We start from the raw sequence: 44,651 nt of genomic DNA on the forward strand, positions 1-44,651 counted from the left end.
TCTCAAACCCCTACACCCTCTCTTCCCCCGCACTCTTACTGCGGTTTATCCAAGCGACGCATTAAATAAGCGACGCCAAAATCCCCGTTGGGATGTTGTTCTAAGATTTCTGCGAGGGCAAAAATTTTTCCGGCGATTTCTGGACCGAGTTTATCAACGATCGCCTGACGCGCATTTTCCAGATATTGTCTGGAGCGAATCAGGGATTGCCATTCCCCAGAAAATACTTGTTCTAGGTTATAGCTGAGGGCTAATTCTACCAAAGCTTCCCATTCGCCGCGATCGCACCAAAAGCCGCCGCAAGCGGAACAACGTTCCACATAAAAGGGAGTTTTGATCTGAACTTTGCTCCGAGACAGATAGCGATCGCACTTAGGACACAAACCCGCACGGTTATCGGAGGGTGAGACTTCCACCATAATCTCCCCTGGAGTCGAGGTAGCGCCCCGTTGTCGTAACCATTGGGGTTGTTGGCTGCGCCATTCCTCATAAGTATCCAGGGAAATCCAATTTCCCTGACAGTCTGGACAACAATGAACCGCTAAATCCTCACTTAACCAGCCGTCTACCAACTCAACTTTTCTATCTTTTGGACATTTCATCACGGTATCTCTCCGAAGGCGATATTTAGTTAATCATTAGTTAATCAATCGCGAGGGTTCACCTCCCTCTTGACAAAAATCTTGACAAAAATTTTTTAAGTTGCCACAACCAGCAGATTTTATTCTAAAAGGACATCACAGTAACGAATCAAAATCCCTAGGCGATCGCTAATTTGTGCCAAACGTTGTTGCTTGGTAGTGGGTTGTCGAGCGGTTTGGAAAAACATGACATCGGTGGTCAACAAACTCAGATGCTTGTGCATTTCTGTCCGATATGACTGGACTAAAGAGATGCGTTCCTTGGGCAATTCATCCAAGTTTATGGTGAGAATTTCTTGCTTAAATAATTCTTGGACTTGGGATAGTGCCGCTAACAAGGCAGTTTGATTTAACTCAGACTGAGAGTTGAACTGAGCGATCGTGTTATGGATTTCTTCGAGAGATTGTTGAAAGCTTAGATATTGCGGGTAATGAATCTCTGACATCGTTGATTTCTGCCTAAAAATTTGGTTTATATAATAGAAAGCAAGAGTTTTACACAAACCTATAAAGCTGGAGTAGTGCTGGATTCAGGGGCGATCGCCCTTGAAAGCAGCCCAATTTATATTCTCTGAATCGACTCTAGCGGCACAATGCCCTGAACCAGAGAAAATGGTGGGACTTTCTGTTCTCTCCACTGGGTAAAATGTATCTATAGATACAGACATCCTTTACAATTAACCAATTATCGACCATCATTCACCGCTCGCTCCTCCCTAAATCCTTTCACTGTACTCATACCATCCTTATGAACACTGCTGCGCCCACCTGTACTTTTAATGTTGAATTACCCGATTGGCTTAACAATTGTCTAATAGCCGAAACCCAAGGTAAATCAGCTTTTCCAGAAATATCTCCCGCCGACAATGCCTTGATTTGTCGAGCATTTGAATTTGCCTATCACCTCCATGAATGTCAGCGAAGAGCATCGGGAGAGCCCTATATCTGTCACCCGATCGCCGTAGCGGGGTTACTCCGGGATCTCGGTGGCAGCAGCGCCATGATTGCTGCCGGTTTTCTCCATGACATTGTAGAAGATACCGATGTCACCGTAGCAGATTTAGAGCAACGCTTTGGCCCCGAAGTTGCCAGCTTAGTCGAAGGAGTCACCAAACTTTCTAAATTTAACTTTTCTAGCAAAACTGAACGCCAGGCAGAAAACTTTCGGCGAATGTTTTTGGCAATGGCTCAAGATATTCGGGTCATTGTGGTAAAATTAGCCGATCGCCTGCATAACATGAGAACTTTAGAGTCTCTAGCGGATGCCAAACGCCGCCGAATTGCCAGCGAAACTTTAGAAATTTTTGCCCCATTAGCTAATCGTTTAGGGATTGGCCGATTTAAATGGGAATTAGAAGATTTATCCTTTAAATATCTCGATCCAGAAGCTTATCGGGAAACGCAATTGTTAGTCGCCGAAAAACGCACGGAAAGAGAAGCCCGGTTAGCCACTCTGACTCAGACTTTAAGACAGCGTTTAGAAAAAGCTCATATTAACTGTATCGATATTAATGGTCGTCCCAAACACCTCTATGGGATTTACCAGAAAATGCAGCGACAACAAAAGCAATTTCACGAAATATACGATGTCGCCGCCATGCGAATTATTGTAGAAAATAATGAAGAATGTTATCGGGCTTTGGCCGTAGTTCACGACCTATTTCGGCCAATTCCAGGTCGTTTTAAAGACTATATTGGTCTGCCCAAACCCAACCGCTACCAGTCTTTACATACGGGAGTGATTGGGCCAACAGGTCGTCCGATTGAAGTGCAAATTAGAACCCAAGAAATGCACCATATTGCTGAGTATGGAATTGCCGCGCATTGGAAATATAAAGAAACGGGGTCTTCTGATGCTCAATTAACCAATGACGATGAAAAATTTACTTGGTTACGTCAATTGTTGGATTGGCAAAGTGACCTGAAAGATGCTCAGGAATATCTGGAAAATATCAAAGATAATCTATTTGATGATGATGTCTATGTGTTTACCCCACGGGGCGATGTAGTTTCCCTGAAACGAGGGGCAACCCCCATTGATTTTGCCTATCGCATTCATACAGAAATAGGCAATCATTGTTGCGGGGCACGGGTGAACGATCGCATGGTGACGTTAGATACGCTGCTGAAGAACGGGGATATTGTGGAAGTGATGACCCAGAAAAATAGTCATCCTTCTTTAGATTGGTTGAATTTTGTCGTCACTACTACGGCCAAAACTCGGATTCGCCAATGGTATAAGCGATCGCACCGGGATGACAACATTGATCGCGGTCGAGATATGTTGGAAAAAGAAATGGGTAAAAATGGCTTTGAAGCCTTACTCAAATCAGAACCCATGCAGATGGTTGCCCAACGATCTAATTACCAAACCGTCGATGATTTGTTAGCGGGTCTGGGATATGGCGAAATCACTTTGAATCAAGTGGTACATCGTCTGCAAGATTATGTCAAAGCCAATACCCCTCAAGCCACAGAAATTGAGTCGGTTCAACCCACGGCGATCGCTTCCACTCGGCTATTGCGAGAATCCCCGTCGATCCTACCAGGGAAAAAATCTCCGATCGCCGGTGTGGAAGGTTTACTTTATCAAATTGCTGGCTGTTGTAATCCCGTTCCTGGAGAAGACATTATTGGGGTAGTGACTCGTGGCGCCCGGGGCATTTCCATTCACCGGCAAGGTTGTCCCAATGTGGATAGCATTCCTGGCGATCGCCTAGTCCCGGTGAATTGGAACCCCACCAGTGAAGACGAAGCGCGCCCCCAAACCTATCCGATTGATATTTCTATTGAAGTGATCGACCGCGTGGGGGTTCTCAATGACATTCTTTCTCGCTTAAAGGATAATCATGTAAATGTCCGCAGTGCCAACGTCAAAACCTACATGGATCGCCCAGCGGTGATTGACTTAGGCATTGAAATCCGCGATCGGGTTCAGCTTGACCGCACCTTCACTCAAATCAAACAAATGAGTGATGTCTTAAATCTGCGCCGTGTCAGTCATGTAGACAATAATTAAAAGTGCGATCAAAAGCAAGAAATCGGGTAACTGCCGGCAATTTTTGCCGAAAAACATAGATTTAATTCAGAAACCGGGTTTCTTGAAGAAACCCGGTTTCTACGCCCAGGATGGGGCGATCGCCTATACTCAGAATAAGTCCCCTAGCTGGGAGGATATCCATGACCCAAGCATCCCTAAAAACCCCGATATTTTATCCCGAACCAGACGGCGCACCTATGGCAGAAAGTGACCCCACTCGTGATTATTTAGTTTATGGAGTAGAAGCCCTAAAACTATATTTTCAAAAGCGATCGGATGTTTATGTTTCCGGTAATTTGTGGCTATGTTACCAGCAAGGAGTCCCTGATGCGGTAGTTGCTCCGGATGTATTTGTGGTTTTTGGGGTAGAAAACCGTCAACGCCGCAGTTATAAAATCTGGGAAGAAAATGACAAAGCGCCTTCCTGGGTTCTAGAAATAACTTCCCGGAGCACAAGACATCAGGATGAACAAGAAAAACCCCGCACTTATGCTCAAATGGGTGTAACGGAATATTTCCAATATGACCCAACGGGGGATTATCTGAACCCTCCACTCAAGGGCAGAAGGTTAGAGGGCAATACTTACTCGCCGATCGCACCCACTGCGTTGGCAGATGGCACCCTTTGTTTCCCTTCTGAAGTATTGGGATTAGAAATGCATCTCCTAATTGATGGTCAGTTGCGTTTTTTCCATCGTCAGACCGGCGAGTATTTACGCACTTATGGCGAAGAACGAGAGAGAGGCGATCGCGAACAACTGCGAGCCGAGCGCGAACGTCTGGAAAAGGAACAAGAACGTCTGCGGGCTGAACAAGAAAGCCAACGGGCGGAACAAGAACGTCTGCGGGCTGAACAAGAAAGCCAACGGGCGGAACAAGAACGGCAGGAAAAGGAACGGCAACAACAACGGGCCGCGAAATTAGCCGCACGGTTGCGAGAACTGGGAATCGATCCTGATGCTGATTAACCCAAAAAAATCGGGTTGAGTGCGGGAAACCAAAAGAAACCGGGTTTCTGCGATAATTTTTGCCGAAAAACATAGATTTAATTAAGAAACCCGGTTTCTGAATCCGGTTTATCAACCCCTGTGCGGGAGAAACCAAAAGAAACCGGGTTTCTGCGATAATTTTTGCCGAAAAACATAGATTTAATTAAGAAACCCGGTTTCTGCATCCCTGCGGCGAATTTTAAGGATTAATTTCTTGGATTGACCACCCATCATTTTGACGCTGGTATAAGCGACGGTTTTGTGGGTCGCCCCGCAGTTCTAAATGATCGACGGAGAGAGGATCAAGTAATAGTAAACAAAAATGAGAAAGGGGTCGATCCGCTGCGGTCGGTGGGGGATTAAACCCATCGCCATTTTCTCTGGGATGTCCGGGATGTGGCCATGCAAATTGCGATCGCGCCGCGTCTGAAAGTTCTGCCCAGGCTTTTTCGCGAGCAACGGCTAACACCGGATCGAGATGGGTATCGGTGACTAAAGTTAAACGACCCTGCAAGCGAAATTGTTCGCGAGTTTTGGGAAAATACCAACAAACTTCAGCCCAAGGACAACGGTCAATTTGATCCGGTTTTTCACTGCGAAAATCGGTGACAAATTTTAACTGATTTGTCTGGTCTAAAAATCCGCGAAAAACTACTGTTCGGTTCGCCGGTCGGCCATTGGGACGAACAGTGGCTAACTGAACATAACGAGCATTGGGCAAACTGCGATTGCGATGTTGGGCGCGACCAAGAGGCGATCGCCAAGGAGCCAAATCATTCATCGGTCATCGATTAAAAACTATATGGAATATTAAATCGTGATTTGATAGGCATCATATCATCTTGGGCTAGATCATCTTGGGCTGGAATAAAGCTGACCATCAGGCATCCGAGTATCCCGCAAAATCGCTTTATGCATATCTACGTTGGCAATCATCGCATCACGCAAACTCGCTCCCAGGAAATTGGCTTGCTCCAAATCCGTTTCATACAGATCAGCACCCAAAGGTAAGCATCAGATAAATCAGCGCCACTGAGATTAGTCCGCAACAAACAAGCTAAATTCAGTTTCGCGCCGGTCAAATCTGCCTCTTGTAAATTCGCATCAGTCAAATCTGCCCTAGTCAAATTCGCTTGACTTAAAGACGCTCGACTCAACACCGCTTCAGTTAAATCTGCCCCTTGCAAGTTTGCCCCCGCCAACATAGCCCCCCGAAGGGACGCTGCCATCAAACTACTGGCAATCAGATTCGCCTGACTTAAATTCGCTCCATTGAGTTTAGCCTCGGAAAAGTCCACCCCCTCCAACTCCAACCCACTCAAATCCACCCCATTAAGATATGCTTGAGCAAATTTCACCCCATTGAGCAGCGCCCCCTGTAATCGCGCACCACTTAATCGGGCTCCACTCAGATTTGCCCAACTCAAATTAGCCTTAGTCAAATTTGCACCGCGCAGATTAATTCCCCGCAAATCCGCACCACAAAGATTCACCCCTTCTAGGTTCGCTACCGCCAGGTTCACCGCAGTAAGTAAAGTGCCACTGAGTTTAGTTTCAATGAGTTTTGATTTCACCACCCAGGCGGATCTTAAATTAGTTTTTGTCAGGTCTGCTTCGATTAAACTAGCGTAGCGGATTGAAGTTTGGCAAAACTTAGATCCGCCCGATAAAGAAAAGCGCCATTCAAGTTGGCCTGATTTAAGACTGCCCGACTGAGGTTAGCACCTGTGAGAAAGGAGCCTTCGAGGTTGACCCCAGTTAAGTTAACATTGTTCATATCCGCACCAATCAAGTTGGCTTTGGCAAAATTTCTTTCCCCGGCCTGATAGCGGCTGAGTAATTCATAGAGTTTTATGGTATAAGATTTTAGTGATTTATTTAGCCATTCATTTTATATTGTTATAACGATCAACCCTGATATGTAAATTTATTAACAATAATACCTCTTACTAGACAGTAAGAGGTATTTTTTTTCACACCAAAAAAATTAATAAACTAATTAAACTTTAGTGCGATCGCTTAAAATTTCATAGCCATTTTCGGTGACTAATACTGTATGTTCAAACTGAGCGGATAGGGCATTATCCACCGTTACCGCTGTCCATTTATCCGCTAAAATGCGGGTATATTTGGAGCCTTGATTGAGAATCGGCTCGATCGCCAAAGTCATCCCAGCGCGTAATTTCACATTGGGCATTTCACGAGTGCGGAAGTTGAACACCGAAGGTTCTTCATGGAGGTTCCGACCCACACCATGACCCGTGAAATCTTCGACCACACTAAAACCATTGGCTTTCACATGGTCTTCAATTGCTCCGGCAATATCTAATAGATAATTGCCCGCTTTGACTTGTTCAATTCCTTTATATAAAGATTCTTCGGCAACCCGAATTAATTTGGCGGCTTCTGGGGTGACTTCTCCCACTGCAATAGTAATGCAAGAATCCCCGTGGAATCCTTCATAATAAGCGCCTGTGTCTACCTTGAGGACATCCCCGGCGCATAAGACTTTTTTCTTGTTAGGAATTCCATGCACCACTTCATTGTTAACGCTGGCACAAATCGAAGCGGGAAAGCCATGATAGCCTTTAAAACTAGGGGTGGCTCCCATTTCCCGAATCCGTTTTTCCGCGTGAGCATCCAGGTCTGCGGTGGTCATGCCCGGCTGAACCATTTCAGAAATTTCTTTGAGCACCGTGGCCACAATTTTCGCAGACTGACGCATGATGTCAATCTCGCGGGGAGATTTCAGTTCAATAGTGCGGCGACGCTGTTGGTTTTTGACGCTGGGTTTCTGGGCAGGTTGTTGCAGGAGGTTGGCAAGAATGTTCATGTAGTCAGTAGTGATGATATTTGCTTGAATAGGAGAACAGCGATCGCGCCCGATCCCATTTTTCTAAAATAAAGAAATTGATTTCAGGCGATCGAGGATCCGATATTCACTTTAGCTGGATAAATTAACCGTCTTTAACTAACTTAACAGATTCCACAAAAATTCCCCACAGACAATGTAGGGAACTTTTGCGTGGAAATCAGCCGGATAACCGAGGATTAAACCTGCGCCGCAGGTTTAATGGTAATGGTGCCAATCATTCCCGCTTCGGTGTGACCGGGAATAGTGCAACGCAGTTGATAGGTTCCGGATCTTACCGGGACAAACACCCATTCCGCTTCCGCGTTGGGTCTGAGTTCTAGTTCGTGGATCGCCCCTTTGATTTCCACGTTACCGGCGTCTACTTTTTGACTCCAGGAAGCATCGGCAAAATCTTTGGCAGTGAAATAATGTTTTTGGGGACTGGGATTTGTCAATACCAGCTTGTAACGACGACCACCCTCAAATTCAAAGTTATTGGGGAAAAATTTTAGTTCATTGGCTGTATTGCCTAAACTCACTGCCACCTCGATCGCCGGTTGACGGGCTAAATCACCCGTAGGTGCCGCGATCGCCGAGACCGACCCCAGCAGGCTGAACCATAGCACTAATGGCAGCAGCATCCAACGGGTTAAAAGTTTATGTGATGAGGAAACAAACTGTTTAATCATGGGAGATAAGTTTAAATCTGGCTGAATATTTTGTTTGTCTGATTCATTTAAGCTGAACATTCCTGAACATTGATTTCCAATGCTCGGACTGTAACTATAGCAATACCATCATTACTGACAGTAAAAAAGGAATCCCTCAAAGCACGTAACATTATATTACGTGCGCCATTTGCATCTCTAGGAGTTTGACTGCCACAGGGAGGACACTTGTGTATTTTCGCACCACCTAGTTTGGTATGGCGATGTCCACACACTCCACAGGTTTTAGATGTATGACTTTCGCCCACATCAAGCACCACGCAACCACGCTTTGCTGCTTGATGTTTCAGAATTAACTTAAAGTGATAATGCGACGCCAGTTGCTCCACTTGGGGAAACCCCAAGACCGCACAGGCTCCCCAAGTCAGCATACTTCTGACTGTTTTAGACCTAATTTTTCTTCTTGACTTGGCTACCATGTGGGAAGACTCAAAGCGAGGTAGAAAAATTAATCCATAGTTATTAGTCAGGTAATGGGCTGCTTTTTTGTGTACTTCGTCAATTAAGTTCCGAATCTTTTCTCGAATCCGATTAGCCGCTTTTCTCATGGAACGGCGTCGTTTGGCATTTACCTTAGTTGAACGACTAATTAAATCATATTCGTGTTGACATAATCTCACGATTCGACCCATGTCCCCGTTGCCAATTTCAATGACTCGATCGCCGTCATACCCAGTCAAAAAAGTTCTGACTCCAGGATCTAAGGCAATTATTTTCCTTGAAGATGTATGACTTTTAATTACAGGTTCAGGAAAAACAGCGAACCATTTACCACGCCGATAAGTCAATTGAGTACCATAATCCCATTGCTCTGGTATAGGTTCACTTGCCTTAAACTTAAGTGTTTTTGTTAATTGACTGTACCATGTTCCTTTGGTGAAATTGGAATTATTAAATTTGATTGTTTGGCGGGGGTCACGGATACTTCGGAATTTGGCATCACAACTCGCACTTATTGCTTGATGTGCGTCAAAGATAGCATTTTGTCTGATATGGCAAGGCGTTTCTTTCACCCATTGAGGTAAATCGGATTGCATGACCAGATTTCGCAATTTCAGCTTACTAATCCGAGTCGTTGATTGACGCTGCATGGCGATCGCTTGGTTAAAACAATAACGGCAAGCCGCCCGCCATTTTTTCCAAATTTTTTCCAGTTCAGGACTGGGATAAATCCGGATATTCTTTGATTGCAGACTTATATTTTGTAAGTCTGTAGAGTTGGCGACTGAAGATGTGAACAATGGCAAGGATGTCCTCAACCAATTCTCGTTCTGGGGATAAACTGTCTTGGTTGAGAACCACGATTTTTGTTTTGTCGAGTTCGCACAACCAGGTTCGGAGGTCAAACCCGAAACGAACAAGTCTGTCTCTGTGGGCAACCACAATAAATCCGACATCCCCTTGACGGACTCGCTCCAAAATGGCTCTAAGTCCTTTTCTTTTGAAATTAAGACCACTGGCGATATCAGTGACGAGCTCGGCGTTAGGGTAGAGTTCGAGTAATTTTGCAGCTTGGCGATCGAGGTCTGCTTTTTGTCCACGGCTGGAAACGCGGGCATAAGCGATAATTGCCCGTTGCGTTCTCTTGTTGGAAATTCCCGTGTAGGATGCAATATCATATCGCCTCTGCCCTGATGGTGTCCTGATCGCTTGAATCTTGCCGTCTCTTTCCCATCTTCTTAGGGTATGTAAGCATACACCTATTGAGATGTTTCACTTGGTGATGTATATTTCGGCAGTTAGCTCGCTTGCTGTGTACGAAATCCTCTAGCTTAACGCAATTGTTCACCTTTGTCAATCGTTGTTCAGTGAATTGCCTAACAAGAAGAGACTCTTCTCATCTTAAAGCGGACTCGTTCCTTTTTTTAATGATGATGGTGGGGCATTTCCGGGGCAGGATTAGAGCGATCGATGTTTTGCATGGGTACGGTGGTGGGATGCAAGCGCATCAGTAAGGCACTTTGAGGCGGTTTGGGCATCCATCCTAAACGATGCAGTCCCATCCATAAGGTTAAAAAACCCAGAAATGCCATCAGTCCAGCCATGTAGCGTTCCAGTTTGGGTAGTTTGAGTCGTTGCAACAATAGACCAAAGCCAACCATTGCGGGCATGGTTCCTAAGCCAAAGATAAACATACCGGCGGTGGCGATCGCCACGGGCTGAGTTATGGTCAAACTCAGGGCGATCGCGGTTAAGCCACAAGGGATAAATCCGAGAAAAACCCCCAAAGGATAAGTGCGATACCAACTATTGCTGGCATATAACCGTCCCACAGTCTTTTGATAAAATCGCCAATGTTGGAGTGAGGGAAGTTTTCGGGGAAAAAGCTTCAACTGACCTAATGCCATATAAAGCATCACCAGTCCCGCGATTACCAGAATACTGGCCCGAAAACCCAGAAAATTTTGCAATCCATGACCAAAGCTACTGGTGAGAAATCCTAAAAAGGCATAAGTGGTAGAACGACCCAGACCATAGAGCACATGAGAATACCAGGGGTTACGGTTCCACTGGGTATAGCTGACCACAAACGGGCCGCACATTCCCACGCAATGGCCACTGCCGATAAAACCCAGTGCTAAAAATATATATAAACTCAGCATTTGTTGTTGGTTGTTGGTTGTTGGTTGTTGGTTGTTGGTTGTTGGTTGGGGAAAGGGGAACAGTTATCAGGAGCCACTGCGATCTTGGGGTCTCCCCAAGTCTAGCAAGTGGCGTGGAACGGCGAAAGTGAATAGTGAATAGTGAATAGTGAATAGTGATGCATTTCAATGAAATACCACTTTTCCTCTTTTCTCTTTCCTATTTCCTCTTTTCTCTTTGCTCTTTCCTCTTTGCTGTTGGTTGTTGGTTATTTAGCAAAGGACGCGGATAAATTCTAGGGGCAGCCCGTCGCTATCGGCAATAAAAGTAATTTCATAAACACGGTCGCCTATCATCTGTTGGGTCGGTGCCAACAGCACTTTCAACGGTTGAAACATGGCCTGGTCTGATGCCGCCGCATCAGCAAAACTTTGCTGTAAATCCCTTAACCAGCTTGGTAAGTCGCTGGTTTGGTCGGTTAAATCAAAGGATAAATGATAATAGCCCGTATAATGCTCATCCCCAAAAGCATCGGGCGCAGGACGGGGTTCGGGAATTTGGATTAATTCAATTCGTCCCAAGTCCCCGACCAGCCAACAAGCTAAGGTAATTCCAGCGGTAAACCGCTCGCTGACCGTAAACCCCAGTTTTTCATAAAAGGCGATCGCTCGGTGAATATTCGCAGTTCTAATCGAGGCATGGTGCATAACTACTCAAATAAGCGAAAATAAGGATAGCGACTGGGGACTCCAGGTTCTTGTTCTAAAGTAAAATTAATCACCTGCCATTGGGGGTCTTCCTGGGGATCCGGGCTAAACTCCACGGGTAAGCCATAAAGTTTGGGCAGCAGAGCATCAGACTGACCTCCCCAAGGGGCGCTACGTTCTAAATAAGAATTCAGGAGTTGTTCATAGCGTTTGGCAATAATCACGCGAGTGGCGCGATATCCCTTAGTATAAAGACGATCCAAGGCTTCATGGATTTCAAAGCGAATCCCATCGGGATGGGTATGTTGTCGATACCATTCACCCTCCCACTGACGCCAATGACGCCCCGATTGTAAATGAATCAGTTCTTTTGTGTCAGGGTTTGCCTCAAAAGCACCATGCCGTTGACAAAGATAACTATCTGTCAACGTCAGCGCTTGAATTGTCTGACGACAATGAGGACATTGAATCTCTGGACCGAAAATGGGATATTGCAATACTAGATTCATAATTGAGGCAGGTTATCGGCAAAAATATTAATTAGGATTGGCGCCAGCACTCGTGGTTTTATTATACCTAGAGATATTGACCACTTCACGATTCTTATTCTGGGGCGCCGGTAGGCGCAACCTCGCGAGTGTTTCTGATTAAAGGACGGATTAAAGGACGGAATGATTGTGAACCATATTAACCAATCCATGACTAACTTACCTAATTATTGGCCGATCCCGGACGTTTCGGCGGCGGCATTTGTGGCCCCTACCGCTACCGTGGTCGGTTGGGTGAAATTGGGGGCTGGTGCGAGTGTCTGGTATGGGGCGGTGATCCGAGGAGATGTAGAAAAAATTATTATTGGCGATCGCACCAATATTCAAGATGGGGCAATTCTCCACGGAGATCCTGGTCAGGTGACATTATTAGAAGATTGTGTCACCGTCGGGCACCGGGCGGTGATTCATGCGGCAACCATTGAACGAGGCAGTTTAATTGGCATTGGGGCGGTGGTGATGGATGGCGTCCGGGTTGGCGCTGGCAGTATTATTGGCGCTGGGGCAATTGTCACCAAAGATGTGGAGGCGCGATCGCTCATGGTGGGAATTCCCGCCAAACGAGTTCGGACAGTGACAGACGACGAAGCAGCGGAACTCATCGAACACGCCCACCGTTATGAAAAACTTGCCTTAGTTCATGCAAACAAAGGTGACAATCCTGGGTTTCCTCAACCCACATCATGGTAAATTTACTCATCGCAAATTGGAGAAAATGAAATTTTTTTGTCAAAGGACTGGAAAATAAATACCTTTGATTGCAAAATAGAAAAAATGAGAACCTGATACAAATCTTTAAAGAGGAGAGGCAACATTATGGATTGGCGTATCATCGTTGTTTTACTTCCGATTATTTTGGCCGGTAGCTGGGCTGTGTTCAATATCCTGGCTGCTGCTTTAACCCAGATCCAGGACTGGTGGAATAAGCAAACCTAAATGCATCTCCCGATTTAGCTAAGTAACCGACTGTCTTCTAGTTGGTATGGACAGTCGGTTACTTGGCTTACCAGAGAAATGGGCTGATTTTTCTGACAGAAAACTTTTATTTTTGGCCACAAAAAATAATCAAATTACTGACTCGTAATAACTCGTCAAATTTCCCCTGGAAAACTCCAGAAAACTTGACTTAACAGTGGAACTCTAAAAACTTGTTTTGCGTCCATCTGGTCATCTAGCTTGGACTGCCCCTTCGCAAGGGAACACTCAACCAAGTGAAATGCACCCTATTAAATGCCCCTAGTCTCTGGCAGGGGCTTTTTTTGATCCGTAAGTGACTAAGTTGCGAATTATCAGGATTTTTAGGATAGCTGGACTAAATCTACGGATGATTTCGCAGAGCAGCTTAATCGCAGCTTAATCATTGATATCCGCAGATTTTTAGTCCGCATTAACTTGGCATATGGATTGAGTAGCGATTGATTATTTTAAAGATTCAAATTGTTCATTTTTTGCTTGGATTTGATCCACGATAATCTCACACACCAAGTCACAAATTTGAAACAAAAAAGGATTAGCAATTTGATAAAAAACGTTGACCCCTTGAGGCTCTCTTTTGACAATGCCTGCTTGGGTCAAAATCTTTAAGTGTTTGGAAACATTTGCTTGCCCCAGGCCGGTTTCCGCAATAATCTCTGTGACATTTTTTGGGCTTTTTTTTAAACAACATAAAATCTGAATTCGACTGATTTCTGAAAGCACTTTAAAGAAATCAGCCACCATTCCTAGAGCGGTAGGCGGTAGTTGGGATATTTTAGCATCATCCAGGTTTAATGTTGCCAAAGAATCGGTAATTACGGGTATTTTGGTCGGCATAAGGAAAAATATCCTCGATATATCGATATATAGACTCAATTCGCTCACTGGCTTATTTTAATTTAAATAAGCAAATCAGGATCCGTTCATTGTGAACCAGGGGTCATCACTTCTATGGCAAGAATTGATCGCCAAGGGGAAAATTTATCGAAACAAATGGTCAGCCTCCAAGGGATCAGGAAGAATTATCTGGCATGACATAATTAAATCAATATTGTTTGGCCAGCAACATAAGTCAAACGATCAGAATATTACCACATAGCTTTATAGTAAATCAATAGGTAGAGTAATTTTTTCTAAAATTACTGGTTACTGGTTACTTGTTATTTGTTAAATAACTAGGGACTAGGGACTGGGGACTGGGGACTGGGGACAAAAAAATTTGGCGATCGCTCTCCCTTGACATATCTACTATATTACTATATAATTATAATAAGATAAATTAAATAAGAACGCGATCCAGTAGATACGACTGGTAGCGGACTATATTTTTTCTGCATTTTTTCTGCTTATCCCAATGTACAACTACCCGGAAGTCAGCCATGTTATTTAGACAACTGTTTGATCAAGAATCCTGCACCTATACTTATCTGATCGCCGATCGCACCACCAAAGAAGCGGTTTTGGTCGATCCAGTGATCGAACAAGTCGAACGTGACTATAAGTTAATTCAAGAACTGGGTTTGACCCTGCGTTATTGTCTGGAAACTCATGTCCATGCGGATCATATTACGGGAACGGGGAAGCTGCGCGAACTGACTGGCTGTTCCGGTATCGTCCCTGAAGGTGCTCAGGTGAGTTGTGCCGATCGCCATATTGCCGATGGAGAAACTTTAAAAGTGGGTGAGATCGAAATCGAGGCGATCGCCACTTTGGGTCACACAGATAGCCACCATGCTTATCTAGTCAATCGGCAGATGGTACTGACTGGAGATGCCTTGTTTATTCGGGGATGTGGACGCACGGATTTCCAAAGTGGGGATGCGGGAACCTTGTATGATGCAGTCACCCAAAGATTGTTTACTTTACCCGATGAAACCTTGGTTTATCCCGGTCACGACTACAAAGGTATGATGGTTTCTACCATTGGCGAAGAAAAACAACTGAATCCCAGATTTGTGGGGCGCGATCGCGACAATTTCATTCAATTTATGAGTTCTCTGAATCTGCCCAACCCGAAAAAAATCATGGAAGCCGTCCCCGCCAACCAAAGTTGTGGTCAAGTTGCCTCCGTTTGATAAATTGGCCCGCTAAAATCTAAGAAATATCATTGACAAAATTATCACATCAAATCAACCAAGGATCAATTTCTATGACTATCTCAGCTAACGGACAAATTCAAACTGTCAATGCCGAAACCCTCAAACAATTAATTGACCAAAACCTTGTCCAACTGATTGATGTCCGCGAACCTTCGGAGTTTGCCGGAGAACATATTGCCGGGGCAACTCTACTTCCTTTGTCCAGTTTTGATGCCAATAAAGTACCCCGTCAAACCTCTCCCCAAGTAGTTTTATATTGCCAAAGTAGCAATCGTTCGGGACAAGCGGCGAAAAAACTATTAGAGGCTGGCTTTGAAAAAGTAGTTCATATGGAAGGGGGGCTCAATGCTTGGAAACAAGCCGGTTATCCCACAAAAGTGAATAAAAATGCCCCCATTAGCATTATGCGCCAAGTGCAAATTGTCGCTGGTTCCTTAGTCTTAACTGGAACTATTCTGGGGGCGAATTATCCCAAATTTTTGTTTTTGAGTGGTTTTGTTGGTGCCGGTTTAGTCTTTTCGGGGGCGACCAATACTTGTATGATGGCGAAGTTATTGGCCAAGTTACCCTATAACCAATAACCTTATAACCAGTAACAATGTAGGGTGGGCAATGCCCACCCTATTCATTTAAAATATAAACATGGCCAAATTAAGAAAAACACTATTATAAATATTCAGAAATGACTAATAAATTAGATCGCTCAAAATTTTGTGCTACTTTGAGCGAATATTTGCCAATTATAGACTGGGGTTTAAATTATCGGCGGCAAGATTTATCTGGAGATATCACGGCAGGAATTATCGTTGCTAGTTTGTTAATTCCTCAAGGGATGGCTTATGCAATGTTGGCCGGTTTGCCGCCCCAAGTGGGACTTTATGCCAGTATTTTACCCCAGGTAATTTACGCTTTTTTGGGCACTGCGAGAATGCTATCCGTTGCCCCGGTTGCGGTGGATTCTTTGATGGTGGCAACGGCAATTAGTGCCTTAGCCCCCGATGAGTCAAACTATTTGGCTTATGCGCTTACCTTGGCTTTTTTGGTGGGGGCAATCGAGATTTTTATGGGGGTTTTTCGCCTAGGATTTCTGGTGAATTTTCTCAGTCAAGCGGTGATTTCCGGCTTTATTACGGCGGCAGCAATTATCATCGGCTTTAGCCAAGTTAAGCATTTGTTTGGCTTGAAAATTACCCAGACAGAATCATTTTTAATGACTTTGAATTATCTAGGGCAGCAACTTAGCAATACTAATGGGATTACCCTCGGTTTAGGAGTAGTATGCTTACTGAGTTTATTATATTTTAAAAAAGGGTTGGGAGAACAACTGAAAAAATGGGGCGTTAATCCAAATGCGATCGCCTTTATCAGTAAAACAGGCCCGCTGGTTGTGGTGATCGTCAGTTCTTTAGTCGTTTGGGGATTACAATTAGATCGAGTAGCGGCAGTTAAAGTGGTGGGCAATATTCCCCAAGGTTTGCCACCGCTAACTGTACCCTTATTTGACATTAATATTATTAAATCTTTGAGTACCCCGGCTTTAGCTATTAGCTTCGTCGGATTTATGGAAGCCTTTGCGGTGGGTAAATTTTTAGCCAGTAAAAAAGGCCAAAAAGTCGATGCGAATCAGGAATTTATTGCGTTGGGAGGCGCAAATATAGCTGCCGCATTTACTGGAGGTTATCCGATTACCGGGGGTTTAAGTCGTTCGGTGGTGAATTTTTCTGCGGGGGCAAATACGGCACTTGCGGGAATGATTACCGCCGTAATTTTAGCCCTAACCGTGTTATTTTTAACCCCGTTATTTTATTTTCTGCCCCAAACCAGTTTAGCGGCGATTATTTTAGTGGCTGTGGGCAATTTACTGGATTTTGCTACATTGAAACGTTTATGGAATTATGATAAAGCTGATGCGATCGCGTGGTTAGCGGCTTTTGTGGCGGTATTACTCACCAGTGTAGAAAAAGGAATTATGCTCGGTGCAGTAATTTCTTTATTATTACACTTATGGCGAACCAGTAAACCCCATATAGCGATTGTGGGACGGGTAGAAGATACAGAACATTTTAGAAATATTTTACGCCATCCGGTGAAAACTTGCCCCCATGTTTTAGCCGTCCGCGTGGATGAAAGCTTATATTTTGTGAATACAAAGTATCTGGAAAATTATGTCATGCAAGCGGTGCGACGGAATCCAGAGGTGAAGTCTTTATTATTGGTTTGCAGTGCGATTAATTTAATTGACGGTAGTGCTTTGGAAACTTTACAAAGCTTGATTTTGGATTTAGAGAACATGGGGATCGAGTTTTATATGTCAGAGGTGAAAAGCCCGGTGATGGATAAGTTAGAAAAGGTCGGTTTTGTGGAAAAATTAGGGCGTGATCGCATCTTTTTAACCACGGATCGGGCGATGAAATTCCTGGAATGTCGTTAATTTTGCTCGGATTTACTCTCCTGGGGAACATTCACAGGTCTTTTTGAGTTACCGATCTAGGTTAAATGATTCTTAGGCCCGGTGTAACGATGAAATTAACAAAATCAAAATACTGGATAGTAATTTTTCTGGGAATTTTGGGCGAGATCGGCGCGCTCGGCGCGCTCGGCACAAAATTAAGTTTTGCCCATCTTTCATCCTTTAATAATTCGCCCTCCGCACCATCGGTAAACCTTGACCTAGATCAATCTAATGAAATGGCTTTGTTAACGGCGATGCCGAATTCTCGGATTAATATTCGCAGTGGAGCGGGGACAGAATTTAGCTCGGTTCACTATGGTCTGGCAGGCGATCGCGTGACTATTTTAGAGTCAGCATTGGCAAATTCCTCCGATCCTATGAGTCCTCGGTGGTATCGAGTTCGCTTTCAGCAATCCAGGGCAGAAGGTTGGGTAAGAGGAGATTTTTTGATTCAAACCACAGAATCGGTAAGTAATCGTTGCCATGAAAGTTTAGCCCAAGCCAGAACGGAGTTAAACAACGTGAGAAATGGTTTTCTGAACAGAATTATTTTAAGAAGAGATTCCCTTTCGCCGCTCCGAGAAAGACCGAATAAGTTAATTTTGGGGCTGGGTGGATCGGGAGAAGATGAGGTGCTTTCCTCCGAACCATTGATGAAACCAATTAGCGATCGCCTAATTCAGAGTTGTGGGAATGCCAGTTCCGTTCAGTTTAGTTCTGGTTATTCTGGCTGGCATCATGTTTATGGTTTGATCGATGGTCGCGTTAGCCTCTTTGAATGCGCTGATTTTGATCCTTCCAGTGGGCTGCAGCTAAGATGGGGGGAATACAATTGTGATATTTAAGGCTCTATTTATCTGAGTTTTTTTCTTTGTGTGCTTCGTGTCTTTGTGGTTTATTTTTTCACCACAAAGACACAAAGGACACAAAGGATTTTGCTATTAGATTGTTGTGGTGTCTGGCGTAGGTTTCGCCTACTATCGGATCTTTGTACATGATTACTCTCCTAGGGAACATTCACAGGTCTTTTTGAGTTACCGATCTAGGTTAAATGATTCTTAGGCCCGGTGTAACGATGAAATTAACAAAATCAAAATACTGGATAGTAATTTTTCTGGGAATTTTGAGCGAGATCGGCACAATCGGCGCGCTCGGCACAAAATTAAGTTTTGCCCATCTTTCATCCTTTAATAATTCGCCCTCCGCACCATCGGTAAACCTTGACCTAGATCAATCTAATGAAATGGCTTTGTTAACGGCGATGCCGAATTCTCGGATTAATATTCGCAGTGGAGCGGGGACAGAATTTAGCTCGGTTCACTATGGTCTGGCAGGCGATCGCTTTTCTGCATAATAATCCCATCAATCAAACTTTCTATGAGAATTGAGGTAATCTCTAAATCATCTTCACTTTCCAAAATTAAGCCAGTACCAGCTTCTCCTTTTAAAGCACTTAAAAGTTGAGCAATAATTCGGCCATTAGTATCGCGATTTTCTGTTTTCAATGTCCATAAAGTATTATTAGGACTACACTCTACTTCCGCAGCGGCACAAATTACGGGCATTCCATTCACCACTCCTTCACTTAATGGCGGCAAGGTCGGTTGAGCGCTTTGCCGCAAACAATACTGATTAAACCTCTTTCTCACAGCGCGGCAACGTTCTGAAGCGGTCAAATTTTCCCCAAACTCTTGGGCGCCTTCTTCGGTCCATTGAATTATTTGCCGTTCTCCAGCCCGATGCCAAGAAACCCTGCTACTGCTGCGGCTGCGTATCCGTTTATATAATGCCAGAATGGTTTGGTTGTCGCTGTTGCATTAAAATCGATATTTCACGTCTTGACGCCGACTGCGCCCAGTTTCTTGGGGTTGATTATGGCTGGGGTTGCTGTCACTGTTTGGGGTGGTTTTTTGGGCTAAAAATGTGCCTGATGGCAATGGTGTTTTGGCATTAAAGATAAAGTTTATTTCGGTAATTTGAACGGCAATTATTCCTCCAATTGTAAATAAAAATATTGGTTTGAGATTCATAGTTGACATTCCCTGAATTTTCAGTCGATCTATTCTTATTTTATCTTTTTCATTTAAGGTTTATATGCTGATACCCCCAGGATGTAACAAATCTTTAAGAAAAAATCAGGGATGCGATCGCGTGAGCTTTTGTCCTGTATTGGGAAAGTAGGTAGGCTTTTGCCCTACCTACGAGGCTTGATTTTGGCAGCAGATGAAACTTAGGATGAATATTCGATCGCTAAATTAGTCGGATATTCTGTACTGGATTGGTAAGCTATCTCTTGGCGAGATTCTGGTTGGGATTTCGGGGCTAACACTAATAACCATTCTAAGGTTCCCATTTCTCCTTCGAGAATTTCTGGTTGAGTCCGCAACAAGCGAACTTTAATTCGTTCATCCCGACTGACGGGCAATTGTTCAATTACTCGGATTTTGGTTTCCTCAGCGCGTAAATTGCTCAGGCGAATTCGGTAACTGTAATTAATCCGGCGATAAGTGCCGATTGATTCAACTTCTCGTTTAACTAAGTCCCGACTGACTTTGATACTTTCATCAATACCTAAATAAACTTTAAAGGATTGACCGGGAGAAATATGCTCTAACTCGGTGGTTCCGACTAGGGTATTATCCCGGAAAATATTCGCTTTACCGGGGAGTAAGGTTGCACCATCGGCGGGATTTATAGCTTGAGTTTCTAGATAAGCACAACTATCTAACCGAGGTACGGTAATATGTTGCGGTTGACCAGCATAATGAGTCTGATAGAGCATGACTTTATGGGCTTGGTCGTCACTGGGAATTGTGGAATTTCGCTCTAAAGAAAATGTGACAATTCCTCCGACTTGAGTCGTTTCAGCGATCGCTTGTTCCGCTTCTATTTTTACCTCAGCACTTAAATCCATTGATGGAACTGGTTCTTCTAATAGTGCGTCTAATTCAAAAAATTCAGCGGGATAAGACCTTGGTCTTCCAGCCAATTCATCGGCGGATTCACGGGTACGAAAACCGCCACTTTGAATAAAGAAAGGTTTTAATTTATTGGGCAGTTTTCCCAGGGAAGGTTTTGCCGTGGATAAAGTTAAGTTAATTCCGATCCAATCTTCGCCGGTTTTTTGTTTTACTTCCGCCAAATAAGTTAAATGCAGTTGATCCCCTGTGGTATTGCTGCGAATATCATAAAGTGGACTCCAACTGGCATAGTTGACTAAATAAGAAATTTCCAGTTCAAAAGTTCCGGCGCTTTCCGGTTCAATGGCTAGGAGAATGCGATAATGACTGTAGCGATCGCGGTTGGTTTTGGTTTGGACTTGTTTCAGGCGATCGCGCAAAACCTCTAATTGATTTTCCCGGTTAGCTTTTTCTTGTTTATACTGAGTAATTTGACCGGCTAATGATTGGTCTTGGCTGCCAATAAATCCTAATAACCGGCTAATTTCGTCTAAATTCACTTCATTAGGAGGTTGCAAGCTGGAAAATCGTTCTAGATATTTACTTCCCAAATCTTGCACAAAATTGCGCTGTAAATTAATCCCGACGATTTGATCTTCAAGTTTTTGTATTTCCGCTGCGATCGCCTGAATTTCCTGGTTAATTTCGGCAGTCCGTTGTTCAATGGGTTCTGAAGAAAAAACTTGCTCAGTTTGTACACCTAATATTTTCACCGGCACATTGCCAACCCCCCGACTTCTCACCGAATCTTGTTGCAAACTCAGGGGCAATCCTTCAATAATTAACTCCTGTTCTGCTCCGGTCAATTCAAGTTGGGACTGGCGCACGACTAAAGCTTGATTGGTGTAAACCGTAGCCGCTTTAATCCGACTTTCAATAATTCTGCTGGCCGCATTTTCTAAGTTAGATGAAGTCATAATATTATATTGTGAATAGTTTTAATTAGAGGTATAGGATTTCGGGAAGATTTCTAAACCGGATAATTTGAACCACAGAGACACAAAGGACACAGAGAAATCAGAACACAGAGAAATTTGGTTCAAAAACCGGGTTTTTTAATCCCTATCCTAATTTGGGATAGGGATTTCTGGTCAGGGCAAAAAATTAGCGATCGCTCGGTAAACCAATGGATAAACTTGCCCGACCGGAGACGACATCATCATCATCATTTAGGTCATTTGCCCCTTCAACAGTCGTGCGCGGCAGTTGAATAAAAATTGACCGACTCGGATCGTTGGGATCGACAATTAAGAATACCGCACTGACATCATTTCCTTTATTACTAAAACCAGCGTTATATTGTCTGACTTCGTTGTTAAAAGTCAAAGTTCCGCTGCCACTGCTGACCGTTCCATTGACGGTAATGGTGCCGGTGCGTTGGTCGGAATTTGGTTGACTATTGGTGAAGCTTAAATTCACCCCTTCGCCAATCAAAGTGGTGTTCAAAAATGTGCCGATATTGTTATCTTTAAAGTCACTGACCGTTAAAGTTCCAGCGATTCCTTGTAACACGGGAATGGATATGGTATCAAAGGCAATGCCTTGAATGATTTGGGTGGTATCATCGGCACCAAAGGCATTTTCGACGCCATTTAAGGCGGAGTCGAGAAAGTCACCAAAGCCAAATTTTGGTCTTCTTTCTTCTTCAAAAAAAGAAGGTTTGATGCGACGGCGCGGGGCTGCTTGGCTGTCCGTTGCTTGGGCAATTATTTGCTCTGATGGTTCAGAGGATTGGGCATGAGCAGCCCCTATTCCTGATAAGTTCAGGTTTAAACCCAGACAGGCCGAAAATATGAAAATTGCGGGAATTTGTTTTAGTAGCCACATATTATTTACCGAAGGATTGGGCAGAAAAATTAAAAGCGAAATGTGGTACGAAGGGCGCCCACATAGATATTGTTATTATCTTCGATATTTCCTGGGTTTGTCACCATGAAGAAGCCCGGAGTAATGGTCACTTTGTCATTGATTTTGAAGCGATAAAAGGCTTCAATGTGATAAGATTGCCCTTGATCCGCTAACCCTGATGAAATATCAAAGTCATCATATTCGACTAATTTCGGTGGTTGACCAAACATGACCGCGAGTAAGTCCCCATCTCGGCCAAAGGTATCGGACAAACCCAAGGCAAACATATAATTAGTGCTGACGGCATAAGCATCAGTTTCCATGCCGTGAGTGCCCACGATACCGCCCCAGGTGGAGAAAGTCAGGTCGTCTAATACCCGCCATTGTAAGGTGCCACTGGCGGCATAAATGCGCGATCGCTGATTGATAAAGCCCGAAGCATCGGCGATCGCACTGCCGGTAAAGGTATTTAATCGCCCATCTTCAGAATACCCATAAACAAAAGTCAGACCAGTGAGTACCCGGTCAAAGGGTAAGAGTAAAAACTGCAATCCTAGGGCATTACTATCCGCATTACCAAAACCTTTCAGGGGATTGCCCGTTCCTTGGGTGCCGTAAGCCATTTGCAAGCGAAATCGCTGACTGATCAACCAGTCAAATCCCACCCCAGCATCTAAATCGCCAATTTTAAACACGGGGTTGGCTTCCCCAAAGCGGGAAATTGCCCCCCGTCCATTGTCAAAATAAGGGGAGTTGGTGGTTAAAACCGTGGCAAGGCTAAACCCTACGGGTCTAAAAGTGGTAACAAAGCGATCGCCCAAAGCCATACGATATTCCACCATTGACAACTGAATATTTTTATCCGTATCTGCTTGATAAGACAGCAACGCGGGGGCAGTATTTAACACTTGAGGACTGGCAAAACCCAAGTCATCAAAGTTGCCAGCGGCCATTTCTACCCGTAAGCGGTCTTTGCCGCTAAACGTCGAAACCGTTTGCAAGCGGACTAAGCTATGAAAAGCCGTTTGTGCATCTCCCGTCCCCGGAGGGTCGCCCCCAAAGGCGCTTGCTAGACCAAAAATCGCCTCACCACCAAACACCGTCACCGACTGATTGACTTTATTTGCTTCTAATTCAGCGGTGCGAACTTCCAAATTATCGATGCGAGCTCGCAATTGGCCTAATTCTGTGGCAAATTCCGTCTGTAAACGCTGTAATTGGGCTAAATCTTCGCCGGTGATATCGGATTTTTTAGCTTCGATTTGTTGTTGAATTGCGGTTAAACAAGCATCTAAACTGGCAGCAAATTCATAACGAGTCATGGCGCGATCGCCCCGATAAGTGCGATCGCCATAAGCCAACAAACAATCGTAACGTTCCGCCAAAGATTCCAAAGCACTATAAGCCCAATCATTCGGGAAAACATCCGCCAAATCAAACACTGAATTCACCTTTTCCAAAGGTTCTGACTCTTGCAGAGATTGATTAATGGGGCTGTATTCCTCGATTTGCTGCAAAACCTCATTGACGTTAGTTGTTGGTTGTTGGTTGTTGGTTGTTGGGGTTGTTGGGGTTGTTGGGGTTGCGGGGGTGACGGAAATGGGACTGGGGTTAATGGACTCTACCCGGTTTTTGGGGATGCCCGCATCAATCCGATCAATTTCCAGGGGTGGTTGATTCGTGGGGCTGGAGGGATTTTGGGAAATTAATCCCAATTCTAATCCCCATTCGCTAAATGAAGCCGGATCGAACTGTGGCTTATGGCGATCGGCAACATCTCGATCCCCCCTAGCCCCCCTTAAAAAGGGGGAGACCGGATCGCTTTCTGCCGCATTCACGAATCCCCCATAAAGCATTAACACAGAAAGGCCACACAAAAAATACTTGGCATAATTGGCCAACATAATACTTATCCTCACACAATATTCGTGATGGAAAAGGCTATTGACAACTCGAAAATGTTTTAATCATTCATATCCCCATTAGGCATCATGGCACCTTCAAGGTTTGCACCTGTTAAATTGGCCATACTGAGTTCTGCTCTTAACAGAGTGGCTTTCCTTAAATTTGCGTCACTAAGGTTGGTTTTGGCAAAATAAACTTCTAGTAGATCCGCCTCAGTGAGATTCGCTCCCGTCAAATTGGTTCGAGTTAAGTTAGCCCGAGTTAAATTAGCCTTAGTTAAATTTGCGCCTACCAAAGTTGCTTTGTCAAGTTTCGCATCTGGTAATATTGACCCACTGAGATTCGCCCTGGTCAGGTCGGACTCCGTAAGGATCGCCCGTTCCATCTGCACTTCAATCATCAACGCATCAAAGGCGATCGCGTGAGTTAAATTCGTTTCCGTTAGCAATGCCCGCGTTAAATTAGCCTCTTGGATTTTCACCTGAGTCAGGTTTGCCCCTCGCAGGTTTGTTTCCATCAAATTTGCCCCGCGCAAATCCGCCCTGGTGAGGTCAGCCCCCGCCAAATTCACCCCCCGCAGGTCTGCCCCGCGCAAGTCTGCCCCGCGTAAGTCTGCGGCAGCATAAGCGCGTCGTTCATAACGCAGATTTGCCCCACGCAAGCAAGCCCCGCGCAAGCAAGCCCCACTCAAATTTACATTGCGTAAATCTGCCCCAATCAAATTAGTATCCAACAACACCGCCAAAGACAGATTCGCCTTGCGTAAATCTGCCCCTTGCAACGTCGCCCCATGCAAATCCGCATCACTTAAATTGGCATTGCGTAAATCCGCCTGATTCAGATTCGCCCCAGCCATTTTTGTATGGGTTAAATTTGCCCCATACAAATTCACCCGACTTAAATATCCGAAAATCAGATTTGCCGCATTCAAGTCTGCTTGACTCAAATTCACCCCAATTAAATCAGCCCCTTGCAAGTGGGCATTCCGTAGAGAAACTCCTTTAAAGTCAGTTTCTCCCGCTTGATATCGTCTCAGAATTTCATTTCCTTCCATATTAGTTATTTGTTGTTAGTTGGTGGTTGGTGGTTGGTGGTTATTGGTTGGTGGCTAAGGATTCTTTTGTTGTTGGTTGTTGGTTGGTGGTTGGTGGTTATTGGTTGGTGGTTAATTCTTGACAAACGGCCAACATTAAGAACAAACAACAACCAACAAACCAAGAATCCCTACCCAAAAAATCCCTACCCAAAGAATCCCTACCCAAAGAATCCCTACCCAACAACAACCAACAATCATCCATCAACAATATAATTAAATTCGTGACTCCAAACCAGAGATTTACTGCCAGTTTGTCGCCAGTGGACTTTTACCTTATTAATAGATGTAATCTCCAAAGGCGATAAATGTTTTTGTACCAAATTAATGCTGGCTTTTTGGTTGGGTTCTTTTTCTGATTCCAAAACAATGTGCAGACAATCCTGTTTAATCGCAGCCAACGTATGAATCCCCCGACCTTTAAGGGTCTGATTCATCAAAACCGCGATCGCTTTAGTATTTCCTTCTTTTGCTAATTGGATTGTCTTCTCTAGGGCCGCATCGTGACTATCCGCACTATCCGCTAAATTAGCTTCGCGATCGCCGATTCGCGGTTGGCTGGTGGTGGGGGCTGACGGAGTTAAATCGGGCATTTCTCCCTGCTGCATTTGACTCAGTAAATCCAGATACTTAAAGGTTTTTTCTTGGATTTGCACAATCATATTTTTGAGGCTATTATACTTTAAGGATGAAGCGGTAAAAACTGGTTGATCTTGTAAGCGATCTTCTAAGAAATTTTCCAATTCACTTAAGCTATTTTCCATCTCTTCTCCTAACCGATGGACTTGACTATTTACTAAAGCGGTAATTTCTTCTTCTAAACTCAGACGACGCTTGAGAGATTCCGTGATTTTTGCCGTGTTTTTACTGGCAAAAATGGGGGCATTTGCTTCAGCATAATGCCTCAATTGCTCACCATAATTTTTTTCTGCCAAATCACCTACAAAATCCCTCTTACCGGACAAATGATCAGAAATACTGGTGTGCAATTCAGGAATTGTGATCTCATCTTCCGAAGCATAAACTTGTCCGATATGGTGGTAATCTAACTCCGGAAATTCACCCATTGAAGCAAAAGATTCAATCGGTTTTTCGGGAAAAATTGACCCGTTATTTAAGGTATTTAAGGATGCGATGTCTTGCTCATTTTCGGGTTGAATAAACTCAACCATATTTAATGATTTGTGATTCTCTTTTGCAGGATATTCCGGCAGATAATTAGTCACGTTTACCGTTAATTGTTCACTTCCCTGAGTCTGAAAAAATTGTGAAGCATTTTTTTCATAAAGCGGACTCAGATACTTAACGATCGCACTAGCTACTTGGATATTTTCATTCTTATTCTCAAAATTTTTAGCGGTTTTATAAAGCTGATTTTCTAAATCTTTTTGGCGGGTACACTGCCGCAAAAGTTTCTCCAGCAACTCATCTAACCGATACTTTTTCAACGCTAACCAGTCGGACTCACTAAAAGTAAATACATGATGAATTGCTGAAAAAATCAAAATTTTTACTCGCAGAGGATTAGTCCGTTGCACCAATTTCAACCGCACTTCAAACAAATCCTGCTTAACTTGCTTTTTATCCTCCACATCATATTTAGTCAAAATCTTAGGCTGATGACTGCCTAATCCATTATCCGTGGAGGAATCACTATTGAAAGAATTGCCCGTATTTGACAAAATTTCTGATGAGTTTAAATAAAGCGGAGCGATTTTTTGAATAATCTCACCAGAAACCGCTAAATACTCGACTTGCTTATTAATTTTACTACAAATATCTTTCAGTAAAGATTCTAACTGATATAAGTTATAATTTAACCCAAGAATTTCGCGAATCAATTCTTTCAGGTCTAACTCAGTTAATTTATTTTCATTAACTTCCCAATTGCCATACACCACGAAATAAAGTAGCTTTTTCATACGGGTAATATTCACGCTACTTTCTAAGTCTGCGGTAACTCGATCTAGATGAGATAAAGCATTCATTATACGATTCTCCCGAATCAACAAAATCCATCAGGTTTAATTTCGCGATTACCTTATTGGCATTGGCGAAGCCTTTGCTCATTCATATATCGGCGGGTTAACCTAAGTTCTGCCAGATTATGCTTCGCCATTACTCTTAATTTGGTTCAGCTTTGCCAATCTCCCATCACCTATTTTTATAATAGTAAATTGGCAATGAGCGAAATAGTTTTTTCAATAAATTCCAAGGAATAAGAGTGAAACCACACCAATTAAAATCTGGCAATTTTAATTTCACTTTAATTGAATATTTAACTTTAATTCGACAAGTAAAATTTACTTAAATTTTAATTAATTAATTAAGTGATTAAGGGGTTTTCCTCAATTTATTTTCATCTCCTGGCTTGGCTTAATTACAGGGTTAGACTTGTTTGGATCCGCTAAGTCAATTTTATTGCCAATTTCCGGCAAGGTTGGCAGGTTGGCCAGCCCCTACAGGACTCCCGCAGCGCGGCAAATCTCATCGAAGTTTCATAAAATAACTTTAACAAAATTTAACCACTCATTAACTGTTTGAAATAGTAAATTTATCATGGTACTGACTCTAGTATAGTTCACAAATTAACCGAAAGTCGAGAAATTGAAATCTTAAGAATTTTATCAGAGATTCATCGGCACAAAATCAGGTATATGACCCCTCTTTCTGCCAGTATCACCCTGCCAGGATCACCCTGCCCGCATCACCATTACTCCCAGGACTAACGCGATGCGGATATTCGGTCGCTTTCCTAGAGGAAAGGTCAATCGATCAATTCCTCCGGGATCATAGATCGAAGCTGCGTCAGTCCAGATTAGACAATTCTGGCTTTCCCAAGCTAAAAAGCCCCCCGCCCCCCCTTAAAAAGGGGGGCTGGGAGGATCCCCCATCTCGGTCTTTTGCAAGAAGTTTAATCTTGTTAATTAATCTTTTGTCAAAACAAATAAGTTACCGCGATGTCCCCGTCCGATGCGTAAATCTTCATCTAAATAGGTAATATCTAGCCAGTTGTCCTGATTTCGTTCATCAATAGGTAAATCCAGGGCAGTGATGGGATTACCAGACTCTATTTTATCGATAAGTTCTTCAGGAGATTGATAATCCAGCAAGTTTTGTAATCCAATAATCCACCGTTGGAATTTTACATCAACCCGCTTGTCGGAAACCGCCGTAAATTTGGCACTGACACAGATTAATCCAGATAAACCGGGTAATCCAGAAACCACTTCCGCAATATTATATAATTTGCCCGTTGCGGGACGAACAGATTGATAAATTTGACCCAACCGCACCAAAGGCGGCAGGTCAATAAATAATAAATTACTATTGGTGGTATAAATTAGCCGCCAGTCTCCGGCTAAAAGGTTACTTTCTATGGGTTGCGGGGTGGGATTTTCATCTTCTAAGTGGTCGATCGCATCTAAAATAATCTGTCGATCGCTCGATTGCGCGAGTAATCCCCGATTTCTGCCGGCGATCGCTTTTAAGAGTTGTGTTTTTGCACTCATTTTCGGTAGTTCCTTTACTGGTTGATTGTTACTGGTGGTTCGTTATTAGTTATTGGTTATTCGGGATAATCGCTCATCACAAATAACCAATAATTTTCCTCTGACTTACAGCAATTTTAAGAGTGAATAAACCACAAATATCTGTAGGGGCGAAGCATTCCGGCAGATAATCTATTGCTTAGAATATTAAATTGAGTACCGGAATGCTTCGCCCTGCCCTACCGTGGTTCAGTAATCTGAAAACCCCTATATGTCAAGAATTCAGAATCAAATCCGCTGCTTTTTCAGCGATCGCGATCGTGGGAGCATTCGTATTTCCACCGATAATTGTGGGCATAATCGAAGCATCCACCACCCGCAATCCTTCAATTCCTCGGACTTGTAATCGCGAATTGACCACAGCCATTGTGTCGTTTCCCATTTTACAAGTTCCAACGGGATGATACACAGTTTGTGTCGTTTCCCGAATATAATCACGAATTTGCTGATGATATTCCTGGGTAGACTCAAGTTTTGGCAGGGGAACTTTACTGGGAAAAATTGCTGAACCTCGCCAAGGCTCAAATGCGGATGCTTGGAATATTTTATCAGCAAGTTGCAGCCCACGGATCATCACCTGCCAATCCGCTTCAACGCTTAAATAATTCGGTTCAATGAGCGGTGGTTGCAAAGGATTGGGCGATCGCAACTGAATATAACCCCGACTGTGGGGACGCAGTTGTGTCACCCCCAAAGTTAAGGCGTGATTTTCCCATTTAGTAAACCCATGATTGCAAAAAAATGCCGGGGCAAAATGAAATTGTAAATCAGGAATCGCCAAATCAGCTTGACTTTTGACAAAACCACCTGCCTCCGCCACACTTGAGGTCAAAGACCCGGTTTTGAACCATAAATACTTGAGTAAATTTACCAAGTTATTGGCACCTTTTAACGTCACTGGTTTCCGGCATTCATAGAAAACCCCGGTAATTAAATGGTCTTGCAAATTTTGGCCAACTCCTGGTAAATCTAGCACCACAGGAATGCCTAAATTTTGCAAATGATTGCCGGGGCCAATTCCCGATAACATGAGTAACTGAGGCGAGTTAATCGATCCCCCAGATAAAATTACTTCTTTGCCACTTTTTACCTGACGTTTTTCTTGTCCATTGGCTAAATATTCTAATCCGACAATGCGCCGGTATTCAAATAATAACCGAGTCACCGTTGCCTCTAGGCAAATGGTTAAATTAGTTCGCGATAAATAAGGCTTTAAATAAGGCTTTAAATAAGCCGATGCCGCACTATGTCGTTGGCCATTTTTTTGGGTAACTTGATAAAACCCAAACCCTTCAGGTTCGGCAACATTAAAATCTTCAATAATTGGCCATCCGCTTTCTTTTCCGGCTTGGATAAAAACATGAGAAAGACGATTAATGGTGCGTAAATTAGCCACATTCAGATGCCCGCCTATGCCATGATATTCTGATGCTCCATTTTCTTGGTTTTCGGCTTTTTTGAAATAGGGCAATAAGTCGCTGTAACCCCAACCAGGATTGCCTAATTTTTGCCAGCGATCGTAGTCATCCCGATGACCTCGAATATACAGCATGGCATTGAGAGAACTACAACCCCCCAGGACTTTTCCCCGAGGCCAAAATAAAGGGCGGTGGTTAAGTTGGGCTTGGGGTTCGGTTTCATAAGCCCAATCTAATGGGCTTTTAAATAGTTTAGCAAAAGCTGCCGGAATTTGAATTACGGATAGGCGATCGCTCATTCCCGCTTCTAGTAAAAGTACCTGATTCTTGGGGTTAGCACTGAGACGGTTTGCCAATACACAACCAGCAGAACCAGCCCCAACAATTATGTAGTCATAAATCATAAAAATTGTTTTCCCACAATTTTGCTGCTTTTTCCGATATACTGGAAAATCAATATCTATTTTAATAACAAAAAGTGGCAAATATTGTTCAAAAATTTCTAATTTTTATCGATTAAATATTTATCAGCAATCAAGGCTAAGTATGGCGCAGTAAAATGAAAGAGGTGATTCAAGAGATTCAGCATTGGTTTGCCCAAGGGCATGAAGTGGCGATCGCTACAGTGGTGGCAAAGGAAGGTTCCAGCCCCAGGGAACTCGGCGCGGTTTTGGTGGTGAATGATGCCGGTGAAGTGGCGGGATCCGTGAGTGGCGGCTGTGTGGAGTCCGCAGTGGTGGATGAGGCGATCGCCTGTCTCGCAGATGGTATTCCGCGACTATTGAATTATGGCATTACCGATGAATTGGGTTTAGCGGTGGGGTTGACCTGCGGGGGAACGACTGATATTTTTGTCGATCGCCTCAAACCGGGGTTATTTTTTGACCGCTTAGTGGCAGCTATCCAAAATCAGTCCGCTTTTGCCCTTTGTACGGCGGTCAGCGGCCCAAATATCGGGGCAAAAATGTTGATTTTTGGTGACTCCAGCCAACCGCCAATCGCTTCTTTGGGCAATTCCGCCTGGGATTTTTTGGTTTCTCAGGACGCCAAAGTATTTTTAACCAAAGGACTGACTCAGTTGCGTGATTACGGCAACTTAGAAGAATGCGATCCAGGAGAAACCCCATCTACACAAGCTACACAAGTTTTTATTCAAAGTTTTCTCCCCCCACCGCGTCTAATTATTATTGGGGCGATCGACTTTAGCAGCGCCTTATGTCAGGTGGGCAAATTGTTGGGCTATCATGTCACCATTTGCGACGCCCGATCGCGCTTTGCCACCGTTGCCCGGTTTCCCCAAGCTGACCAAGTAGAAATCGAATGGCCGCATCATTATATAGAAAGCATAGAAAGCACGGCGATTGATTCCCGCACCGCGATCGTGGTTTTAACCCATGACCCCAAATTTGATATTCCCGCCCTGCGAGCAGCAGTCCGCACCAATGCCGGATATATTGGGGCGATCGGCAGCCGTCGCACTCACAGCGATCGCGTCCGGCGCCTTCAGGAAATCGGCATGGATCCGGCTGATATGGCTCGGATTAGTTCCCCCATTGGCTTAGACATTGGGGCAAATACTCCAGAAGAAACGGCCATTTCTATTTTTGCCGAAATCATTGCCTTACGTTCTGGTCGTGAAGGGGGAAGACTCACCGGAGGAAATCAGCCGATTCATCCCCGGTAATTTTTGATTTATTTAAACGGAAATAAATCTAGAAATTGGGTTTCGTTCCAAGGGTCCAACCTACAGATTGCACTACAGATTGCACCCACCGCACTTATTCATGTGAGAAGGGCCCGCGCATTCCGGTAATGGGTTATGGCTTAAAAGCGATAAACCCTTAGCCGTAATGCGCGGGCCCCTACGTGATTCATATAAACCCTGTAGGGGCGAAGCAAAAGCGCCCAAATCTCTCAATGAAACGGAAAGACTGGTACGCTTTTGCTTCGCCCTTTATCGCAGGATAGCACTAATCAGAAGATTTTATCTTCCTGAGTAATCAAACTGGCATCAATGCCGGTGAGAGTGGCTAACAAATTAGCGCCCAGATTGATTAAAGTTCCGTCGGTGCCGGGGAGAATGGTTAATTGCTCGAAAGTCAAATCACCGGCTAACTGGAGCATATCGGTGCCATCGACAAAATCCGTAATTACATCGCTGCCGGAACCGGAAGCCAAAACGAAAACATCGCTGCCATTGACACCTGTGAGGGTATCATTACCGCCATTGCCATTGAGGGTGTCGTTGCCCTCGTAGCCCAATAAAACCTCATTGCCAATCCCTCCAGTGAGGCGATCGTCCGCTTCGCTACCCGAAATTTCCACAGGTGCCTGGAGTTTATCTTGGCTCAGTTTGGCTACCCAAGCGTCATATAGACCAGCATTTGGGCCGCCCAAATTGCCCCTGGTGCTTCCCTTCAGATAGAGGTTGCCCGTGTCATCTAACGCCAAATCTGTGGAGCGATTCCCAATCCCATTGTCTAACTGCAATTGATGTAACCAAATTTGGTTGCCTTCTGAGTCGTACTTGGCCACCCAGCCGTCATTAGTCCAACTAGCAGAGCCACCTAAATACTTGTCGGTGTTTCCAGTTAAGTAGACATTGCCCGCCGCATCTACCCTCACGTCATTGGAGTAGTCGTCAGTATTAGTCCCGAACTGCTGCAACCATAGCTGATTGCCCTGTGGGTCGTACTTAGCTACCCAGGCGTCATCGCTATCAGCACTGGCGTCGCTCAAATCGCTCCAGGTGTCTCCCGTCAAATAGATGTTGCCGGTGCTATCTACCGCCACGCCATTGGAGACGTCGTAACTATTAGTCCCGAACTGCTGCAACCATAGCTGATTGCCCTGTGGGTCGTATTTGGCTACCCAGGCGTCATAGCTACCAGCATTAGCGCCGCCCAAATCGTCATAGGTGCTTCCCGTCAAATAGATGTTGCCGGTGCTATCTACTGCTATGCCATTGGAGTAGTCTTCATTATTACTCCCGAACTGCTGCAACCATAGCTGATTGCCCTGTGGGTCGTATTTGGCTACCCAGGCGTCAAAGCTACCAGCATTAATGCCGCCCAAATCGTCATAGGTGCTTCCCGTCAAATAGATGTTGCCGGTGCTATCTACTGTCACGCCATTGGAGTAGTCGTCAGTATTAGTCCCGAACTGCTGCAACCATAGCTGATTGCCCTGTGGGTCGTACTTGGCTACCCAGGCGTCAAAGAAACCAGCACTGGCGCCGCCTAAATTGCTCCAGGTGTATCCAGTCAAATAGATGTTGCCGGTGCTATCTACTGCTATGCCATTGGAGTAGTCTTCATTATTACTCCCGAACTGCTGCAACCATAGCTGATTACCCTGTGAGTCGTATTTGGCTACCCAGATGTCAGGGATACCAGCATTAGCGCCGCCCAAATCGCCTTCTGTGCCTCCCGTCAGGTAAATATTGCCGGTGCTATCTACTGCTATGCCATGAGAGAAGTCGTCATTATTACTCCCGAACTGGCGAATCCATTCGACGCTTTGATTATCTTTGAAGCCAGGGCTTACAGTCAGGTTGGCGGTGGCTGGAGTGGCGGCATAGTTCATCCCGTCATAGCCATTCCAGGTGAAACTGGTTTGGCCGGTGAAACCGAATGTGGGGATAAATTTCAGGTTTTCTAATTGGCTGGTTTCAATTTCTTGATTTTCCGTGACGGGACTGCCGTTGAGGGTTAAACTGCCGTTTTCTGGTAGGGAGGTGATTTGCACTTTTACCAGGCTGTCGCCGTTGCTGTCGGTAAAGGCTTGAAGAAAATTTTCTGCGGTGAACGTTATTTGGGGATTTTCTTTTCCTTCTACGCTGATATCGGACAGTTCGGGGGCATTGTTCGGTAGCAGTTGCGCTAACCAAGCATCAGTCCCCCCAGAGTTTTGGCTAAAAGCGCCATCAGTCCATCCGCCTATATATAGTTTCCCCGGTTCGCCTACGGCTACCCCAAAGGCTAGATCCTCCCCGGCGCTGCCTAACTGTCGTTTCCACAGGAGGTTGCCGTCGCTGTTGTATTCGGCGGCCCAGGCGTCATTGTTTCCCGCATTCGGGCTGGCTAAGTCTCCCCAGGTGTTGCCAGTCAGGTAGATGCGGTCTTCGCTGTCGATGGTTAGGTCTAGGGCGCCTTCGGAACCGGCAGAACCTAGCTGTTGTATCCAAAGTTGGTTGCCGTTGGGGTCGTATTTGGCCATCCAAGCATCAAAAGACCCTTGGTTTTCTGACATTGCCCCCTCGGTCCATCCGGTGAGGTAAATGTTGCCTTGGCTGTCTGTGGCGATGCCTTTGGCTTGGTCTTCGCTGGGGGTGCCGATTTGTTGTGCCCAAATTTGATTGCCGTTGCGGTCATATTTGGCAATCCAAGCGTCCCAGTTGCCTGCGTTGGGGGCGAATAAGTTGCCTTGGGTGTATCCGGCAAGATAGGCGTTGCCTTGGTTGTCAACGGCGATCGCATAGCTGTGGTCTTCTTCCGGGGTGCCGATTTGTTTTGCCCAGACTTGATTGCCATTGCTGTCGTATTGGGCGATCCAAGCGTCCCATTTCCCGGCGTTACTGCCCGCTAGGTTGCCCCAGGTGGAACCAGTGAGGTAAATGTTGCCTGCGTTGTCTGTGGCGGTGCTGCGGCTGAAGTCGGTGGTGGCGGAACCGAGTTGCTGGATCCAGAGTTGGTTGCCGTTGTTGTCGTATTTGCCAATCCAAGCGTCCCAGTCTCCGGCAGAGTTTTTGCCTAATATGCCTTTGGTGGTGCCGGTGAGGTAGATGTTGCCTGCGCTGTCTGTGTTCATTTTGTAGGCGCGATCGCCCTCACTGGTTCCTAGCTGTTTGGTCCAGAGTTGGTTGCCGCTGGTGTCGTATTTCGCTAACCAAGCGTCATCGATTCCGGCGTTGCTGCTGCCCAGGTCGCCGAAGGTTAGTCCAGCCATATAAATCCCACCGAGGCGATCGGCGGCAATGCTAAAAGCGTAGTCATCCCCTTGGCTGCCTAGTTGTTGCGTCCATTGGGTTCGATAGTTTCCACCCTGTTGATCTGGCATAAGTTTTATCCTGAAATATCAAAACAGCACGCTTCAGGGTCACAGATGTATCGATGAGCGTTACTGAGTATGTATATTCAATTATTGGCAAAATTTTTTGGCTTTGTGTAGCGATCGCGCCTTGGTTGTTTGCCTTTGGTGACATGGGTTTGGGCAATGAATGGGATCACCGAATTCAGTCAAATAATCTATGAAAAATAGATCATAAATCTATCATAAATTTATTGGTAATCTATCATAAATATATGATAAATTGATCGTAAATCAAAAAAATCTGACCTTAATGCATTCATCGGTTCTTATAACCTTCAATGTACTCGCAATGTTTAATTAACAAAAGTTAACCCAGAAACCGGGTTTCTTAATTAAAGTTCTGCCCGGATGCAAAAGCCTGCCCCCGTGAAGACGGGGGTTAACTCAGAAACTCGGTTTCTTACTTAACAAAAGTTAACCCAGAAACCCGTTTTCTTGCTTGCATTCAGAAGTTAACCCACAGGTCGCGGTTTCTTCTTGACTGCTTTCTGGGTTGGCAGAAACCCGGTTTCTTACTTAAATTATTCTAAAAGGATGTACCTTGGTCTTTAAAGCGTCTCACCAAGCGTCATCCGTCATCTTATGATTGACCACCGGACTGAATCGCCAATCAAGAATATTCTTGATTAGCCCTGACCATGAGACGTTTAGCCGGTGTGCGATCGCCCTAAACAAACCTCGCCTATGGAAATGCCTTTTAACATTACCCTGCTGATGGTGATTACCGTCATGGCAGGCATTACAGCCCAAGTGTTCGGTGACTACCTGAAAGTTCCGAGCATTGTTTTTCTATTGTTGTTTGGGATTTTGCTCGGCCCCGATGGTTTTGGCTGGCTGAATCCTCACCTGTTGGGAAATGGCCTAGAAGTAATTGTCTCTCTTTCCGTGGCCTTAATCCTCTTTGAAGGTGGACTCAACCTGGAATTACGGGAACTGGGAAAAGTTTCTGGCAGTTTGCGAAATTTGGTCAGTATCGGCACCTTAATCAGCTTAATCGGTGGGGGCTTTGCCGCCTATACCTTTGGGGAATTTCCCTGGCCATTAGCCTTTCTCTATGCTGCCTTAGTGGTGGTTACAGGGCCAACGGTAATTGGGCCATTACTCAAACAAGTTCAGGTCGATCGCCAAGTTGCCGCCTTGTTAGAAGGAGAAGGAGTTCTCATCGACCCAGTGGGGGCAATTCTCGCGGTCTTAGTGTTTGATGTCATCCTCAATGGCGATGCCGATCCCATTCGCTTGATTAGTGGGTTAACCATTCGCCTGGGTATTGGCAGTATCATCGGCGGTTTGGGCGGTTGGTTTCTCGGCTGGTTTCTCAAAAAGGCCAGTAATCTCTCGGAAGACCTGAAAAATTTAGTAGTCTTAGCCGGGTTATGGGGGCTTTATGGCTTGTCCCAATCCATTCGTGGCGAATCCGGGCTGATGGCTACGGTGATCGCGGGCATGGTGTTGAGTTCTGCCGATATCCCGGAAGTGCGGGCTTTACGGCGGTTTAAAGGACAATTGACCATCTTAGCGGTTTCGGTACTATTTATTTTGCTGGCGGCAGATTTGTCGTTAGAGAGTATCGTGGCTTTGGGTTGGGGCAGTGTGGTCACGGTCTTATTTTTGATGTTTGTAGTCAGACCAATTAATGTTTGGATTTGTACCATTAATAGTGGATTGAATTGGCGACAAAAGCTGTTTGTCAGTTGGATTGCCCCGAAAGGGATTGTTTCCGCATCCGTAGCTTCGTTGTTTTCCATTTTGCTGACCCAAAAAGGAATTAATGGCGGCGATGCGATTAAAGCTTTAGTCTTTTTAACCATTATTTTCACGGTGGTTTCTCAAGGACTAACGGCGCAGTTAGTAGCGAATTGGTTACAGTTAACTTCTACAAAAGCCAAGGGTGCGGTGATTGTCGGATCTAATCCCGTGAGTCGTTTAATTGCCCGGTTGTTTAAAGAACGCAATGAGTCCGTGGTGCTAATTGATACTAATCCAGAAGCCTATCAGGAGGCAAAACAGGAGGAGTTACGGGTATTGTTGAGCAGTGCTCTGGATGTTAAGGTGCTAGAAGAAGCGGGATTGGGTTCAATGGGCACTTTTCTGGCAATGACCAGTAATGCGGAGGTGAATTTGGTGTTAGCTCAAAGGGCTGTTGAAGAATTTCAGCCGCCGCGAGTTTTGGCGGTATTTCCCCAAAATAGCCCAAATAGCCCAAATAACCAAAATAGCCCAAATAGCCCAAATAGCCCAAATAGCCCAAATAGCCAAAATAACCCAAATAGCCAAAGTAGTCCAAATAATAAGAAGAGTTCCACCAATGGGAATAGCAAAATTCAACAGCCTTTTACAAATAATTTGTCTTTGAAGCTGTGGAATAAGTATTTAAGTAATGGTGAGGTGAAGTTGGGGGAAACGACCATGAAAGACCCCGGATTTGCGTTTCAGCAAGCGCATATGCAGGCGTTGATTCGCTCTGAGGAGTTGTTGCCGTTGTTGCGGGAACGGGAAGGACAGTTGCAGGTACATCCCGCTGCCGCATCTTGGCAAGTGGGCGATCGCATTATTTATTTATTGCATTCACCAAAACCAACACTGCTGCAACGGCTTTCTGGGGGTGTCCCCAACCAATCTCAGTCTAAGTTGACTATAGAAAAACTGCCGAAAGTGGAAGAAGTGCCGATGCCTTCTTCTGTATTACTAGAACTGGAGATTGCCGAAAAAACCAAAGAAGAAAAAGCCGCAAGTGAAAGTAATATTAACCCCCTGGATGAATTCAATTCTCTTAATGTTTGATCATTTGATCATTTGATTAAATGTCTAGCCTTTAGGGAATTTGTTGTCGGATAATCCTGAAAAATTAGCCGTAATTATGCTTCGATATTGTATTGGTGCCTTATTGGTGTGTTAAGAACGTCACCCCACTGGATTTGTTGGTTTGGCATTTTCATAATTGTAGCAAAATTAATTGAAGTTAAGATAAGATTTTTAAATTAAAATTATGATATTTTTATTTGATAATTTTAATTATTATTAAACTTATTTAAATTACCCAAATATATGGATTTATTGACCATTTTATTATCAAGTTTTCTGACTATAGCTACTGCCCCTGGTTTGGTTGTGGATACGGTGGCGGAAAAGAATATTACCGAAAAACTTTATACCGTTGAAGAGTTGCAAGTCCGCGTTGATAATACCCCCAGTTATCAATTAATCCAAGGCCAAATCGATCGCGTGCGAATTGCCGCCCGAGGATTATATCCCATTCCGGCTATGCGGATTGATACTTTTGAGTTAGAAATGGATCCGATAGACGTGGATTTGGCTAATTTGCAGTTGGATGAGCCACAACGCCAGATTAAAGGGTTGCGTCGTCCTTTATTAGTGGCAATGCGATTTGTTTTCACTCAAGAGGATATTAACCAAGCCCTGAGTTCTCCTGAATTGGCGGATTATCTGGAAATTCTGACTTTAAGTTTATTTAATTCGGCGACTTTGCAAAGGGCAGCCTATCGATATCAATTGGTGAATCCACAAGTGGAGTTTTTAGGTAATAATCGGGTGAGATTTGAGACGGAACTCGCCGAACGCGGTTACAATGATCGGTTGAAACTGACGGTGGAAACAGGGGTGGAAATTGGCCAAGCATCGCAGCGAGTTCGTTTGATTTCTCCAGAAGTCAGAGTCAACGATCGCCCCGCCCCAGGGCAGTTTGTCAAAGGCTTAATCGCTGCGAGCGATCGCTTTAATCTAAGTCGCTTAGAAGACAATGGCATTCAATCACGGGTTTTACAATTGAAAGTAGATGGCGATCGCGTAGAAATGGCGCTATTTGTCAGGGTTGCCCCTGCTTCAGTGGGTTCGGAAGTTCCCGGTCGATAGAGTCATAGCGGATATCCTGACTGATGTCCTGACCGAATTGCCAGCGAATTGCCACCGAATTGCCACCGAATTGCGGACTTAGCCGCACAAAGATGATCTGCTTGAGTGAATGATTTTATAGAAGTCCCTTGATGAATTAGATCATCCAAGCCTTAGAGTAAAGTTGATGATCGGAGTTGATTAACGAGCTATGGTGAAAATCACGAGCGTTTTTGGGTTTGCTTTCCAGCCAATTTTGCCAGAATTGACCACAGACCGAGACCCAGACTGGGTAAAAGCAATGGTCGGGTCAAAGGATGGTCAGGAGAGTGCCGCATTAAATGTGGCAGCGAGTTTGGCGATCGCGGATTTTTTATATCTAGTCCAGCAGGAGTTAGAAGCCACGGGTTTATCGGCCAAAGATTTATCCCAGTTCGCCCCATCCTTAAAAAAATTTATTCACAACCCATCGGTGCAAGCAACGTTAGGACATATTTTTACTCAAAATCCGCCAGAAATTGACCCTTTTCTATTAGCGAGTACCTGGGATAGTCTGGAACTTGTATCATTACCAGAAGAGTTTAACTGGGAACAATTGGCTAAAGTATATTTAGAGAAAGCCAAAGATATCGCATTTGCCGGAGAATTTGTGAAACGTTTAGGAAAACCAGAATCCGCCAATGGTTTAACCTTGGAGCAGTTGAAAGATCAAGTGTTTGGTCAGCATTGGTATTATGAATCTTGGCATGGGGTATTTCGGGCGATTGCCGCGATGCTTGAACCCGCTGCGGTTGGCGAAATTATTGACTATTTAATTCACTTGGATCACCAAGGGAATTCGATGAACTTATTTGTGGCCGCTGATTGCCTCGGACAAGTGACAGATCCCAGCATTATTCAAGTTTCATCCCGCCAACTGCTGACGCAACTTAAGAACTTAACGGAAAAAAAAGAGTTAGATGAAAAAATAATGATGCGGATGCAGGCAATTACTAAAATTGCTACTATTTGGCATCAAGATCCAGAGATTATTGATTGGCTAAAAGCGATCGCAGAATCTGATTTATATGATTCTATTCGCATGGCCGCTGTGGACGAGTTAGCGAAAATGGGCAAACACGATCCAGTGACGATTCAATGGTTGAAAAAATTGGCCACAGCGGAAAGTTTTGAAATTACCCGTCCCAGTGCGGTTAGAGGTTTAGCGAACTACTGTTCAAGCGATCGAGAACTGTTAATGATGCTCACCACTTTAGCCCGATCCGATAGTTATTGGTTAGTGCGAGAAGCGGCGATTCAAGAAATCGCTAGAGTTTGGCCAGAGGAACCAGAAACGGTGGCAATTTTACAAACCAGTGCTAGTTTAGATGATGATTCTGATGTGCGAATTGCCGCGTTAGCAGAATTGGCTCGTGGCTGGTCTAATGAACCGGAAACTTTATTAATTTTGCAAAAAAGTGCCGATGCTGATGAAGATGCGGATGTGCGAATTGCGGCCTTAGCTGAACTCGCCCGAGGCTGGTCAAATGATTTGAAAACTTTGCAGGTACTTAAAGACCGTGCCAACTGCGATCCAGATACCGATGTGCGGATTGCGGCGTTGGAAGAATTGGCTAGTGGCTGGTGCGATCGCCCGGATACTTTGGATTGTTTAAAAGCTAAAGCCAGTTCCGATCCGGATTGGCGAGTTCGCATTGCCGCCCTGAAAATTCTCTCTCGCGGTTGGTTTGATGAACCCGAAACTTTAAACTTATTAAAAAATAGCATAAATGCCGATGTGGTTTCTGACGTGCGGATTGCCTCATTACGCTCCTTAGTGCTTGGCTGGTTTGAAAACGAGGAAACTATTTTTTTACTGAAAAACCGGGTAAAAAATGATGAAAATTGGGACGTAAGAATTGTGGCTTTACAAGAATTAGCCACCGGCTGGTTTGAAGATCCAGAAACGTTAGAGATTCTCAAAAACTGTGCCACTAATGATGAACATTGGGCGGTACGATTAGCAGCGGCTCAAGAATTGGCCAAAGGTTGGCGCGATGTTCCCGAAACTTTAGATATCTTAAAAACCGGGGCAACTGCCGATCAAGATTCTTTTGTCCGTCAAGCGATTTTGCAACAAATTGCTAAAGGCTGGTTCGCCGAATCTAACCTGTGGGATTTTTTACGCGATCGCGCCTTAAACGATCCATTTAGTGGGTCTGAAGATGGTTCGATTAATCCTCGACAAACTGCCTTAGAAATTTTGTTGGATCAATATGCAGATCATCCAGAAATGATATCTCTATTGCGCGATCGCCGCCAGCATGACGGCGATGAAAAACTCCGCGCTTTTGCTAAAAAGCAACTGGAGCAATTAGAAATGAGACAATATGAGACAATAGGATAATTTAATTTTTTACCCCTGGTTTTACTCCGGGAAAAATTTCCCTGGTGGATGAGTCAAACCTGGTAGAGATGTAGAGGCGCGATCGGGAAATCCTAAATCGTGTCTCTCTCTATTGTATCCTCAATGTATCCTCAATTGCTCAAACAAAAAATAGTCATTATTCATTCGATCAGGAGTTGAAAATGATTAAGCAACTGAGTAAATCTTTAATTACTTTTTTGATGACTTCTTTTTTGGTAGGTTGTTTGATGCGGCAACAAGTCAAAGCCGGTCAGCCATTAAAAATTATGATTCCTCTGTATTCTTATCCAACTTGGTACAATCCAGAAAATTATATTTGGCCACAGGTTGCGGCGGCATCTATTCAGGTGCCAATTGTGGCCGTGATTAATCCCAATAATGGCCCTAGTGGTGGGTCACCTAATCGAGATTATGCCAGAGGCATAAATGATTTACGTCAAGGAAATGTGACGATTCTGGGGTATGTGGCAACCACTTATGGCGATCGCCCCTTAGAGGAGGTGAAAACCGAGATCGATTTATACGATCGTCACTATAGTATAGACGGGATTTTTCTTGATGAAGCCGCCAGTGGATCTGATAAACTTGACTACTATCAAGAAATTTATCGCTATATCAAAGCCAAGCAAAATTTAAACATGGTTGTGCTAAATCAAGGTACTCAAACTGATGAGGGTTATTTGAACCGACCGGCGGGGGATATTTCCATTATCTTTGAAAATTATTCTAGCGCTTGGCCTGAGTATGAATCACGACCGTATATGAATAATTATCCGGGCGATCGCTTCTCTTGTTTAATTCATACTGTACCGGATACCGCCACGATGAAAGGTCATATCGATCGAGCAATTCAGCGGAATATTGGCTATATTTACATCACCGATGATAGCCCAGACAGTGTCGATAGAAATCCTTGGAATAGTTTACCATCTTATTGGCAAGAACAGGTGAATTATATTCAATCGCTCAATGATTCATTATAATCCCCGATTAATTAATGCTTGATTTAGGCTGATTATTAGAAAGATTATCCATCAAATAATGATAAATTATTAGATCATTATCTTCATAATAAACCAAAGTTTCTGGGTGATGGCGCCGATAAGTTTCGCACATTTGCCAAGCTTGAAACTGTAAACTCGCCCGTCCCGCTAATGAGCGATAGTTGCGATAACTTGGATCGAGTAAAACCTCATTAGGAAATGCTTGATTTTCATTGGTTAAAGTAACAAAAGGTAATTTTTCTACAAAAATAAGTAGATGTTTGACCGCAACAGGAAATGTAAAATCTGGATTTTCCACTTGATGCTTATATCGATCTACAAATGTCGCTAAGTCGCCATACCAACCTGCCCCATAAATTGCCCCAAGCTGTTCGGGCGGGGCAATTACTATCAAATCTTTGAAAGGGAATTGCTGCCGTAACTCTAAAGTTTTTCGGGCGGTTATTTCATATTCAAAATAGCCAATCTGGGGCGGCAAAGGCAATAAGAAGTTAACCGCCAGCGCCCAGACTAAAATTAAACAAAATATCCCTGACCATTGGCCGAAAAAATAAGTCAGGCAAGTCGCGATGAGTAAAAATAAGAGCGAGCAGAAAATGCTGAGTCCCACGGGTAATGTGAGCAAAAAACTGCGGAAAAAGTCGAATTCATTGCCCGGAAAAGCAGCGCAACCTCCGAGGAATAACCAAGTGATGCAGAGAAAGATTAAGCTAAACTGTTGCCGACCAAATAATCCCCATAGTCCGACTAAGGCTAATCCGACGAACATTGGTTGCGCGATCGCCATAATCGCGAAGCAACAAACTGTATCGATTAAAGTGGTTTTTCTTTGTGTCGGTTGATAGAAATCGCTGCTGCGACCCAATCCCAACAGCAGAAAAATTACGGCAATTTCTAACTCTGCCCCAGCCCATTGGTGAATCAGAGATGAGTTCAGATTTCCGGTTAAAAGGCTCAACCATTGTTGATCCCATTGGGGTAGTTCTGGCGGAATTTCCCAGTCCCCAGTGAACAAATAAGCCCCAAGGGTCAACATGGCTACTAATGCGGCAGGGCTATTTTTACTTAAATTGTTCACACAATAACCCAGGGCAAGTACCAAAATAAATCCCAAAATCGGGCTGAGAAATCGCACCACCTGCATGGCATCGATCGCACTAATTAGAGATAACATGGCCGCCCAAGCTGAAAAGATGGGCAAATAATTGAGGCGATCGATTGCTGGCCATTCACCGGCGAGTAATTGCCGAGTCAGCAGCAAACTATAATAGCGATCGGGATGACTGAAGCGTAATTGCTGCAAAGGATATTCAAAACGCAGCAACAAAGAAAAACTACAAATTCCGGTCAAGAAAACTCCCAGGATAATTTCCTGTGGGTTAGCGATTTTCCAGCTATTCATTTTTTTTGCTAATGTTTTCATGCCGTTTTGGGCGGCGATCGCTATCCCGCTCAGGAAATTTGACCAGGAAAATTCCCAATCTAACGCATCAAATATGGCAAAACTGAAAGATTTCGCCATCAATTCGGCATATTTTTTGATTCGGCAATGATGATGATGCAGCCAGCACCCCAGGAGATAACCACTGTAAAGGAATACCAATGTCACCCAGCGAAATAAATGCAAGGCACTTAAAGCCAAAACCCCCGTGGTCATTACCAATGTAATTCTGGTAAAGCAGCCTACCACCCAACTAGACCAAGATATCTCTGGATTTTTCGGCAAACTTTTCGTCGGTAGCCAAAAAAACAGCATAATCAAGACTGTGGCTAACCAAAGGAGCGTGATTAAATCTAATACCCAGGTTTGATTACTCAACATAAGCATTGTCTCAGCAAGTATCAGGAATGGATCGGATAATGAATGTTTGTGGCGTCATAGTTTTAATTTAGGGCGTGTCATCAATTG

39 protein-coding genes are annotated in these 44,651 nt (G+C 44.3%); 14 read left to right on the plus strand and 25 right to left on the minus strand.

Annotation, left to right across the window (positions count from 1 at the left end; genetic code table 11):
* Positions 1 to 35: 35 nt before the first annotated feature.
* Positions 36 to 602, minus strand: a complete 567-nt coding sequence (locus tag AM228_RS22215) for a zf-TFIIB domain-containing protein (protein WP_054469133.1) — start codon at positions 600 to 602, stop codon at positions 36 to 38.
* Between the two features lie 119 nt (positions 603 to 721).
* The gene (gene patD, locus AM228_RS22220) at positions 722 to 1,087 is read right to left on the minus strand and encodes a heterocyst frequency control protein PatD (protein WP_054469134.1); all 366 of its coding nucleotides are present in this window, start codon (positions 1,085 to 1,087) and stop codon (positions 722 to 724) included.
* Between the two features lie 302 nt (positions 1,088 to 1,389).
* Here patD and AM228_RS22225 point away from each other — a divergent pair, with 302 nt between their 5' ends.
* Positions 1,390 to 3,660, plus strand: coding sequence for a bifunctional (p)ppGpp synthetase/guanosine-3',5'-bis(diphosphate) 3'-pyrophosphohydrolase (locus tag AM228_RS22225; RefSeq protein ID WP_072160889.1), 2,271 nt, complete (start codon positions 1,390 to 1,392; stop codon positions 3,658 to 3,660).
* Positions 3,661 to 3,821: 161 nt separating this feature from the next.
* A complete protein-coding gene (locus AM228_RS22230) occupies positions 3,822 to 4,649 on the plus strand; it encodes a Uma2 family endonuclease (RefSeq protein WP_054469136.1) in 828 nt (275 codons plus the stop codon).
* 220 nt (positions 4,650 to 4,869) lie between these two features.
* Here AM228_RS22230 and AM228_RS22235 read toward each other — a convergent pair whose 3' ends face one another.
* The 11 genes from AM228_RS22235 to AM228_RS22270 all read right to left on the minus strand — a co-directional run bounded on the left by AM228_RS22235 (position 4,870) and on the right by AM228_RS22270 (position 12,051).
* A complete protein-coding gene (locus AM228_RS22235; RefSeq protein WP_054469137.1) occupies positions 4,870 to 5,451 on the minus strand; it encodes an Npun_F5749 family FMN-dependent PPOX-type flavoprotein in 582 nt (193 codons plus the stop codon).
* Positions 5,452 to 5,522: 71 nt separating this feature from the next.
* Positions 5,523 to 5,675 (minus strand): pentapeptide repeat-containing protein, encoded by a 153-nt coding sequence (locus tag AM228_RS36955; protein ID WP_369817795.1) that lies wholly within the window; start codon positions 5,673 to 5,675, stop codon positions 5,523 to 5,525.
* Complete coding sequence (locus AM228_RS35590) at positions 5,603 to 6,244, minus strand: pentapeptide repeat-containing protein (RefSeq protein WP_231636907.1); 642 nt, start codon at positions 6,242 to 6,244, stop codon at positions 5,603 to 5,605. The genes AM228_RS36955 and AM228_RS35590 overlap by 73 nt, the downstream gene beginning before the upstream one ends.
* Positions 6,245 to 6,288: 44 nt before the next feature.
* Positions 6,289 to 6,447: a pentapeptide repeat-containing protein gene (locus tag AM228_RS35595; protein ID WP_231636908.1), complete on the minus strand. Its 159-nt coding sequence runs from the start codon at positions 6,445 to 6,447 to the stop codon at positions 6,289 to 6,291.
* A 222-nt stretch (positions 6,448 to 6,669) separates the two neighbouring features.
* Entirely contained in the window at positions 6,670 to 7,503 is an 834-nt protein-coding gene (gene map, locus AM228_RS22245) for a type I methionyl aminopeptidase (protein WP_054469138.1), read from the minus strand.
* Positions 7,504 to 7,721: 218 nt separating this feature from the next.
* Entirely contained in the window at positions 7,722 to 8,273 is a 552-nt protein-coding gene (locus AM228_RS22250; protein ID WP_322096582.1) for a plastocyanin/azurin family copper-binding protein, read from the minus strand.
* The gene (locus tag AM228_RS22255; protein ID WP_197285365.1) at positions 8,261 to 9,499 is read right to left on the minus strand and encodes an RNA-guided endonuclease TnpB family protein; all 1,239 of its coding nucleotides are present in this window, start codon (positions 9,497 to 9,499) and stop codon (positions 8,261 to 8,263) included. Before AM228_RS22255 ends, AM228_RS22250 begins: the two co-directional genes overlap by 13 nt.
* Entirely contained in the window at positions 9,408 to 9,962 is a 555-nt protein-coding gene (locus tag AM228_RS30130) for an IS607 family transposase (RefSeq protein WP_156331974.1), read from the minus strand. The genes AM228_RS22255 and AM228_RS30130 overlap by 92 nt, the downstream gene beginning before the upstream one ends.
* Positions 9,963 to 10,117: 155 nt before the next feature.
* Positions 10,118 to 10,855: a sulfite exporter TauE/SafE family protein gene (locus AM228_RS22260; RefSeq protein ID WP_054469140.1), complete on the minus strand. Its 738-nt coding sequence runs from the start codon at positions 10,853 to 10,855 to the stop codon at positions 10,118 to 10,120.
* Positions 10,856 to 11,107: 252 nt separating this feature from the next.
* Positions 11,108 to 11,542 carry a VOC family protein gene (locus AM228_RS22265; protein ID WP_054469141.1) on the minus strand — a complete coding sequence of 145 codons (435 nt, stop codon included), beginning with the start codon at positions 11,540 to 11,542 and terminating at the stop codon, positions 11,108 to 11,110.
* A gap of 2 nt (positions 11,543 to 11,544) precedes the next feature.
* Positions 11,545 to 12,051 (minus strand): TIGR02652 family protein, encoded by a 507-nt coding sequence (locus tag AM228_RS22270; RefSeq protein ID WP_054469142.1) that lies wholly within the window; start codon positions 12,049 to 12,051, stop codon positions 11,545 to 11,547.
* A gap of 162 nt (positions 12,052 to 12,213) precedes the next feature.
* On the opposite strand from AM228_RS22270, the gene AM228_RS22275 reads away from it, so the two are divergent.
* Together AM228_RS22275 and AM228_RS22280 are read left to right on the plus strand one after the other, a co-directional pair.
* Entirely contained in the window at positions 12,214 to 12,780 is a 567-nt protein-coding gene (locus AM228_RS22275) for a gamma carbonic anhydrase family protein (RefSeq protein ID WP_082349006.1), read from the plus strand.
* Positions 12,781 to 12,906: 126 nt separating this feature from the next.
* The gene (locus AM228_RS22280) at positions 12,907 to 13,026 is read left to right on the plus strand and encodes a photosystem II protein Y (RefSeq protein WP_054469143.1); all 120 of its coding nucleotides are present in this window, start codon (positions 12,907 to 12,909) and stop codon (positions 13,024 to 13,026) included.
* Between the two features lie 483 nt (positions 13,027 to 13,509).
* Here the strand turns inward: AM228_RS22280 and AM228_RS22285 are convergent, their stop codons facing one another.
* Positions 13,510 to 13,839 (minus strand): ArsR/SmtB family transcription factor, encoded by a 330-nt coding sequence (locus AM228_RS22285; RefSeq protein ID WP_369817796.1) that lies wholly within the window; start codon positions 13,837 to 13,839, stop codon positions 13,510 to 13,512.
* A 605-nt stretch (positions 13,840 to 14,444) separates the two neighbouring features.
* Here AM228_RS22285 and AM228_RS22290 point away from each other — a divergent pair.
* From AM228_RS22290 to AM228_RS22305, 4 genes are all read left to right on the plus strand, one after another.
* Positions 14,445 to 15,140, plus strand: coding sequence for an MBL fold metallo-hydrolase (locus tag AM228_RS22290; RefSeq protein WP_054469145.1), 696 nt, complete (start codon positions 14,445 to 14,447; stop codon positions 15,138 to 15,140).
* Positions 15,141 to 15,214: 74 nt separating this feature from the next.
* Positions 15,215 to 15,745, plus strand: a complete 531-nt coding sequence (locus AM228_RS22295) for a rhodanese-like domain-containing protein (RefSeq protein WP_054469146.1) — start codon at positions 15,215 to 15,217, stop codon at positions 15,743 to 15,745.
* 101 nt (positions 15,746 to 15,846) lie between these two features.
* Positions 15,847 to 17,595: a SulP family inorganic anion transporter gene (locus AM228_RS22300; RefSeq protein WP_054469147.1), complete on the plus strand. Its 1,749-nt coding sequence runs from the start codon at positions 15,847 to 15,849 to the stop codon at positions 17,593 to 17,595.
* Between the two features lie 257 nt (positions 17,596 to 17,852).
* Entirely contained in the window at positions 17,853 to 18,461 is a 609-nt protein-coding gene (locus AM228_RS22305; protein WP_156331971.1) for an SH3 domain-containing protein, read from the plus strand.
* Positions 18,462 to 18,923: 462 nt separating this feature from the next.
* On the opposite strand, the gene AM228_RS22310 is transcribed toward AM228_RS22305, so the two are convergent.
* The 9 genes from AM228_RS22310 to AM228_RS22350 form a co-directional block, all read right to left on the minus strand.
* On the minus strand, positions 18,924 to 19,412 hold the full coding sequence (locus AM228_RS22310) for a COP23 domain-containing protein (RefSeq protein ID WP_082349008.1): 489 nt from the start codon (positions 19,410 to 19,412) through the stop codon (positions 18,924 to 18,926).
* Positions 19,413 to 19,433: 21 nt separating this feature from the next.
* Positions 19,434 to 19,646, minus strand: coding sequence for a hypothetical protein (locus tag AM228_RS22315; protein WP_054469150.1), 213 nt, complete (start codon positions 19,644 to 19,646; stop codon positions 19,434 to 19,436).
* A 200-nt stretch (positions 19,647 to 19,846) separates the two neighbouring features.
* A complete protein-coding gene (locus AM228_RS22320) occupies positions 19,847 to 21,493 on the minus strand; it encodes a mucoidy inhibitor MuiA family protein (protein WP_054469151.1) in 1,647 nt (548 codons plus the stop codon).
* Between the two features lie 187 nt (positions 21,494 to 21,680).
* Positions 21,681 to 22,403 carry a hypothetical protein gene (locus AM228_RS22325; protein WP_054469152.1) on the minus strand — a complete coding sequence of 241 codons (723 nt, stop codon included), beginning with the start codon at positions 22,401 to 22,403 and terminating at the stop codon, positions 21,681 to 21,683.
* Between the two features lie 29 nt (positions 22,404 to 22,432).
* The gene (locus AM228_RS22330; RefSeq protein ID WP_054469153.1) at positions 22,433 to 24,328 is read right to left on the minus strand and encodes an iron uptake porin; all 1,896 of its coding nucleotides are present in this window, start codon (positions 24,326 to 24,328) and stop codon (positions 22,433 to 22,435) included.
* Between the two features lie 59 nt (positions 24,329 to 24,387).
* Positions 24,388 to 25,383, minus strand: a complete 996-nt coding sequence (locus tag AM228_RS22335; protein ID WP_054469154.1) for a pentapeptide repeat-containing protein — start codon at positions 25,381 to 25,383, stop codon at positions 24,388 to 24,390.
* A 236-nt stretch (positions 25,384 to 25,619) separates the two neighbouring features.
* On the minus strand, positions 25,620 to 27,410 hold the full coding sequence (locus tag AM228_RS22340; RefSeq protein WP_054469155.1) for a hypothetical protein: 1,791 nt from the start codon (positions 27,408 to 27,410) through the stop codon (positions 25,620 to 25,622).
* A gap of 939 nt (positions 27,411 to 28,349) precedes the next feature.
* Positions 28,350 to 28,934, minus strand: coding sequence for a PAP/fibrillin family protein (locus AM228_RS22345; RefSeq protein ID WP_054469156.1), 585 nt, complete (start codon positions 28,932 to 28,934; stop codon positions 28,350 to 28,352).
* Positions 28,935 to 29,187: 253 nt separating this feature from the next.
* On the minus strand, positions 29,188 to 30,795 hold the full coding sequence (locus tag AM228_RS22350; RefSeq protein WP_054469157.1) for a GMC family oxidoreductase: 1,608 nt from the start codon (positions 30,793 to 30,795) through the stop codon (positions 29,188 to 29,190).
* Between the two features lie 155 nt (positions 30,796 to 30,950).
* Between AM228_RS22350 and AM228_RS22355 the strand changes: the two genes are divergently transcribed.
* On the plus strand, positions 30,951 to 32,075 hold the full coding sequence (locus AM228_RS22355) for an XdhC family protein (RefSeq protein ID WP_054469158.1): 1,125 nt from the start codon (positions 30,951 to 30,953) through the stop codon (positions 32,073 to 32,075).
* Between the two features lie 290 nt (positions 32,076 to 32,365).
* Here AM228_RS22355 and AM228_RS22360 read toward each other — a convergent pair whose 3' ends face one another.
* Complete coding sequence (locus AM228_RS22360; RefSeq protein WP_054469159.1) at positions 32,366 to 35,449, minus strand: SBBP repeat-containing protein; 3,084 nt, start codon at positions 35,447 to 35,449, stop codon at positions 32,366 to 32,368.
* A gap of 53 nt (positions 35,450 to 35,502) precedes the next feature.
* Here AM228_RS22360 and AM228_RS33320 point away from each other — a divergent pair, with 53 nt between their 5' ends.
* The 5 genes from AM228_RS33320 (at position 35,503) to AM228_RS22380 (ending at position 42,721) form a co-directional block, all read left to right on the plus strand.
* Positions 35,503 to 35,643, plus strand: a complete 141-nt coding sequence (locus tag AM228_RS33320) for a hypothetical protein (RefSeq protein WP_156331973.1) — start codon at positions 35,503 to 35,505, stop codon at positions 35,641 to 35,643.
* Between the two features lie 523 nt (positions 35,644 to 36,166).
* Positions 36,167 to 38,263, plus strand: coding sequence for a sodium:proton antiporter (locus tag AM228_RS22365; protein WP_054469160.1), 2,097 nt, complete (start codon positions 36,167 to 36,169; stop codon positions 38,261 to 38,263).
* Positions 38,264 to 38,527: 264 nt separating this feature from the next.
* Positions 38,528 to 39,352, plus strand: a complete 825-nt coding sequence (locus AM228_RS22370) for a DUF2993 domain-containing protein (RefSeq protein ID WP_054469161.1) — start codon at positions 38,528 to 38,530, stop codon at positions 39,350 to 39,352.
* A 190-nt stretch (positions 39,353 to 39,542) separates the two neighbouring features.
* The gene (locus AM228_RS22375) at positions 39,543 to 41,717 is read left to right on the plus strand and encodes a HEAT repeat domain-containing protein (protein ID WP_054469162.1); all 2,175 of its coding nucleotides are present in this window, start codon (positions 39,543 to 39,545) and stop codon (positions 41,715 to 41,717) included.
* A 182-nt stretch (positions 41,718 to 41,899) separates the two neighbouring features.
* Positions 41,900 to 42,721, plus strand: coding sequence for a spherulation-specific family 4 protein (locus AM228_RS22380; protein ID WP_082349010.1), 822 nt, complete (start codon positions 41,900 to 41,902; stop codon positions 42,719 to 42,721).
* Positions 42,722 to 42,728: 7 nt separating this feature from the next.
* Here AM228_RS22380 and AM228_RS22385 read toward each other — a convergent pair whose 3' ends face one another.
* Positions 42,729 to 44,564 carry a hypothetical protein gene (locus AM228_RS22385; protein WP_054469163.1) on the minus strand — a complete coding sequence of 612 codons (1,836 nt, stop codon included), beginning with the start codon at positions 44,562 to 44,564 and terminating at the stop codon, positions 42,729 to 42,731.
* Positions 44,565 to 44,651 lie beyond the last annotated feature (87 nt).

Source organism: Planktothricoides sp. SR001 (genome assembly GCF_001276715.1).
Classification (GTDB): Bacteria; Cyanobacteriota; Cyanobacteriia; order Cyanobacteriales; family Laspinemataceae; genus Planktothricoides; species Planktothricoides raciborskii.

Excerpts from the sequence above, each read along its gene's own strand:
- AM228_RS22260 (WP_054469140.1), bottom strand. The coding sequence starts at position 10,855 with ATGCTGAGTTTATATATATTTTTAGCACTGGGTTTTATCGGCAGTGGC.
- AM228_RS22215 (WP_054469133.1), bottom strand. The coding sequence starts at position 602 with ATGAAATGTCCAAAAGATAGAAAAGTTGAGTTGGTAGACGGCTGGTTA.
- AM228_RS22325 (WP_054469152.1), bottom strand. The coding sequence starts at position 22,403 with ATGTGGCTACTAAAACAAATTCCCGCAATTTTCATATTTTCGGCCTGT.
- AM228_RS22345 (WP_054469156.1), bottom strand. The coding sequence starts at position 28,934 with ATGAGTGCAAAAACACAACTCTTAAAAGCGATCGCCGGCAGAAATCGG.
- AM228_RS22365 (WP_054469160.1), top strand. The coding sequence starts at position 36,167 with ATGGAAATGCCTTTTAACATTACCCTGCTGATGGTGATTACCGTCATG.
- AM228_RS22250 (WP_322096582.1), bottom strand. The coding sequence starts at position 8,273 with ATGTTCAGCTTAAATGAATCAGACAAACAAAATATTCAGCCAGATTTA.
- AM228_RS35595 (WP_231636908.1), bottom strand. The coding sequence starts at position 6,447 with ATGAACAATGTTAACTTAACTGGGGTCAACCTCGAAGGCTCCTTTCTC.
- AM228_RS22305 (WP_156331971.1), top strand. The coding sequence starts at position 17,853 with ATGGCTTTGTTAACGGCGATGCCGAATTCTCGGATTAATATTCGCAGT.
- AM228_RS22380 (WP_082349010.1), top strand. The coding sequence starts at position 41,900 with ATGATTAAGCAACTGAGTAAATCTTTAATTACTTTTTTGATGACTTCT.
- AM228_RS22335 (WP_054469154.1), bottom strand. The coding sequence starts at position 25,383 with ATGGAAGGAAATGAAATTCTGAGACGATATCAAGCGGGAGAAACTGAC.
- AM228_RS22350 (WP_054469157.1), bottom strand. The coding sequence starts at position 30,795 with ATGATTTATGACTACATAATTGTTGGGGCTGGTTCTGCTGGTTGTGTA.
- AM228_RS22385 (WP_054469163.1), bottom strand. The coding sequence starts at position 44,564 with ATGTTGAGTAATCAAACCTGGGTATTAGATTTAATCACGCTCCTTTGG.
- AM228_RS22225 (WP_072160889.1), top strand. The coding sequence starts at position 1,390 with ATGAACACTGCTGCGCCCACCTGTACTTTTAATGTTGAATTACCCGAT.
- AM228_RS22375 (WP_054469162.1), top strand. The coding sequence starts at position 39,543 with ATGGTGAAAATCACGAGCGTTTTTGGGTTTGCTTTCCAGCCAATTTTG.
- AM228_RS22330 (WP_054469153.1), bottom strand. The coding sequence starts at position 24,328 with ATGTTGGCCAATTATGCCAAGTATTTTTTGTGTGGCCTTTCTGTGTTA.
- AM228_RS22265 (WP_054469141.1), bottom strand. The coding sequence starts at position 11,542 with ATGCACCATGCCTCGATTAGAACTGCGAATATTCACCGAGCGATCGCC.
- AM228_RS22370 (WP_054469161.1), top strand. The coding sequence starts at position 38,528 with ATGGATTTATTGACCATTTTATTATCAAGTTTTCTGACTATAGCTACT.
- AM228_RS22280 (WP_054469143.1), top strand. The coding sequence starts at position 12,907 with ATGGATTGGCGTATCATCGTTGTTTTACTTCCGATTATTTTGGCCGGT.
- AM228_RS22300 (WP_054469147.1), top strand. The coding sequence starts at position 15,847 with ATGACTAATAAATTAGATCGCTCAAAATTTTGTGCTACTTTGAGCGAA.
- AM228_RS22235 (WP_054469137.1), bottom strand. The coding sequence starts at position 5,451 with ATGAATGATTTGGCTCCTTGGCGATCGCCTCTTGGTCGCGCCCAACAT.
- AM228_RS22290 (WP_054469145.1), top strand. The coding sequence starts at position 14,445 with ATGTTATTTAGACAACTGTTTGATCAAGAATCCTGCACCTATACTTAT.
- patD (WP_054469134.1), bottom strand. The coding sequence starts at position 1,087 with ATGTCAGAGATTCATTACCCGCAATATCTAAGCTTTCAACAATCTCTC.
- AM228_RS22340 (WP_054469155.1), bottom strand. The coding sequence starts at position 27,410 with ATGAATGCTTTATCTCATCTAGATCGAGTTACCGCAGACTTAGAAAGT.
- AM228_RS22230 (WP_054469136.1), top strand. The coding sequence starts at position 3,822 with ATGACCCAAGCATCCCTAAAAACCCCGATATTTTATCCCGAACCAGAC.
- AM228_RS22275 (WP_082349006.1), top strand. The coding sequence starts at position 12,214 with ATGATTGTGAACCATATTAACCAATCCATGACTAACTTACCTAATTAT.
- map (WP_054469138.1), bottom strand. The coding sequence starts at position 7,503 with ATGAACATTCTTGCCAACCTCCTGCAACAACCTGCCCAGAAACCCAGC.
- AM228_RS33320 (WP_156331973.1), top strand. The coding sequence starts at position 35,503 with ATGAGCGTTACTGAGTATGTATATTCAATTATTGGCAAAATTTTTTGG.
- AM228_RS22270 (WP_054469142.1), bottom strand. The coding sequence starts at position 12,051 with ATGAATCTAGTATTGCAATATCCCATTTTCGGTCCAGAGATTCAATGT.
- AM228_RS22295 (WP_054469146.1), top strand. The coding sequence starts at position 15,215 with ATGACTATCTCAGCTAACGGACAAATTCAAACTGTCAATGCCGAAACC.
- AM228_RS22355 (WP_054469158.1), top strand. The coding sequence starts at position 30,951 with ATGAAAGAGGTGATTCAAGAGATTCAGCATTGGTTTGCCCAAGGGCAT.
- AM228_RS22315 (WP_054469150.1), bottom strand. The coding sequence starts at position 19,646 with ATGAATCTCAAACCAATATTTTTATTTACAATTGGAGGAATAATTGCC.
- AM228_RS22320 (WP_054469151.1), bottom strand. The coding sequence starts at position 21,493 with ATGACTTCATCTAACTTAGAAAATGCGGCCAGCAGAATTATTGAAAGT.
- AM228_RS22360 (WP_054469159.1), bottom strand. The coding sequence starts at position 35,449 with ATGCCAGATCAACAGGGTGGAAACTATCGAACCCAATGGACGCAACAA.